The sequence below is a fragment of the Verrucomicrobiales bacterium genome (genome assembly GCA_016793885.1).
Classification (GTDB): Bacteria; Verrucomicrobiota; Verrucomicrobiia; order Limisphaerales; family UBA11320; genus UBA11320.
On record JAEUHE010000009.1, the window covers coordinates 1 to 57671 of the forward strand.

Sequence of the window (57671 nt, forward strand, 5' to 3'; positions counted from 1 at the left end):
GAATGTCAACTGGGTGTGATCCAATCCTAGCAGGTGAAGTATCGTCGCGTTCAGGTCGTGAATATGCACCGGATCGACCGCCACATTATAGGAGTAGTCGTCGGTCTGACCATACACTGTTCCTCCGCGGATCCCACCCCCGGCCAGCCAAACACTAAAGCAACGGGGATGATGATCACGGCCGTAGTTCTCACGAGTCAGCTTCCCCTGTGAGAAGACGGTTCGCCCGAATTCCCCGCCCCAGACCACCAGAGTGTCATCCAACAACCCTCGCTGTTTCAGGTCCTCCAGCAGAGCGGCCGATGGCTGATCGGTATCGTAGCACTGACTGCGGATCCCGTTGGGAAGATTGTCATGCTGATCCCAGCCCCGATGGTAGAGCTGTATGAATCGCACCCCCCGCTCGGCCAAGCGTCGAGCCAGGACGCAATGGGCCGCAAACGTGCCGGGCTTGCGCGACTCAGGTCCATAATGTTCAAACACCGAGGCCGGCTCCCCGGACAAGTCACCCAGCTCCGGAACGGCGGATTGCATGCGAAAGGCCATCTCGTATTGATCGATCCGCGACAAGATTTCAGGATCTTGCATGTCCGCATGCTTGATGCGATTCAAGGCCGCAGCATCATCGAGCATGGCGCGCCGGCGTCCGGAGGTAATGCCCGGCGGATTGGAAAGAAACAGCACCGGATCCTTCCCCGGGCTAAACCGGACTCCCTGGTAGCGCGGCGGCAAGAAGCCGGATCCCCACATTCGCTCATGAAGCGGTTGAGCGTTCGTGGGCCCGCTCGGACGGGAGATCATGACCACAAAGGCCGGTAGATTCGAATTCTCCGAGCCTAGACCGTAAGAGAGCCAAGCGCCCATCGAGGGGCGTCCCGCGATCGCATGCCCCGTTTGCAGCAAGGTCATCGCCGGATCGTGATTGATCGCCTCGGTATGCAGCGATCGGATCAAACAGATATCATCCGCCAAACGGGCAGTATGGGGCAGTAATTCGCTAAGCCACATCCCCGACTGCCCGTGCTGTTGAAAGGCATAGGCGGAGGGGGCCACCGGAAGGCGTGCCTGTCCCGACGTCATGCCCGTAAGCCGCTGTCCCTGGCGAACCGAGGCGGGAAGATCTTGATCGAATCGTTCGCGGAGCCCCGGCTTGTAATCGAAGAGTTCCAGCTGCGAAGGGGCACCCGCCTGCGTCAAACAAATGACTCGTTTCGCCCGCGGAGCGAAGTGAAATCCCAGCGCTGAGGCAGGGTTACCTACAGCCCCAACTCCAGCTGCAGCGAACGCATCTCGCCGGGTAAGCAGCGACGTCAGAGCAGCCAGTCCGATGCCGCCGGTGCTCCGGCCCAGGAACTGTCGCCGCGCGAGGAGATGAGGAGAAGACTCTGGCATGATGCCTATTCCTTAGTGATGGCTTCGTCGAGGTTCAGAACGGTGCTGGCAACGGCAGCGAACGCTGCCAACTCAATTGGATCCAACCGCGCATCGGCCGGCTTCGAACCGACGGAGAGCCACTCTTTGGCACCGGTTGGATCCGCTGAGAACTCGGCCTTCCATCGCCGCAACGCGGCCTTGAGCACGGCGCGTTCGTCCGATCGCGGAGCGCGGCTCATGACCCGACGAAAAAGGAAGGCCAGCCGGGAAGCAGCATCGTCCCCTCCATCTTTCAACGCGAGTTGCCCGAGCATCCGGGCCGCTTCGACATAGGTGGGGTCGTTCATCAAGTTGAGCGCCTGCAGCGGGGTGTTGGTTCGCGGACGTCGCAAGGTGCACGCCTCACGAAATGGCATGTCAAACAACAGCATGGCTGGGTTCGGAACCGAACGTTTCCAGTAGGTGTAGAGGCTCCGCCGATAGAGATCATCCCCCTGCCCGACCACATAGGTGCTCGCGCTGCTGCCCGCCACCACTTGCTCATACAGTCCTGGCGGATGATAGGGCCGAACCGAAGGACCACCGAGCCTGGGCACCAGTAATCCTGAAGCCGCCAAGGCCTGATCTCGGATGAACTCGGCCCCCAGACGGAAACGCGGTCCCCGAGCCAGCCATCGGTTGGACGGATCCCGCTCCAGCAGCTCGGGCGTCCATCTGGAACTTTGGCGGTAGGTCGCGCTGGTCACGAGGAGCCTCATCATGCCCTTCACATCCCAACCGCTCCGAATGAACTCCGTCGCCAGCCAATCCAACAACTCAGGATGACTGGGACGATCGCCCTTGGTGCCAAAGTCCTCGGCGGTGATCACTAATCCAGAGCCAAACAGGCTTTGCCAGAGGCGATTCACCGTGACGCGCGCCGGAAGCGGGTTCGCCGGGTCGGTTAACCAGCGAGCCAAACCCAGGCGATTTTTGGGAAGCCCTTCGCGCATCGCCGGCAAGCTCGCGGGCGTGGACGGCCTCACTTCCTCCCCCGGACGCAGATAAGAGCCACGAATGAGAATGTGCGTGGGGCGTGGGGTAGGCATCTCCTCCATCACTAAGGCAGTCGGGATCTGGAGGTCGGAGGCGTCGATCTCACGTCGCAGCTGATTGACCTGGGAAGCTAATGACCGATGAGCCGGATCTCTCCCACTCCAATAGTCGAACAACTGAGCGGTTTCCGCCTCGGATCGTTGGTGGGGTGTCTTGACCGCGAGGGTTCGAACCGTGCCCGGGATAAGCAAATCAGCCGAGGCTGCGGTGCACCAGAGCTGAAGCTCGACCGGCAAGGTGGGCGCATCGGTCACGATGGCTCCCGCCAACCGAATACGCCAGTCCTGGGCAGATCCATCACCGTCGTGCTCGCGAAGTGTCACGCAGAGGCTCGCTGGGTCGCTCTGGCGCAGCGGCAGACGGAAAGGCTGGGCCGCCTTGGAGTCGAAAGCTTGACTGGAGTCCGCGCGCGACACCGCGTTTTCAGCGTCGGATGCCTCGACCCGAAGCTCTCGCCATTCTCCAGCTCCGGCCGGCTCCGATGCCTCGAACCAGCGCGACACGACAAGATCGCGGATCGGAAGTATGGCCTGCGGGTTCGTGTTCTGGCCGGAGCGAAACAGGAGCTTCAGGGCGCTCACGTGTCCTGCGGGAATAACGGCCTCCGCAACCCACGCGTGCCGACCTTTGGCCAGGGAAGGTAGACTGTTCGAGACGATCGCGGCGGCAGGCGAACGGTTCGTCGTTCCCGAAAGACGCACGGCGAGCGGTTCCACCCGAGTCCACGAAACCGGCATCGCCACCACGCGACGGCTCCAATCCGGAAGCTCGGCCCGCAGCCGATTCTTGGCCGCGACGAGCTTGGGCTCAGCCTCCGTCAACTCCTTCCGGAGCCGGCCGAGCTTCACCTCCAGCTCAGGATGAGGAAGCTGGATCATGGGCGGATTGTTGCGTCGGATGGATGCGCCGTACTCGCCGATCCCCTTCTCAGTGACATTGTGAAAAAACGCGAGCAACCCGTAATAGTCCCGCTGGGTAAACGGATCGAATTTATGATCGTGACAGCGACTGCAGTTGAAGGTTTGGCCCAGCCAGACCGTGGCGGTGGTCTCCACCCGATCCGCGCAATACTCCGCCAAAAACTCCTCGGGGATGACACCCCCTTCCTCGTTCATCATATGATTGCGATGAAACCCGGTCGCGATGCGCTGATCGAGCGTGGCCTGCGGAAGCAGGTCGCCGGCGATTTGTTCGATGGTAAACTGATCGAACGGAAGGTTGGAGTTGAACGCTCGGATGACCCAATCGCGCCAAGCGTACATCTCGCGGTCGCGATCGACCTGATAGCCATTGGAGTCGGCATAACGGGCGGCGTCCAACCAGTCGACGGCCATGCGCTCACCGTAGTGCTCGGAGCGCAAGAGCCGATCGACCAAGCGTTCATAGGCATCGGGCGAGGAGTCCGACAGAAACGCGTCCACCTCCGCCGGTGTGGGGGGAAGCCCCAGCAGATCCAAGCTGAGTCGGCGAATGAGCGTCGTCCGATCGGCCTCCGGAGAGGGTTTGAGCTTCAGGGCTTCCAGCTGGGAAAAAATGAAACGATCGACTGGATTCCGGGCCCACCGTTCGTGGCGGAGTTCGGGAAGCGGCGGACGCTGCGGAGGGACCAAAGCCCAATGAGCCCCCGGGCGCGAATCAGGGGGCGCCCCCGGGACCGTGATCGCCCAGAGGAGGGATATGCAAACAATGGCAGTTTTCGCAGAGATCATTGAGCGGCGGACCATCGGGAGCATGGGCTGAAACCACACTGAAGATCAACGGAGGAATGAGGCGGGTGAGATGAAGAGGTGTGATCATTTGCGGGTGAGGCTTGGTCTCTTGTACGTAGTTCCGCCTTTAGGCGGTCCCCTGGGGCTTGATAATGATCGAAACGCTAGATCCTATACAGGTGGGCCAATGTTTGCGTCCCTTCCGCCTGAAGGCGGAACTCCATGCGTACAACGATCAATGGGTCCGCCGTTTGATGCTTCCAGGCCTTACCCGGCAATAGTCAACCCCCCCACACAATTCTTACCCCAGAATCGCCTTGACCCAACCGCGCCTGCGAATGAATCTCGTCCGCGACTCACATGAACTCACAGACCTTGCTCGCTCTCGGACTCAGCGTTGCCCTCTCCACCTCCGCGTGCCTGCGCAGCGATGCCGCCGAGAAAAGCGGCACGGCTCCGGTCGCCAAACCCAAGAAGGCCGGCAAACTAGGCCTCACGGACTATCCAACCATGGGCAGCATCGAGCGCCTCGACCCTCGTCTGGATGCAATTCTGGCGTCGGACGCCCGCATTGAAAAGCTGGCAGAAGGCTTCGATTGGTCCGAGGGACCGGTCTGGATTCGCGACGGCCATTACCTGCTCTTTTCCGACGTGCCGCAGAACCGGGTCTACAGCTGGTCCGAGGGTAAGCCGGCCACCGTGTTCATGCATCCCAGCGGCTACACCGGCTCCACCCCGCGCGGCGGTGAACCTGGGTCGAATGGCCTGACCACCGACTCCCGCGGACGCCTGGTCCTGTGCGAGCACGGTGATCGCCGCGTGTCGCGGCTCGAGTTGAATGGCAAGAAGAGCACGATTGCCAAGTACTACCGCTTTTACCGGTTCAACAGCCCCAACGACCTCGTCTACAGCGTGAAGGGTGATCTCTTCTTCACCGATCCTCCTTACGGCCTGTTGGATCGAAATGACGACAAGACCAAGGAGCTTCCTTACTGTGGCGTTTACCGGGTAACCACCAAAGGCGAAGTCAAACTGTTGACCAGCGAACTGAGCTATCCCAACGGGATCGCGCTCTCTCCGGACGAGAAAACGTTGTACGTCGCGATATCCGACCCGGAAAACCCGATCATTACCGCGTGGGATGTGAAGGCGGATGGCACCATCGAGAACCGTCGCACCTTCTTCGATGCGACACCGATGTACAAGGCTGGCCTCAAGGGTCTCCCCGACGGTTTGAAAGTGGACAAGGCCGGTAATGTCTTCGCCACGGCCCCCGGTGGGGTGCTGATCATCGCTCCGGATGGAACACACCTCGGCACCATCCAAACAGGTGAGGCGACCGCGAACTGCAATTGGGGCAATGACGGCAGCGTGCTCTACATCACCGCCGACATGTTCCTCTGCCGGGTCCGCACGACCACCCGCGGCAAAGGCTGGTAAGCGGTCGCATTACTCTCTCCACCAGCCCGAACTCTTCGGGCGAGTTGCTGAATTCTCTGCCAAGAACCCTCAGGGTTCAAAGAGATGCCGGGGCTTGGGAGCGCAGCGACCCCCCCGGTCTGTCGCCTCCCCTATTTATTGAACAGCACCCTGCAAGGCGTGCCACCAATCAGGAAACGGACTAAACAACGGAATAGATCCAGGGAACGGTTTTGCCCACGGAACGCGCGGACTACACGGAGCCGAAGAGGGACTTGGTGGGGCTGGATCGACGGACGGTCATGTTCTTCTGAATCCCTTCCGGCTCCGTGTAGTCCGCGTGTTCCGTGGGCCATTCGTCCCTGCTCCGATCTCCGAGGGCCCGTTTTCGGAGGTGCACCCACTTCCTGAACCAGGACACGTTCAACCTCGTCCCCTACACTCCCGACCGCACCCACCGCAGCACATGCCTTCGCGCCCGCGGTGTTTGCTGCCAGGGAGGATGCTCGAACACCGCATGGGGGTAACACCCCATACCCATAACCGTGGGGCTTCGTCAGGTTAGTTCTATGGGACTGGAAACCTAAACCCACTTCAGTGGCGACTCCGAAGCGGAGTAGGAAACGCAGTCAAGCGGCGGATCGGGCCCGAGCCCTGTGGACGACAAACAACCTTCTTGAGAACACAATGCTATGGATAAAATAATCTCACTTTCACTCATCGGGGCCGGCGTGGTGCTGGTGGTCATTGGCGTCAGCGCCATGAATTCCTTCAGCTCAGACGTGTCGAGATTTTTCACCGGGTCTCCGACCGATAAGGCGGTCTGGATGCTGATCGGTGGCTGCGTTCTGACCGTGATCGGCATGGCCGGATCTTTCCGCGGTTGGGGCAAAACCTAACCTCCCACACCTCGGCTGCAACCTTGGAATGTGAAGTGTTGAGTTCATGAATGGAATCCAAACCAGTCCGACGCCGGGTGCGGAGTCCGGTGATTGGTCGTCGCGATCCTCTCTGGGGACAGTTGTATTAATCGCCGCAACCGCGCTCGGCCTCTTTCTTTGCTATCAACTCGCGCACCCATTCCTAGCTTCGCTCGCCTGGGCCTTGGCCTTGGCAGTCATCTTCGCACCGTTCCAGGGCTGGCTTGAGAAATGGATCAAGTCACCCAGCGTCGCTGCCCTGATCGCCGTCGCGGTGGTTGGTTTGATGGTAGCGATCCCGATTAGCTTCGTGGGCCAGCGCCTGCTTGTGGAGGCGGCGGGAGGGGCGGAGATGATCAAGTCCAAGCTGAGTTCCGGCGAATGGCAGAAGGCCGTTGAAGCCCAGCCCCGTATCGCACCTATCGCACGTTGGATCGAAGCGAAGGTCGATCTACCGGGGACTTTTCGATTGCTGTCCTCCGGGCTGACGAACGTGGCGGGATACGTCGTCAGGGGATCCATCGTGCAGGCCATGAGCTTTGCTTTAACATTTTACCTTCTCTTTTTTCTCCTCCGCGACCGTCGGGATGCTCTGCGTGCCTTAAGCTCCTTAATCCCGCTGACCGAGTTCGAGATGGATCGGCTCTTGACGCAGGTGGGGAACACGATCTTTGCGACGGTCTATGGAACCCTGGCGGTCTCGGCAATCCAAGGCTTGTTGGGAGGGCTCATGTTTTGGTGGCTAGGATTGCCGACGCCACTGCTCTGGGGAGTGGTGATGGCCTTGCTAGCGGTGGTCCCCGTGCTGGGTGCGTTCGTAGTCTGGATTCCTGCCGCTCTTTTTCTGCTGCTCGAAGGCAGTTGGGGAAAGGCGCTCATTCTGGCCCTGTGGGGCGGGCTGCTGGTCGGGACGGTGGACAACCTGCTCCGCCCTGTTCTGGTCGGCAAGCGACTCAAACTCCACACGGTGCTCGTCTTTATGTCAGTCGTTGGCGGCCTCGTGTTCTTGGGCCCGGCAGGCCTCATCCTCGGACCGATCATTCTCACGGTCACCTTCGTCCTGCTGGAGACGTGGAGACTTCGAGTATCACCCGACTCGAGCCGAGAGGTGTCGGCCGGAGACATCTCCCGCTTTGAAAATGAAGGGGGAAAAATTGGCCCAATCGACACAGGTCGAAAGCAGGCGGTCGGAAATGGGAGTGGGGACGTATTGCCCGCGGAACACGCGGACCACACAGATCGGAGGAGGGACTTGCACGGGCCGTGCCGACTGACGCTACTGCTCTTCTGAATGCCGTCCGAATCCGTGGTCTCGGCGTGATCGGTGGGCAAAACTCTTGCTGGGATCTGGTCCCGGCCTGCCCTTAAAACCTTGTAGAAGTTAACCGGGCCTGGTTCATGGAGAGGCCGTGGACCTTCGCCTAAGGCCGCGAATGGATCCGCCCTCTCCGCAATTCAAACCCGACGACTCCGATAACCACCAGAATCAGGCAGACGATCTGGTAGCCGCTGACCTGTCCCATTAAGCGGGGAGTGTCACGAACCGTTTCGTGCAGAAAACGAAAACAACCGTATCCAATCAGATAGAGGTGAAAATGCTGTCCGGGAAGCCCCTGGAGACGGCGAAGGAGCCCAAAGGCACCCACCGCCAACAGGTTGAAGCCAAGCTCGAGCGGCACCGATGGCCAGCGATGATGCCCATGAGCATCCACCAGGGTGTACCAGGCTGGCTGACAGACCTGTCCCTGACAACAGCCGGCCGACCAACAGCCCAAGCGTCCCAGCGCAATGCCCAACGGAACGGTCGCAGCGAACAGATCGCCGGTCGCATGAGGATACTTCAGCGATCGTTTCATCAGTTCCACACTGACGTATCCGCCGAGCAATGCCCCCAGCACGCTTTTTCCCGTTGCCCACTGGAGCCATCGATCGGGCGCGTTCAACTGCAGGAACCCCTCCGCAGCCCAGTACACCGCCTTGGCTCCAGCAAACGCGCCGAACAGTGCGGCCAGGTAGATCCACAGCAGGCGCGTCTCCCGGCGGCTGTGCCGGATCCAGAACAGCGCGCTCAACAGGATCCCCAGTCCTAACGTCCAACGATACATCAAGGCACCCCTCCTCCGCCATAATACCTACAGAAGGAATCCAAACTGCCATCCGGCCGAATGACGTGCGTGCAGCAGCGGTCGATCCGGTCCTGATCCCAGGTCCAAGCGTCCATGAACGGTTTGACCATGATTCGAAACGTCATGCCCGCCTGAAGCTGAAACTCTTTCAATACCTGGCCTAAGGGCTCGGATTCACAGCCGCATTGAGCCAAGTCGGCCAGGTTATACTGCACCCGATCTTTGAGAAACCCCTGCAGCTGACCGAAGTCGATGTACTCGCTCACCGACCGAACCTCCGAAGGCAGCCGCAACAAATAGCCAATGGTGGCGCAATTAGGATCCCCGCACGGGAGCGGGGTGAAATCTTCGAACTTAAGCACGCCCGCGGACTGTTCAACAGCCTGGAGCAGAATATCGGCCGTGTTCAGTCGGTTCACAGCTAGGGGCGGCACGGCGAGCCTCGGACTCGCTTCGGCATTCCGTCCGCTCCCAAACACCGGCTGAAAGGTGATTCCCTGAATGTGGGGAGCGCTGAGACCAAACTCGATCGCCTCCCAGACGTGGCTCAGATTGGACGGGGTCACGGTCATGGCCAACGTGACGGGCAGATTCATCTCTCCGGCTCGTCGAACCACCTCTTGGCGGGTCGCCCTCAAGTCCGCGCCACGCAACTCGCGCTGTCCCTCGGCCTGCAGGCCATCGAACTGAAGATACAGCTGAACGCGACGTCGTCTCGCCGCTGCCGCGAAGTTCGCTACGAACTCCGCATCATGGGCCAGTCGAACTCCGTTAGTATTCACCAGGATATAATCGATTCGAGGATGTGTTTGCGCCCACTCCAGCAGCTCAAAGAACTGCGGATGCAGCGTCGGCTCGCCCCCGGACAACTGCAGAATCTCGAGTTTCCCCTTCCGGTCGATGACGCCTTGGATTCGACGCTTGAGATCTTCGATCGGTGTGGCTTGAACCTTGGCTCCAGAACCCAGCGGCGAATCAGCGTAGCAGGTCGGGCAGGACAGGTTGCAGCTCTGGACGATCTCGATCAGCGCCAGGCAGGTCGAGAGGGTTTCAAAAGGGGAGCCGGGCTTTTGGTTCGCATTTCGGCCCAGCGTGCCACGGGCTTCGCCAGCGGCGCTACAGCAGGTTCCCCCGTCGCAACAACGCGAGTCGCCGCCTCGAGCGCCCGAGGAAAGCCAGTAAAACCGGGCATCCGAAGCAATGCAGACGGAAAAGAATCCATGCGCCGGACAGCGTCTTTCCAATAGGACTCGGGCCGGTTCATCGGAGGTCTTCCAGACTTCGGCGGGACAGGAGAGCCCGCAGATCGGACAACGGCTGAGGGTGGACTTGAGCAGAGTTTTGCCATCAGCCGAAGCAGCAAAAGGTTGTGGCGAGGGAAGCAAGGGAATGGAGGAGAGAGGAATCATGGTGTTGAGGGGTTAAGCAAGCGGAGGCGCACAAGCAGGCGTCATCGCCTTCAGGGAATGAGGGCACAGGCGCCGAACAAGAGCGCCAGGCCCACCAGGACAGCGCCGAGCAAAGCCGCGATGACCAACGCCACCGACCTGAGGTGAGACCTTTTCTTCTGATAGTCGATGCCCGGGTGGTCCTCATCGGTCCAGCGAGGTTGGGGGGGCTTGGGGTTAGAATCAGGTTCCGGAGGTCCGGCAGGTTCGTCGTTCATAGCGGAGAGCAAACTATCCTAGCTTGCGGTCCCAACGTGAATCGATAAACCTCGCTCGCCATCGGGAAATTCGATGTTATGAACCTGCATCACCTGGAACTTTTCTATTACGTAGCGAAGCATGGCGGCATCATGGAGGCGGTGCGCAATATTCCCTACGGAGTGCAGCAACCCGCGGTGAGCGGTCAACTCGGCCAGTTGGAGCATGATCTAGGACAACGCCTGTTCATTAGGCGGCCGTTCACGCTGACGGCCGGGGGTACCGAACTCTACCGGTTCATACGCCCCTTCTTCGATCAACTCCCCAGGATGGAAGAAAAGCTCCGTGGTGACGTGAGTGAGAGACTGAGATTTGCCGGACCCACGCTCGTCCTCCGTCATCATCTGCCAGCAATGCTATCGGAGATCCGACGCAAGTTCCCAGGACTTCGATTCGACCTTCGCGAGGCTTCGCAGCCCCAGGTGGAAAAGGCGCTGCAGGACCAGGAGATCGACCTCGGAATCACGCTGCTGGAAGGGACCATCGGGGCCGGGATCGAGTCAGCCGTCCTCATGCAGCTGAACCTCGTGCTGCTCGTCCCGTCCGATCGACCTGAGAAAACCGCCGAAGCAGTCTTGGCGGGGGATCTCCTTCAGGAAACGCTCATCAGCTTTCCGGAGACGGAACCGGTTTACCGTCGCTTCCGCGAGCACCTTACCAAGAAAGGACTTGATTGGCCCACCGGCATCGAATTGGGGTCGCTCGACCTGATCGAAACCTACGTGCAGCAACGACTGGGCATCGGGCTCTCCGTGAAGATTCCCGGGGGGACGCTTCGGCCAGAAATTCGCGAACTCCCCCTCAAAGAAATTCCAGGTGTGAAGGTGGGCATCCTCTGGCGATCGCCCCTCAACCCTGTCGCCGAGACCCTCCTGAGTCAGCTGAAGGAAAAAGCGCGCTTGCTGTCGAATTCCCCGGCTCCGGCAATCGGAGCCCGAACCCGCAGGGTTCACCGAAATTAGGCTATACGGGGCATGGAGCGCAGCGACACCCCCGGTCGGTCATCACCCCAGGGAACAGCACCCTGAAAGGCGTGCCACCCGTGGTCAATTATTCTTCGCCAACCCCTCGATATGTCCGAGGTTCTTGACCGGCGCGAAGAGGTCCTGCACTTCTTTCAACAGCTGAGCATCGACCGGCTCTGCCGCCCAGCGGGCCCAGTTACGAATGTTCTCGGGATTGGCGCTCCCCGCTATGGTCGTCGTGATATCCGGGTGCGCGAGGCTGAACTGGAGCGCGAGCTTGGCGATATCCACACCGCGCTGCGCACAGTGAGCCGCCGCAGCCCGGGCGGCCGCCTTGACGTTCTCCGGCTCCTTGAGCCAGGCCGGCAACGGCGCATTCGTCAGCAACCGTGCCGAAAAGGGCCCAGCGCTCATCACCCCTACCCCTTTCGCCTTCAAATAGGGCACCACCTCGTCGGCAAAACGCGTGTTCTGCAGGGTGTATTGGTTGTAGCTAAGCACGCAGTCCACCGGCGCCTGATCGCAGATGAAGCGGAAGATCTTCATCGGGTAGCCGCTGAAGCCGATAAAACGAACTTTGCCTTGCTGTTGGATCTTTCGAAGGGCGGGAAGGGTCTCGTCCACAATCTGCTGCATCTCGACAAACTCAATGTCGTGACAAAGGATGATGTCCAGATGATTAGTGCCCAAGCGATGCAAGGTCACGTCGACACTCTCCGCCACCCGCTTCGCGGAGAAGTCGAAGTGCTGAAGATCATAGCGCCCGAGTTTCGAGCAGAGTGTGTAGCTGTCCCGCGGGACTCCGCGCAACGCGATGCCCAGCAAAACCTCCGACATACCGCGGCCATAGAACGGCGAGGTATCAATAAAGTTGAGTCCGGAATCGAGGGCGACGCGGACGCTCCGCAGGGCTTCATCGAGGTTGACCTGCCGAAACTCTTGTCCCAGTGAGGAAGCTCCAAAACTCAGGATGGGCAACTCTAATCCGGTTTTTCCAAGTAGGCGTTTTTGCATGCGATATTCTGGCCGAGTTCATACCGAGCAGGGGCGTTGAAGGGAATCAAATTGTGGATACCCTGGGTCGGGAGGCTGGGATTAGAAGTCGGTGAGATTCACTCAGTGCTTCGCCGTGGATGTGATTTCAAGTGGGTGAGAAAGATGGTGAAGTCGCCATGGACTCGGAGGCCTTATGCCGGGCTTTCAGCCCTTGTTGGGAGGGGGGATGTTACCTGGGGTTGTCACCCCAGGCTGGGATGTGACGCACCGTTGGTGCTCAAGCCCGACGAGCCACTGATCCAATACCAAACCCAGCCTAGACCATTCGGCCCAGCTTCGTAGGGGATTCAGCGGTGGCGTTGCAGTCCGCGGGCCATAGGCCCAGCACCATTCCAGCCTGGGGTGACAACCCCAGGTTCCCTCAACCCATACACGCTGAGGGCTGAAAGCCCGCACCATTACGGGCAGTTACCAACTGAATTCGATCTGAATCTCACCCACTTCTAATTGGAGGGTCGAACCTCAACTACGGGTCTTACACCACGGGCTTGACGGACTCGTCCGCCGGTGCTGTCGCGCGTTTCCAATCCCTGGGGGCGTCCGAAACTTTGCGCACAATGCAGAAGCCCAGGATCATCATGAACAATAGGGCAAACGCAGCCCAGCCTTGGGCGGTACGAGCCCATTGGGCTTGCTCCAGTGGGCTGGAAGCCGGACCGCCGTGAGAAAGCGAACGAACCACGGTCGACGTGATCAGCGCCCACACTAAGGGACCCGTGATTGCGGAAAAGCGCCCCACCATTCCGTAGAGCCCGTAGAACTCGCCAATCCGATCAGGCGGTGTCAGCCTCAGCATGAACGGCCTATCCGCCGCCCACACCCCGCCCAGACAAAAACCGGCCGCGCCCGCCATCAGATACATCGTCCAGAGCGGCAATCCTAGGATCCCGATGGCAGCCCCCAAGAGAAAGATGGCCATCCAGCAGGACAGCACGGCGTTCAACGTCTTGCGAGGGCCGATGCGATCGTTCAACCATCCCCAAGCAAACCCTCCCGCCATAGCGAGCGAAATCGCCAGCAGCATGATCTTATCCTTGTGTCCGGTAGCCTCCTGCTCGGTGCCGCCCGCCGTCACCGCCACATTGACCACAAACAACGTCATCACACTAATCACTGTGTTGATGGAATCGGTATAGAACATCCGGCCGATCAGAAAACGGGCAAGCCCCGGGTACTCCTGGCTGGAGACCAGCGTCTTCCAGGTGTTTTTCAAACTGGCGCAGGCCTCCGCATAGCCGAATCGACGGTGACGCGGGTTATCACGTTCCCGCACGAAGATCATGCAGGGCAGGGCAAAGAGAAGAAAGGCGACCGCATACAAGGTGAACAGTGTCGAGGGAGCGGCATCCTTAAACTTAAGGCTCAGCCCCACGGCAATGAAGGATCCCAGGTAGCCGATCCCGACGCCGATCCCGCCGATCTTGCCACGATTCGACTCATTGCTCACCTCCGGCAGCAGGGAATCGTAATATTGCGTTCCAGCCTGGTAGGCAATGTTCGCCAGAATGAAGATGGCGCAGGTCCACCACAGACCGAACCGGGCCATCAGCGTCGTGAGCGCCACACAAATGATGGTGCTGGCCATGAGGAATGGCAGACGACGACGGGCGTGATCGGTCATCGCTCCAAGCAACGGCGAAAGGACGAACACCACCGCCATCGAGATGGCGCTCACAATGCCATATTGGAAGTCGACCTTGTCCGACCCCACTTGCTGCCGCATCCAGAAGGGGAGCGTGAGGGAGATGACACCCATCGAGAAGATGGTGTTGGCGAGGTCATACAGGACCCATCCGGTAACCGACCGCTTGGAAATCACCCGCGGCTCGGATGGTCCGCCGGCTGAGGGAATCGAAGCTGGCTCGGATGAACTGGCGGATGACGTGTCGTCCATGCAGCCGGGATATAGCCTTGTGACCCACCGTTGGAAAAGGGAATTCGGCGAAGGGGACTATCGGCGGGAAGCTCGAGATGATCAAATAGGGGTGAGGATGTGAGCAGTCCCATGCCGGGAGAGCCCCTCGATCTCTTGCGTTGTATGGAGTTCCTGCTTTAGCAGGTGCGGCGTCCAGTCTCACGTCGCGGCCCCCTCCGCCTGAAGGCGCACGGGGATGGGGCCTCCGAGGTATGGAGTTCCTGCTTTAGCAGGTGCGGCGTCCAATCTCACGTCGCGGCCCCCTCCGCCTAAAGGCGCACGGGGATGGGGCCTCCGAGGTATGGAGTTCCTGCTTCAGCAGGTGCGGCGTCCAATCTCACGTCGCGGCTCCCTCCGTACGGAGGATAGGCCCTCTCCCGGAATTAACCCTCACTAGGGATCCATCACACCTACAACCGGCGCCCCCAAAAACCAGGCTCGCTTTCGTCTCCCCCCTCTCTAGAATTTTTTCAACGTGCAACGTTCACTCTTCTACACGATTGCCTGTCTGGTCCTGGGGTTGATCCTCCCCAACCTGACTCCCCTCCTCTGCCCGGCCGCAGAGCTGCGCCGCGACGCGCCGTTGGACTACCTGGTGGACGTGTGGCAGACCGACCAAGGGCTCCCGCAAGGAACCGTGAACTCCCTGGTTCAGACGGCCGATGGCTACCTCTGGATTGGAACCTACAACGGTCTGGCTCGCTTCGACGGCACGGGATTTCGCACTCTGAACCCCGCGAACACCCCGAGCCTGACCAGCGCACGGATTGTTCAGCTGTACGCGGATCGTCGCGGGGACCTCTGGGTGGGAGCCGAGGAAGGTCAGGTCTTCCGCATGAGCAACGGCCAGTTCACCGAATTCCACCCCCCCAGCCAGGGCTCGACCGCACGCATGGCTCGACAGATGACCGAGGACTCACGAGGAAGGCTCTGGCTGCTTAACTACGAATCCAACCTGTGCCACTGGGCAGGGGCTGGCTTTCAACCCTCCGGACAAGGGGCGCTCCAGACCGAGGCGGGTGTCCTGGCCATGGCTGTGGAGTCTTCTGGACATCTTTGGGCGGCCGCGCCTCGGTCGGTCGGAACCTGGACCGACGAGGCGTTTCTTAAGGTCTGGAGCCCTCCCTCTGGAACTGTGATCCAGGGAGCCACCCCAGCCCAAGAAGGTGGACTCTGGGTGGCGAGCAGCGATTCCACGCGGTTTTGGTTGCGTCGGATCACAACCGGCGGCGCGGTCGCCGCCGAGCACGGGCCCTTCCTTTGGCCGGGACGTCCGATTCGCAGCATGATCCAAAGCCGCACGGGAAGAATCTGGATCGGCATGTTGGGCGGCGGGGTCTTTGGCTACGATCCAGGCGGACGATCGATCCAAATCGGCAGCCGCCAAGGATTACCCAACCCCTTTGTCACAAGTCTTTGTGAAGACCTGGAGGGGAACATCTGGGTCGGTTTGCAGGGCGGCGGGCTCGCCCGGCTCAAACCAGCGCTGTTTCGTAAATATCGTCAGCAAGATGGGCTATCGGCCGAAGAAGTCCTCGGCGTTTCCGAGGGCGCCGACGGGGAGCTCTGGATCGGGACCAATGGAGAATGGCTCAACCAGATCAAGAACGGCCGTGTGGAACACTTCGACGAGCGGCGCGGTCTCACCCATCCGGAAGTGTGGTCGGTATTGCGCGACCATGAGGGTACCACTTGGGCGGGAACGCGGGGTGGCGGGCTGTTTCGGCTTAAAGGACAAGCACAGCGCTTCGAAGCGTTCCGACCTCCGAACGTGGAAGTTGGCTTCTTCCCCGGGACGCCTCTGAGTCCGATTGTCCTGGGGCTGTTCGAGGACAGCCGAGGCAACTTGTGGTTGGGACAACAAACCTTCGGGACCATTACTCGCATCACCCAAGGCGAGCCGGTGCTGCTTTCGGTGCCGGAAAGCCCGTCGAACTTCGATGTTCGCACCATGGGCGAGGACCGCAACGGCGCGATCTGGATCGGAACTCACGGCAGTGGGCTGTTCCGTCACGAAGAAGACCGCTTTTCACGCTACGGAACTGCCGATGGCCTACGTAGCGAGTTCATCTGGGCTCTGCACACCGACGTCGACGGAACGCTTTGGGTTGGCACCTACCAAGGGGGGCTGAGCTTTCTGCAGGGCGATCGCTTTGAGACCCTGACCACGCAGGAAGGATTGCCCAGCGACGTCATCTGCCAGATTCTCCAGGATGACCTGGGGGACCTCTGGATCGGCTCCTACGCAGGCGTGTTCCGGATTAATCGCCGCCAACTCCAGGAATTCCAAAATGGAGAGCGCACCCGTGTGGAGCCCCAGATCTTCACCAAGGCGGACGGGCTGCCCAGCATCGAATGCACCGGCGGCTTCCAGCCCTCAGCCTGTCGGCTCCGCGATGGCCGGCTCTGCTTCCCCACGGTGAAGGGGCTGGCGGTGATCGACCCACACTCCCCGAAAACGAACCAGGTGCCCCCCAGTGTGCAGATCGAGGAGATCTGGGTCGATGGCACCAAGCGCTGGGATTCGCTCACTCCCACTGGAAGCATCGAGACCACGACGTCGGCCACAGCAAAAACCGCCACCCCCAACTCACGGACCGTCGAGCTGTCGCCCGGACAGACTCACTTGGAGATCCGCTATTCCGGGCTGAGCTTCTCTGCCCCCGATCAAGTTCGTTACCGTATTCGGCTCGAGGGCATCGACCAGCAATGGGTGGATGCCGGAAATCGACGTCATGTCGATTATCAGCATCTCACCCCCGGAAACTACCGTTTCCAGGTGATCGCCAGAAACAATGATCATGTGTGGAACATGACCGGTGCCAGCCTGGCGATCACGGTCCGACCTCACTTCTGGCAAACGAACACCTTCCGCATCGCGGCCCTGCTGATTCTCGGAACCGGGGTGGCCCTGGCTGCCCGGATCATGGAGCAGCGTCGCCAGCAGGCCAAACTAGCGGAGCTGGAGAAGGAAAAAGCCATCGAGCACGAACGTCTGCGCATCTCCCAAGACATCCATGACGATCTCGGCGCCCGCCTGACGGAGATTACGCTCCTGAGCGAAATCGTCAGCGAGGAGGCGGCCGAGGATGCCCCCTTGCAAAAAGACCTCCAGCAAATCTCCAGCAAAGCGCGCGACCTCACTCGCTCCGTCGATGAGATCGTCTGGGCGGTCAATCCCAGCAACGACAATCTGGAAAGCCTCGTGGTCTATGCCTGTGGTTACGCAGAAGACTACCTGCGTCCAACCCAGATCCGCTGTCGTTTCGACCTTCCCCCCACGATCGCCCGTACTCCGATGCGCTCGGATATTCGCCACCATCTGTTCATGGCCTTCAGAGAATCCATGACCAATGTGGTCAAACATTCGAAGGCCACCGAGGTGACCGTCCGATTCGAAACCGACGGCTCCACCCTGACCTGGTCGGTCACCGACAACGGCCAGGGCTGGCCGGGGGACCAGCCTCCCCCCAGCAATCGCAACGGCATGAAAAACATGAGCCGACGGATGCGCGAGATCGGCGGAAGCTGCGTCGCGGAAAAGGCACCGGGAGGCGGAGCCCAGATCACATTCCGAGCTCCGCTACCCAAGGAAGGCGAACGCTAGATCTCGGAAGGTCGATGGAAACCACGGAATTCTGGGATGAGCCGGGATTCGCTCACATCGGGAATCCAAAATCGCAAATCTAAAATCCAAAATGCACTCATCCCCCTTGCAAGTTGGCACCAACAAACCATAGTAGGCCAGGCTTATGAAGTCTTCCGGGACCACACCTCTATCCTCGGGCAAGTTGAAGGTAGCGATTGTCGAGGACGATTCGATGCTGCGTGAATCGTTCGCGCGGCTGTTGCAGCGCGCCCCGGACTTCGAGTGTGTCGCCACCTTCCCCGATGCCGAAACCGCGGTGGAGCAGATGCTTCAGGTGAAGCCGGACATCGCACTGGTGGATATCAACCTACCCGGGATCAATGGGGTTGAATGCGTCCGCCGGCTCAAGCCCGGCGATCCAAAAATTCAATACGTGATGGTCACGGTCTACGAGAACCATGATCATGTGTTCAACGCGCTCCAGGCGGGGGCCACCGGTTATCTGCTCAAGCGCACCCCGCCCGCGGAACTGCTGGAGGCGCTGCGTGACGTCTCTAAAGGGGGAGCCCCGATGAGCAGCCAAATCGCCCGGAAAGTCGTCGAATCCTTTGGCGGCCGAATGCCGGCGGCAGCTCCCTCCAGCGAAGAGCTGGATCAACTATCCAATCGCGAGCGGGAGATCCTGGACCAGCTCGCCAAAGGTTACTTGGCCAAAGAGATCGCCGAGAACCTGGGCATCAGCTTTGACACGGTACGAACCTACACGCGTCGGATCTACGAAAAACTCCACGTGCACTCCCGAGCCCAAGCCGTGGCCAAGCTGATGCGAACCTAGCCGCACCCACCCCGACCCGGAGTCGGGGTGGGTGCGGCTAGGAGGCACTGCGTGCGGGGAAAAGGGTTAACCCCGATGAGGGCCTCTCTTCGCCGATTTTCCCTGAGCGCTTCTCGCCGTGACCCATACAACCCTTTCACACGCCGAGCATTCATGGGCTCGAACGGAGTCTCGCCCTAACCCGTCACGTCACGGCGGTAGAGCAGCGCCTTATTTTCCGGCCGTCGAACCGCCATCCCCTCGGCCTTTGTCCTTGGGGTCCTCCTCCTTCTCAAACGGTTGACGAAGCACCTTAAGTCCTTCCTCCATCAAGTCCTCGCCCACCTCGGTGACCGCGCTGGTCTGTCGGCGAAAGGTGCGAACGGATACATGCGCCAGGCGGCTCAGGCCTCGCGGGGTGAACATGTAGTAGGCAAGCGAGCTCAGCCCCATCAGCGGGTTGAACTCTCGCATGTTCGACATCACCGCAATCAATTCGCGGGCGGGACGCTCAGCCGGCTCTCGAACAGTATGAAGCAAGTTCAGCACGAGAATGCAGGCGATCAGTGAGCCCACGATGATCACATGGTAGTTGGTCAGCGGCTGCCCCAGCCAGGTGCCCAACTGCTCGGGAAGATGACTCAAAATCCAGGCACCCAGGGGCGGTCCTAAGGCCCAAAACATTCGAGTCAGGCTCAGAAAAACGGAGATGTAATGGGTCTTGTGAGTGGAGGGGACCATTTTGATCATCACCGCAAACTGACACAGCTCAAACCCGGAAAACATAAACCCGGTGATGAAGTAGTTCAGATAGAGATGGGTGTAGCGAGCAGGTCCCGAGAACAGCCAGGAGACGGCCGCGGCCGTCAGCCAGATGAGCGCCGTCGTGATCAACACCGGCTTGTTTCCAAACCGATCACTCAAAGGCCCCCAGGTCTTGAGCGAGATCAACCCACCCAACGTGCTGATCAACGTCAGCAACGTCAGGTCTCCCAACGATCGATGCAGCCCGTTCAGCACGTAGACGCTGTAAAAAGGGTTCCCTAAATAGAGACACATTCCGAAGAGCCCCGTGAACAGAATGAGTCGAACGAAATTTCCATCCCGGAGTGTATCCAACAAACTGACTTGGGCCGCCTCCGGAGGCTGCCTCACCGTCGCGGAGGCCGGCAGCTTCATCCTCAGAAAATAAAACAATCCGCAGAACCGCGAGATCGACGCCGCCAGAAAGATCAGGCCAAAGACGTACAACGCATTTTCATAGGCATCCGCGATCTGACCGGCCGCAAACGTCACCACCAAACTCCAAGTGCCGAAGATCAGGTTCCGTCGACCGAAATACTTCCCCCGAATGTTGAGCGGGACCAGATCGGAGACAGCGGCCGACCACGCAACGGCACTAATGCTGTTGGCCAGAGTCGAGGTCAACACAATCACGGCAAATGCGAGGTCCCTTTGCGGAAGGTCCAGCCAGGGAAAGATGGGCAGAAGCATCCACGGCACCGCATTCAGCGCCACGCCCAACGCTATAATCCGTCGCAACGAGTAACGGGACTGCAGCCATGCCGTCATCGGGGGCTGGATGAAGAGACAAAGAAACGGGGTGAGCGACAGAAAAGCCACCGCGCCATTCCCCCACCCCAAGGCTTTCACCGCAAAGCCGATCAGGAACGGCAGATTGCCGGTGGTCAAGTGAAGCATCGGGACGCTGAAGCACGCTTCGATCGTGCAATACTTCAGCGAGAGCAGCAGTTCCCGTTTTCGAATGGCGTCCACGTCAGGTCTGGCGGGGGTGCAGGAATACCGCCGGACCGATGAAAGCGGCAGCGGGCCGTAGGAAGCAATCTCCATCTTGTCGTCCACTAATGGCTTGTCAGGCGGAGCGGGATTCGAGGTATGCTCCAGCCGTGCTCGCGAAACGCGTCATTCCCTGCCTGGATGTCCACGACGGAAAAGTCACCCGTGGCGTCCAATTCGGCCGCGCTGAGGACGGCGGACTCCGGAACGTCGGCGACCCCGTTGAACTCGCGATCCGTTACAACGAACAAGGGGCCGACGAGATGGTGTTCTTTGACATCACCGCGAGCGCACACGGCCGAGCATCGATGGTCGATGTCATCCAAAGGGCGGCAGACCAATGCTTTATGCCTCTCACCGTCGGAGGCGGGATACGCTCCGTGGAGGACATGCATACCATGCTCAAAGCCGGGGCGGACAAGATCAGCATCAATTCCTCGGCCATCGCTCAACCCGATCTGATCCGCGCGGGGGCCGAGAAATTTGGCAGCCAATGCATCGTTGTTTCCATCGATGCTAAAAAAACAGCCCCCGGTCGGTGGGAGGTCTTCGTTCGGGGAGGGAGGCAGGCCACCGGACTCGAAGCGATCGCCTGGGCGGAACAGGCGGTCGGCTTGGGCGCCGGCGAGATCGTGCTCAATAGCATCGATGCTGATGGCACAAAGAATGGTTTTGATCTGGAGATCACTCGCCGGGTCAGCGAAGCGGTTGGAGTGCCGGTCGTTGCCAGCGGTGGAGCCGGCAAACTGGATCACTTGGCGGAGGTACTCCTTGAAGGCAAAGCCGATGCCGTGCTAGCTGCCAGTATCTTCCACTTCCAGGAATTCACCGTCGGCGACGTGAAACGTCACCTGGCCGATCGCGGGATCCCGGTGAGACTTCGGTAAAGCAACCTGCTCGGTAAGGCAACCTGCTATCCGATTCGGTAGGTAATGCGGGCCTTGTCGAGGTCGTAGGGAGACATCTCCATGCGAACACGATCTCCGACCGTCAGGCGAATGAAACGCTTGCGCATCTTCCCGGAAATATGAGCCAGGACTTGATGCTTGTTGTCCAGTTCCACACGGAACATCGTTCCAGCCAACACGGTCAGGATTCGACCTTCGATTTCGATCGGTTCTTCCATTCTGTCTGTCTCTACAGGGAGCGTTCTCTACATCAGCGCAGTTTTGGTCTGAATTGATAGACGCCCGACTGACTCGCTCAAGACCGAGGTTCGGGCACTGCAGCAGTTCACTTAAGGCCGCTCGGGGCCTTCCGTGAACGCCGCGACCTTCGCCCTGCTGGCTAGGGAAAATCAAGGGTATATTTTCAAAAACCGGGCTGTTCCGGACCCCAAAATCTCCGCTGATCAGGAGCCCCGAAACCGTCTGCCCAGCGAGACCCGCCGCTATTCGATGTGGAGCCCGCCGCCGTTCAGCTTCTGGATCACCATCTCAACCGTGCGTTCGATGGCGCCTTGGTTTTCTTGCACAACGCGCAAGGCATTGCGTCCCAAATCGCTGGATCGCGCAGGGTCAGCTAGCAGATCCCCGATAACCTGTTCCAATTCAGCCGCATGCCTCACTTGAACAGCGCCTTTTTGAGCCACAAAGATCCCCGCAATCGCCGCAAAGTTCTCCATGTTCGGGCCAAATACCATCGGCTTACCCATCGCGCCTGGTTCAATGGGATTCTGACCGCCATGGGCTTTGAGGCTCTTACCGACGAAGATCACATTGGCGCGCTCGTAGAAGTACTTGAGTTCTCCGGTGGTGTTCACCATCAGACAATCCACCGCACCAGGAGCATGGGCGGTGTGCGCTGTGATCTGGGTTCGGTAGACTAAGCGCAGCTGCTGAGCCTCCATGTCGCGCCCCGCATCCTTGGCGCGCTCCGCATGGCGCGGCACCACAATCAGGAAGAGATTCTTAAAACGGGCCCGCAGCTTCAGAAAGATCTCCCCAATCACCGCCTCTTCCCCGGCATGTGTGCTGCCGGCAACGAGGACCGGCGCCGAAGAATCCACCCCGAGCTGCTTCAGCAAGGCCGGCACATCCAACAAACGACGCTCGTCCAGTTTAACGGAATCAAACTTCAGGCTGCCCAAAACGCGCACGGCTTCGGGACGGCAGCCGATCTCGACCAACTTCTCAGCATCCTCCTGGTTCTGACATCCCACCCCAGCCAAGGACTGGAACAAGGGACGAAATAGAAATCCCCAGAACCGATAACCTCGTCGGGACCGTTCGGAGAGCCGAGCGTTAATCAGAAAAGTCGGGATCCCGAGATCGCGACAACGCCAGATGAAATTCGGCCAAATCTCCGCCTCGATCAAAATCACCGCTTCGGGATGGATCGTGCCGAGGGCTTTCCACACCCACGGCTTCCGATCGATGGGATAATAAATCTTTTGGATATGAGACGGCAGACGCTTCTTGAGCTCCCCCATCCCGGTGCTCGTAGTGGTCGAAACCACGATCTTGATGTTGGGGATCCGTGGCTCCAAGGCCTGAATTAGATGCATGCAGATGTTCACCTCACCCACACTCACCGCATGCAGCCAAATGATGTGGCGGTTGGTGAGGGCCTGCTTGACCTTGGCGTCAAAACGCCCAAACCGGTGCCCAAAATTCTCCTTCCATCCACCGCGACGCCACATCTTGAAAAAATAAAAAGGCGCGCTGAGGTAAAAAAAGACACTAAATAAAATATTGTAAATGAATCTCATCCAGTCGTTTCGGCCGCAGTGTAGTGTCGAGCGCGGTGGGATCCAAGGGACAATTTCCCCGTCCTCCCCAAGAATCGGCAGTCCTCGACTCCTGCTTTATCCTCAGATTTGGCTCGCACGCCGTCCACACCTGAGCTACATAACCATGGCAAAACGCCGGGCGGAAGTCCCTTTGTTCACGCTTCCGCGCTCAAACAGGCGTGTTTCTAGGTTGGTGGTGCTAGGTTTGGAAAGCGTATGAGCGACGTCCTAAACAAAGCAACAGTGCTAGTGCTTAACCGCAATTGGCAAGCGATCAACGTCCGCACCCCCGCTGACGCTTTCTGCCAAATGTCCTCTGGAACGGCAACCGCCCTCGAGATACGAGGCGAGGAGGAAATCCGTCCGGTCAGCTGGGAAGAATGGCTTCAATTGCCGATTCGCCCAGAAGACAACGCGGTCCTGACCGTCCGTGGTCCCATTCGCGTGCCCAGCGTCATCGTCGCCGTAAACTACTCCCGGGTCCCCATGCGCCGCCCCACTTTGAACGCACGCGCCATTCGGGAACGAGATGGCAACCGCTGCCAATACACCGGTCGGCTACTCCGAGCCGACGAGGGCAGCATCGATCATATCCTTCCCCGCTCTAAAGGTGGCAAGGACTCCTGGGACAATTGCGTTTGGGCCAGCAAGGAAATCAACAATCGCAAAGGAAATCGCTTGCCACAAGAGGCCGGACTGAGCCTAATACGCGCACCCAAATCACCAGCGGAATTGCCCGTCACTGCATTCATACGCAATTTCCATGGGATAGCTGATTGGCGATTCTTTGTGGCGGATTAGGCTCTACCTGGAAAGCGGGGTCAGTTGGCCGCCAAAGCAGCCCATCGCTGCTGGGCTGTTTTTCTGGCGGAACGGACGCCGCCAGCTTCCTTTAGGTCCGTTAAAACGTCCGATGTTGGCCCAGTCTTGATCCAGATATTCTCGGTGAGGGGTTCGGAGCCTGCCTCCGCGGTAGCTTCGACCTTACTCGGGCGATGAGTCGCCCTCCGAATTCTCCTCTGCTGCCTTGCGCTCCCCCCGTTTGGCATCTCCCGGACCCTGAAACAGATCCTTCAACGTGCGCACCGGATGCAACGGAGCCAAGAGGATCCGAGGTATCATGTAGAGCTGATCGGTTTTGGGCTGATCCAGGGTTCCGGTGATCTTGAACTCAAACAGCTTGGAAACCGGCCAAAAGAGCTTACTCAAAACGAATCCCACCGCAGGCATGTTGCGGAGCAACTCGGCCTCCATGCGCGCGTTGAGGCGCTTGTCGAAGTCAACGGTTCCACCGGCCTTGAGCCGCATCGCGCTGGCGCGAATCTCCAGGTCCTGAGTAAAGATGGTGCCGTTCGTGATGCCAAAGCTGCCGGTGGCATGACGAGCGCGACTGTTTCCCAGCCCCGACGAAAAAGTGTTCAGCACTGGAGACACGAGCGCGAAAAAGGGAATGTCCCAGATCAACCCGTTGGTCAGCTCACCCCGGCCGTACCCGTTCCAGGTGAACTTGTCGCGTGTGTTCGCGTTGGTGATCACAACCTCACAATCCAAAACACCTTCGACCCGATTCGACCTGCTCGAGACGGCCTTCATCAACTGGGACAGAAACACGCCTTGGGCGTTGAGATCGAAACGAAAGTCGGTTCCGCGATCACGAGAAAAATCGAAATGAGCTCCCCCTCGGATCTGCCCCCCATAAAACCGGCCTCGCAGCTGCGTCAGATCCAACCGATCTCCCACCCAATCAAGACGGGTAACCACTTGAGGCAGATGAAAGAGCTTCCAGTTGAACAGAGAAGCATCAACTTCGAAGTGTAAATCATTCTCGTTTCGACGCTTTAAGGTGTCTACCACCCCATTCATCTTTACGAACGGCGGAGCCTGAAACCGATACTCCTCCATGACCTCGGCCACTTTTGGACCGATGGCCCGGCATACCGGTGCCAGATGCACTCGACTCACCACATTGCTCAGCCGAAGTTTCTGCTCGTCCAAATCGAACCAGGCCTCAGCCACCGTGGCTTTTCCTTCCTCGCGATCCATCGCAAGATCACGCGCGATAAACAGCCGATTTGTGTAGCTCAGTGTGCCCACCTGGACCCCCTTGGCAGACTCCCCCCGAAAGCTCATGTTGGTCGCCTGAAAGCTCGCCAAAACCGACAGCAGCTCGGGAGATCGCCATCGCCCTCTCACCTCTCCCTGAATCAGGGGGGGCTCACCAAACTGGAACAGATCGAGTTCATCGTGGGCTGATGAGGCTAGCATCGGCTTGATCGCTTTGAGGTCAATCTGACTCCGGATCCGGAAGGAATAATCCTTCGTCACCTCGTCGGAAAAATGGGCCAGCTCGAGGGTCCCTTCCGGACGAATCGCAACGATGTTAGGAAGCCACCAGACCTGGTTCGAGCTGAAGAAACTCATTGTGGCGGAGGAGAACTCCGCCTTTCGAAAATCTCCCTCCCCCACCCGCATCCGACCGGAGACTCGCAACGATGGAATGGACTCCTCCTTCCAAGGAATCGGCCCCAAGGCAAGGTTCGAAGTGGGACCCAAGCGGTTCAGGAAATGCGACCATTGGGGCAGCCGGATTTCTGCGTCCGCCTTGACCCACGGAGGCTGCTTCCATCCGTACTGGCTGAGCCATCGGGTGGCGTTCGTTCCCAGCAGCGGGCCCAACAGGTGAGCGTCGGTCGTGTTGGTCAGAGAAACCGAGACCAGGCGATTGGATACGTTCAAACTCAACGCGGCATCGATCTCCCCGCGGTTCAACACCCCATGAAGCCGCGAGATGGAGATATCGGGAAACCGCCACCCTCCTTGCAGCTCCATCTCATCCACACTCAGCTTCGGGACCTCCACCCCTCCCAAGGACAGCTCCCATTTGGCCTCAGGAACCGCCAGAGAGTCCAAGAAGGGCTGGCGCAGCCTCCAAATCGCCACGCCATTGGCATCCTCGGCACGATTCCAAAACTCATTGGTTAACGGATTGGTAAACTCCGCCTTGGCTCGAACCCGTTGCGCACTGGCGCTGTTTAGCCTCGCCTGCAATCCCGCCAGCGTGATCTCCCCGGACAAAGGGGTCCAACCGGCCGCATCCACCATCAGCCTTCCATCCACCATCGGCTCCCCCGTCGAACCGCCTGGCCAGGCAACGTGCTGGCCGCTGCTGCGAAGGGTAACCGCAAATCGATCCAACGAGTTGGACGGGCGCTCAAAACGAAGTTGCCCCTGGATGCCATCCAAACTCAGGGTTCGGGTCCTCAGCCGGGAGCAAACCAGCGCGAATTCCCCGGAGCGCGCCAACGGTTCGTCAAGGCGATGAGCCCAGTTCCCCTCCAAGCGCAGGTCATTGGCCTCCCCCCACGGCGTACGACACCCTTCCCCGCTCAATCGCCATCTCAGCTCAAACGGCTGAGACATGTTGACGGGTGGGAGAATTTTTGACCACAGCTCCACATTCGTCCCCGTCAGCCACGGCGAGGTCAAGGAAGGCAACTTGAAATCCAGCTCGGCCTGAAAGCTGTTCGTCTGCTGCAAATCCCCGAGCAGCCGCAGGCTAAGGGAGGACCCAGGAGAAAGCTCACACCGATTGAGAGACTCCGCCACATCTCGCAAGGCTTGTTCGGTCGACACTCCGGATGGGGTTGCCTGCCGCCGCTGGGGCCATCGAATCTCGCGCAAATGCGTGATGTTGGTCAGGTGGGCCTCGATACTGACATCGAGGCCATGGAAGCGGGCGGTCAAGGAGGAGAGTTCCAAGCGATCGGGCTCCGCATAGAGGAGCCTCCCCTCCACCTTCTCGAGAGTCAGGCTGCGGGTCACTTCGTTGCTGCTCGTTAAGATCCACACACATCTCCCTTGGCGAAGGAGGAGAGACTCCGGAGTGAAGACGAACCGGCGCAGATCTTCGCGGCTCAGACGAAAGTCGATCCGATCCACGAACAGCTCAGGACCTCTAGCCCCCGAGCCGCTGGGACGAAGGTGCAGGTCTTCCCCTACAATCCCCTGCATCCAACGAAAACGCAGCCGGCTGTACTCCATGTGCCAGCCTCGGCGTTCCAGGCTTTGCACCAACCTCTGCTTGACCGTCTCGGGCAGCCCGACGTTATGAAGATGAATGAAGAAGGCCGCAATGATCAAGGCCAGGCAAACCACGCCGGTTCGCGCAAAGCGCCAGCAAAAGCGGAACACGGACCGAACTCGACTGGGCAGCCATTGTATCATGGACGGGGCGAAAGAGCGCACTGGCGCCTGCAACCTGCGGTCTGCGAGCAGTCAGCGCGCTCCACCACAAGCGTTTCACGGAGATCAGAACTCGCCGTTCCGACTGAGATTGAGATCCCTCATGAGCGAAAAATAGATATCCATAGGCATCTCAAAGAACCACCATTCATCCCCGAGTTGAGTGGTGGCATAGCGGTAACGGGAAGGCGCCGTCCCGCCAAGTTCGACCGAGTAGCTGCGGGGTTTGCCATCCTGTCGGGTATCGATGGTCAAGCGGTGTCCATTGTCCTTGAACCCATAGGCCGTGCGATTCTCAATTCCGCGCGCGGACCACACACTGGCATTCAAGCGACCCAGCCGAAAAACGGTCTCCTCCAGCGCCAACGTGCTCCGAATGAGAAAACGTTTGGGCCCACCTTCGGCGACCGTCCACTTGCCGTCCGGGCTCCGTACCAACTCCACCTGCTGCCCCTCCTGCTCCACCTTGATCTTCACCACCTCGTTGGTGGCGAAACTCCAGATTTTCCGATCGCGCAGCTTCCAAGCCACATCCGGCAGCTTTTGGGCATCCCCCAGACGAATTCCATACACCGAGGCCTCATCGGGTCGCCGGGCATAGACCTTTTCCTCCTGCATGCCCCCCAACTCAAGCTGGGCCAGCACCGCGTTCGAGGAAGCCACCCCCAGGAGGTTGGTCAGGGTGCCGCGAAGAATCCAAGTGTAGGTGGGGGGATCCAGCGCATACGGCGAAAAATCAGTCACGATGTCCTTGGTGAACTCCAACACCCTCAAATCCGAGATGGCACTGATAATGTCGTGCATCAACTTGGAATCGGCGGTCCCTGCCCCGGGCTGAATGCGCCACAGCTCGGCCCCCTCCCGACGAACGCTGAAATTCTCCGGCCCGCGCACCTCAAAACTGTCCACCGCTTCAGGCACGAACGAAAACATCCGAGGATCGCGCAGGTCGCGCACCGAGACGCGCAGTTGCTCAAGGATCGCCCGCGGGAGCAGCACCAGATTGTTGTTCACGGAAAGTCTCGCGTAAACGAGGTTGGCATCGTTGGTCGGGGAAGACCCAAACTGCACCGAGGCCAAGGTGTTGGTATCGGCCCCCACCCGACACTCCAAGACCGGCGGCTGCAGTCCAAAAGGCTCCAGGTCGATCCGCGGGTTGTCGCTGACAAACTGCGCCACCTTGATGGAATAAATCTCCTGAATCAACTTGCTCACGGCCGCGCCGTTGGCCCGAGCCTGGAATGGTTTCCGCAGGACGAAGCCGTTAGTCAAATCCATGCCAACCGTAAATCCAAGGGTGGCATTGCTCACCGAAAGCCACTCGAACCCAAGCCCCGCCAGGCGCATCATCGAACGATCGCGCCAATCATCCGACGAGACCGGAAGCAGCTCGAGCAGCTGCGCAGGCAGCGCATAGACCCCCGGAGAGCCGACCAGCTGGGCATACACCTGCTCGCCCGAGAGGGTCTTAGCCCCGATCTTCAACTCCGCCCGCAACGACGATTGCACCAAAGTGAGGATCGCCGAAGGCTGATCCAGCCCGAACTTATTGGTCGCACCGGAGGTGTCCGCCGCCGCGCCTTCGGCGACCAGAAAATCGCGGTTTAAGGTCTGAACGTACTCGAGCAGAGCCTGAACCGAGAGCTTTTGCGCCGGATACGAGATCGGGGCCAGATACTCCCAACCTTCGTTGGTTCTCTGAACCTGCAGGATGAAGGAGTTGGTGCGCTGAACCTGCACCGTATCCACTTCGATGGCCCGAAACTCGGACAGCAGCCGCTGCGAGGCCTGGCGATCCGCAGTCGAGGGCGTATGGCGCTCGGCAAACCAGATGTAGGCCAGCAACCCGAAGGCGATTCCTACCAACCAGAATGTGGATCTCCATCTCATGATCGATGTGGCTTTCGCGCGCTTAGGACCGCCGTCTCAACCAGACAAAAAACCCGAAGGCGAGCACGGCTCCAGGCATCCCCACTAAAAACATGACCATCAGCAGGCGTTGCTCAGACTCCTTCATACTGAGCCGGAACTCGTGATAGGGCTGGGTACCCACATCCGCCAGCAGCAGCGATCGATCCACCAGCCAGTTAATGGCCGACTGCGCAAACGCGGAGTTTCGAGCCGAAGCGATGAGCTGGTTGCCAAGGAAGAGGGAATCCCCCACCACCACCAACCGCGAGGCGCCGCCGCGAGCCGCGTCCACTCCGGGCAGACCACCACGCTCGACCGCCACCGCGATGGGCACATTGGTCCTCAACGCGGACAGAGGGCGGGCCTCAACAACCTCAGAACGCTGGGTGGCTGGCTCATAGATCATGCCCTGCGGCCCAGTGGTGAACAAGGGCTCCACCGTCACTCGGTCGGTTGTGCCGGCCGCCCGCGGAAGCGGGAACACCGATCGCGGGAGCATGACGTGGACCAAGGAATCCGACGAGGCCGACAGCGAAGCCATGATGGGATGAGGCGAGAAATCACCAATGACCAGATCCCTTCCTCCCCCAGCCAGGCTGGTGCTTTCCTTGTCCCGAACATTGTCGAAGCCCACCTTGACGCCAAACCGACGCAGCATGGCCTCGAGCCCGGTTTCTACCTGGACTCCGAGCACATCGAACAGCATCAGCGCACGCCCCCCGTTCTGAAGGTAGTTCTCAATCGCGTCAATCGCCTCGGGCGAGACCTGGCTGCGGGGCCCCGCAACCACCAGCAAGCTGCAGTCCTCGGGGACGGGCCGACCGTCTCCCACGCGTAGGGTGTCCCACTCAATCCCTCCCATCTCCAACAAACGAGCGAACTTGGAGAAACCGCTTTTGTCATCTTGATCCGTGGGCAGCGGTCCACCCAGCCCTGCCACGAAATAAGCCTTCAGCTGCCGTTGCGAAGCCAGGTAGTAAATGGCGGAGGTGAACAACAGCTCGCCTTTGAAGTTCTTGCGCTTGATCTCCTTGCTCTGGCCCGTCATCAGCGGGCTCAAATCATACTCGAACAGCTCCTTCTGGCTGATGAGCTTGATCCGTCCCTGCGACTCGAAGATCACAAAGGAGTTTTCATTGGCCGGGATGCCGTATTTGGACTTGATCAGCTTGGCCTCGGGGGTGTCCCGAAGAGGATCCACCATATCAACGATTAACTTGGTGGTGACCGAGCGATACTCGCGCAGCAGCTCCTTGACATCGCTATAAAGGGTGTCCTCGCGGGAGTAATAGCAAGTCACCCGAATCTCGTTCGTCAGGGTGGTCAAAATCCTACGACTCAGGGGAGACAGCTCCGCACGATCGTTCAATCGAACATGATACCTCTGATAATGACGGGTGGCGAGGTGGTTCAACATGACCACGATCGCCAGCAGGGAGAGGATCCCAACCAGAACGTTAATCCGTTGGCTCCACTTCCTCGAGAAGGAAAAGCTGGGTGGAAGTTCGTCGCTCATCTCATCTCATGTCATCTCATTTCCACCGGCGGCTCTCCACGACTCGCTTGGTGAAAAACAGGAAAAAGGCAGTTAACGTCACATACAGCACTAACGGGCGGGTATCGATGATGCCCGAGGCAAAGTCCTGCATCTGCTCAATCAATCCCACCTGCGCCAGCCAAAGCCCTCGCGTGCTCGCCTCCCCGCTGTAGGCCAGCGACAGAAAGCTAACCAGCAGCATCGCCGTGCCGGCGCTGAACGTCAGCATGGCCGCGACAGTCTGACTCCGGGTGAAAGCCGAGGCCAGACAACCCATCGAAACGAACACCATGCCTAGCAGCACAATCCCCAGGTAAGACGAACCCACCGCACCATAATCGAGCAGCAGCGGGTCATGGCTAAACCGCCGCACCAGCCACAGGCACGGCAACAATGGCAACCAAAGACACACATAAACCACCATGGCTCCCGTAAACTTCGCAAGCACCACCGCACTGTCCTGAACGGGCGTCGTCATCAAAGTCTCGAACGTGCCGGTAGATTTTTCCAAAGCGAAGGAGCGCATCGTGATCACCGGCGGCGCGAGCAACAGCACCAGCCAGAAGGGATAGCTCCCGCAGAACAGCTCGGTAAGCGGCCGATGAGCAGGCTCGTCGCCCAGTGAGGCGATCAAGATCACAAAGCTCAAGCCGATCAGGAACATCGTCCCCGCCACCACGATGTAGCCCGACCAGGACAGAAAATGGCTACCGATCTCGCGCCGAACCAATGTCCAGTAGGCCTGCATCAGAAGCTTTCCTCCTCGCGATTGGTATGGGTCACAGCCACAAAAATATCCTCCAAGGAGTGGCGGCTGCGCGTCAGCTCTCGAAGCTGCCAGCCTCGATCTCGCGCCATCAGGAAGACCTGAGTCCTCAAATCAACTCCCTCCCGAGGAGTGAGGGCACAACGAAAAAAATCCCCTTCCGCCGGCGACACCAGATAATGCTCCACTTCGGACATCTGCTCCCAACACTCGTTGAGCACCTCCAACGGGGCCGCGATCTCGGCGATCACCTGCCCGCTGCGGCTCAGCCGACGCTGCAGTTCCTCCGGAGTGTCCGCCGCCACAATCCGTCCCTCCTTGAGGATGAACACCCGATTGCAGGTGACCTCAACCTCCGCCAGGATATGCGAGGAGATCAGAACCGTATGCCGCGCCCCTAGATCCTTGATCAGCTGCCGCACGGATCGGATCTGATTCGGATCCAGTCCGCTCGTGGGCTCGTCCAAAATGATGAGCTCCGGCTCGTGGATCAGCGCATCCGCCAGGCCCACGCGCTGCTGATAACCTTTGGAAAGTTGTCCCACCAGGCGCTTCTGAACATCCAGGAGATCACACTGGCGCATCACCGTCTCAAGTCGCTCCCGCGTCTTCACCTGGCTCAACCCCTTCAACCGGGCCCGGAACTTGAGATACTCGCGGACCCGCATGTCGCGATGCAGCGGATTGCTCTCCGGCATGAATCCGATGCGTCGCTTCACTTCGTCCGGTTGCGTGAAGACATCGTAGCCCGCCACTTTAACCGTGCCTGACGTGGCTGGCAAAAAGCAGGAAAGAATGCGCATGATCGTGCTCTTGCCCGCGCCGTTATTTCCCACCAAGCCAACGATTTCTCCCCGTGCAACCGTGAAAGAGACGCCGGACACAGCAGTATTCCCATTATACCGCTTAACCAGGTTTTCGACTTCAATCATCGCGTTGCCGCTCATCAGTGAATGCGGAGGTTAGTCGAACCCCCTGGTGGCGTGCCAATAAAAACTCTTGCGATCTAGGAACCCGCAGGGTTCTCGCCTTCGGGGCTGTAGGGGACGAGGTTGACGAGCCCTCGGGGGTTGTTACATCCCCCTGCAGTCCCGAAGACTGCCAACGAACGGTATCCCCACAAACCTCGTAAGTGATTGCCAAAGAGCGGCCCCCCTCAGCCCGAAACCAGGCCCGAGCGGACTTACACCGCAGAGACGGGTAGAGAGCAGAGAGGGAGAGCAACTGGTGAACCACTGATCCCACGGATTAAGAATCCTGAAGGGATCGGAAGTGAGCGGTCTTCCTCACTCCATCCTGTCCAACGGCATAAAAAAGTCCGCCCCCCCAGGTGGGAGGACGGACTCGCTAAAACTGCCTACCGGCGAAAGAACTCGCCCGGCTTACGAAGGGCTCGATGCCTCGGCCTCGGGTTCGGTCGTAGCGGTCGAGGTGTCCTGAATCGGACTGGAGGTGGTCACTTCGCCAGCATCCGCAACCTCAGGTTCAACCGCGGCCGCGGCCGGCGCCGTCGCGCTGCCGGCAGCGGGAGCTGCAGCCGGGGCTGCAGGGGCCTTCACGGGCTTCGGGATCGGTCGCTTGGCGGTTTCCATCACGCCGTTCGCGAACTCGATGACATGCCCCTGGTGAATCAACCAGTGCAAGTCGGCCACAAAAGCCTGGAGTTCGGGAGAGATCGGGGCACGCTCGACAGCCGCAGGAGCCGGCACCGCCTCCCCTGAGGGAGCCGCCGCCGCGTCCGCTGCCGGTGCCGCCGCCGCTGGGGCTTCCACCGCCGCCGGAGGAATCGCGCCCGGCATCAGGCCATCAAACAGATGCCGGCGAGTGCAACCCGGCTTCGCGTTGATGAAGTTGACGATTTTGCGAACGCCCTCGCTGACCACGTTGGTATCCAAATCCAGATAGTGCGGACGAGCCACCGCCACATGGGTCAGTGTCTTGTTGACCTTGAAGAACTGCAATCCACGGGAAGCAAACTGCTGGCTGAGCAAGGTGGCAATCTGCAGCGGAAACCGACGCTGAGAATCATAGGCGCTGCGGACCAAGCGTTGAAGCGCAGGGTTCTTCAGAGCCTTCACCGTCACATGATTCAAGGTCACCGTCTCGACCGGACGAATCAAACTCGCCAGATGCACCTGGCGGAAATGCTGGTCCACTTCCTCCCGACTGCCGAGTTTCAAAGGCTCTGGAACGTTCAGACAGGCATACTCAGACTTGAAACTCTGATCTTCGACCCATTTCTTAACGACCGCTTCGTCGCGAACGATCTTCACCCGCGCCTTGAACATCTCGAAGGGCATGCGGGAGAACCGTTCGGCGTGGAGCCGTCGCAGCTGGTTCTGGTAATCATGGTGATTGGGAGGCCCCAGAATCACACCACTGATCCCGCACTGGGCAACGAAGGTGTAAACGCCCTTGGGAGGGTCGATCGGCACCTTCTCCACCTGATAAAAGGTGGCAAAATGGTGATCCAGCACATGCTTGATGGCATCGGCCTCGCTGAGCCAGAGGGTGTCATCCAGGGCGCAGGTAAAGAGCGGCTGCATCGGTGTGCCGTCGCTCTTCTTCTTGATGCCCAAAACCACACCGTGACGCTCCGGCTTCTTCAAAATCATCTGTGCGATCTCGAAGAGCGGGTAGGCGCGCCCCGACATCTTGATCTGGCGGGCGAGCGAATCCACGCCCTTTTCATCGGGATGCAGGCTAACTGTCAGCTCCGGCAGCGGCAATGGTGCCGCCTCGGGCCGACGATCACGGTCACGATCACGCCCAAAACCAGGGCGCCCACCGCGCGACTGTCCCTGGCCTTGACCGCCGCGCCAAGCGCCCGCCGGACGAGGCCCTCCGCCAGCGCCTGACTGCCCCTGAACACCAGGTGCGCCCGGTCCAGCAGCCCCACCCGGCCTCGGTCCAGAAGGCCGACGATCACGACCACCCCCAGGACCGCCAGGTCCACCCGGACCGCCGCGGCCCGGAGCCCCACGACCAGGCCCACCCGGCGGTCGGAACCCGCGAGAGTCCCCGCCGCCTTCTCGGCGGCCACCGCGCCGACGATCGCCCCCCTCCTCGCCCGTAAAATGGGCATAGCGGTTGATGTCAGGAGACTGCTGAGCCCAGGCAGGCAAAAAGTGCAGATCCAGGTTCAAATCGTTTTCAGGCGTATTGCTCATGTGATGACGACGCGACGCAGCTGCTGATTGGGTCACGCCAAAAAGTTAAGACTCAGCATGCTGCACCGTTCTGGCGAATGCAAGCGCAGGAAGGCAAAGATCCGGGAAGAAAACTACGAACGACAGACTAGGGGATTCCAGGGGCCCTTCCTCCCCGCTCCTGGGCTCACCAGGAACACACCTCCTGGGCTCGCCCAATTGCCCTTTAACCGGCTCAGTTTTGGCGTGCGCGCCGCGCCAAAAAGACCTTAGATCAGGGCCATGCCGCTCGAATCGGACCAAAATCTACTGCTCGACGCAGCTATCTCTCATCTGGAAAGCCTTAAACGACAAGGGATAAGATATATCGAGGTCGACCAGCAGCTACTGCGCGAGCTCAGTACGATCCAACCATCGCCCCGCCCGGCAGCGATCCTCCCTGCCCCCACCCCTGAGCCCCAGCCCAGCGCGGCCCCGTCGGTGCGTCCAGTCTCCCCATCTCCAGCCATCGCGGTAAGACCAGCCCGTCCGGCAGTCCGGCCGACGGCAGCACCTCCAGAACCGATCATTCGCCCGCTAACACGGGAGCAAAAGGAAGCCGCGTTCGCTGCCCTCCGAGATCAAGCGTCGAAGTGCGTGCTCTGTTCGCACTTGGCCGCCAGCCGTCGCAATGTCGTGTTCGGAGTTGGCGATATTCACGCTCGCCTTATGTTCGTCGGCGAGGCACCCGGAGCCGAAGAGGACGCGCAGGGAGAGCCATTCGTGGGAGCCGCAGGACAACTGCTTACTAAAATCATCCAAGCGATGGGGCTTAGTCGAGCCGGGGTGTACATCGGAAATGTCCTGAAGTGTCGTCCCGACACGCCGGGGCAGTCCTATGGAAACCGCAAGCCGACACCCGAGGAAATGGGCACCTGTTTGCCCTATCTCCAAGAGCAAATCCGAATCATCCAACCAACGGTGATTGTCGCGCTGGGTGCCACAGCGATGGAAGGACTGTTCGGAAAGGCGCCCGTTTACATCACCAAGTTGCGGGGCAAATGGCAGGATTTTCAGGGGATCCCGGTCATGCCAACCTATCATCCTTCGTACGTGCTCAGGAACCAATCCCCAGTGACCAAGCGTGAAACTTGGGAGGATATGCTCGCAGCCATGGAGCGCCTCGACCTGCCGATCAGCGAAAAACAACGCGGCTATTTCCTGAAGGGCTGAGCCCAACAGCTGGACTCAACTGCTCTCCTCAAACGGGAATCAGGACCTCGCGAACGACGTCCGGCGACTGAGGGTCGTGGGCACAATCGCTAAAGGAGAGTATGACCAAAGGTTGGTCGCCGGTATTCTGGATGGCATGGGCCACTCCGGGCGGGAGGAAAAATCGAACGACCTCTGCGGGAGCTACCTTCACGTCGCGCACCTCGCCAGAATGACCATCGCGCAACCGAACGAGAGCGGGACCAATGAGCACCATCACTTCTGTCCCCTGGCGATGATAATGATTCCCGCGCACGCCACCAGGGGCGGTTAGGACCAGATGGGCGTTCTTTTGCAGCGGAAGCTCGGCCGGCCCCAAAGGTTCAAGGACCAAACCACGCGCATCCGCAAAACACTTCAGGGTTTCAAACGTCGCAGTAGGTTTCATCGTCGACAAGGGCCGATAGAAAAAGGCCGGGAGAAGATGGTGCGCGCTGCAGGATTTGAACCTGCGACCCCTTCCGTGTGAAGGAAATGCTCTACCACTGAGCTAAGCACGCCCACGCACGGTGAAATCTAGAGGGCGCGAATAACTTTTCAAGCACTTTTAGCAGAAGCCCAAGGCTCGAGAAGCAAGTGAAGCCGACATCCTCCCTCACCGAGGGGCGGACGCAACTCCTATCACCTCAGGCAGCGGCTTCGCACTCCGGGGAAACGCCCCATGAAAGTCCTGCCCCACCAAGGCCGCGACCGTCGCGGCAACCTGCGCTTGGAGGCACAGCGGAGTCTTGGAACGCTCGCCCAGCGCGGGGGTATCCGGCCCCAGGACGGCGAACCAAATATAAGCCGAGTCCGGAATTTCCTTTCCATGGTTTCGCCACGCGACCGGGGCCGGGCCCCGGCCATGATCCACAGTGATGACAAAGCTCGTGTTACCACGATACTCGGGCAAGGATTGAACCAGAGCCCAAAGCTCCCCAATAAACCGGTCAAACTCGGTGGCGGCCTTCAGATAACGCTCGTAGTGCCCTTCGTGAGCCCAGTCGTCCGTCTCGCCAAAAGACACATACATAGCCCGGGGTTTGAGCGTCCGAACCGCGTGCTTGGCCGCGTATCCGACAAAAGTGTCCAGCAGCACTCCCGACCAAACCGTCCGGCCTCGCTCCACCATTTCGTTCAGAGCGGATGGCACCGGCAAACGTTCCGTCCCCTCAGGCACGTCAAATCCACTCCAGACCGGAAACCCAGCGCGTGGCGCGTTCAGAATCCACGGCAACACATCCCAGTTCACAGCCGCGGCGACGCGGCCACGGAACTCGGGTCTCCCTTCCAGCCACTCAAACACATTGGTGTTGGCATTGAGAATTTTGTCATTGCTCCGAACCGCAGGGTCCGCAAAGCCCGTCAGGAACTCGTTATATCCGGGATAGGAAAAGTGATGCCCATTGCTGACGCGCACATCGCTGCCCAGATCGCGGTTACCCCAGATCTGGCCCTGTTGCGCGACGGTCCCCCAGAGAAATGGCAACAAGGCTTCGCGGCGCTGAGCGGGAGTCGGACGATGGTACAGCTTCGCAATGGCGTTACTGTTCCCCACATTTCCAAACTCCTTGGTGAGCGCGAAATCCTCCGCGCCGCGAAACACTTCCTGCCAGCGCAACCCATCCGCGGTAATCAGAAAGACGTTGCGAGGGTTCGCTTCCGCGGCGGCACACTCCAGCCAAGCGCCCCCCAAAAAAGAGAGGAAAGCGGCGATCCAAACAGAGCCACGCTGCCGCGTCGCTAGCGGCAGCCCGCTCGTCGAGGCTCGATCAACGGGAAGGCAGGACGAAGGAGGGAAATCAAAGTCTCGGTCCATAAGGTTGCTTCGAAGTTGCGGTTACAGTTCGTTCAAGCTGGCATGGCAGTCTCAGTGGTGCGCGTTGTCGCGTCAAGCGAAGCGGATTTCTGAATCAACGGAGCCCACCGCGCAGGCCACCACCCATCTCGCTCGCCAGGAGGTGGCTCCTGAAACAATTCCAAAGCCACCGTCTCCCCCAGCTTACGGTAGCTTTCCCACTGGGACTCATCAAAGAACTGGTCAAGCGTCGTCTGTTGAGGGAAGTCGGCGTTGCCACGCTGATAAGCGAGCAAATCAGGCGACAATCCCTCCGTCAACCCCGGCTTGACGAACAGGAGCGTGGAGCGGGTTCCTTCCGGATAATCGACCCAAGCCAACGCGGCATGGGCGCGCACGCGGCGCGGTTCCAGGTCCGACTCCGACTCCCTGCGGGGACGCAAATCATCCAAGATCCCAATCCTACCCGGCAAGCTGCCGTGACCGTCATCGGCCCGTGCGCCCTTCTTCCGAGCCATCACGGCAGCGCACAGCCGCGAGGGCGCCACGTGAGCGAGCAACTCGTCATCACCCAGAAAATGAATCTCCGCCCCAAAATCCAGCCGAACCCGACGGATCAGGTTCGCAATGTCGTCGAGGTTTCCCACTGGATCAGCTCCCGCGTCGCTCATCAGGATGAAAGGCACACGACGCCGGATCAACTCGTACCCAGCCGTGTTCTCGAAATGCCCCCCGTCCGACAGATACCACCGATCCTCGTTCGTGATGCTGAACTCGCCGAAAAACTCGTCGCGAATATAGCTCTGCACTGGGAACAGCCCGCCCCAGGATAGTTGCTTCTTGGGAGAGAACTGATTCCTCCACCAGTAACCGAGGCGAATATTGAAGAGACCACACAGCAAGCTCGTGCCGAATGAGGTCCCGCTCCCTCCACCCACATTCCCCATGCCCGTGGTAAAAGCCGCGCCGGAAACCCCCACCCAGGCACCCAGCGACAAGGATTCAACTTCGATGATCCGAGCGGAGTCGGGCATCGTGACGCGCTCCGGAAGCCCGCCCAGAGAGACGGCATTCTGGGTGCCGAAGGAGAGCCCCGCCGGTCCCCGACACAAATTGAGTCCTTTGGCGGAATCGGACTGCATGCCGGTTTCCAGGCGGGTGGTACAGTTCAAAGCCACGTTGACCAGGTGCAACGGGCCACCGTGCTCGTAGGGTTTATAGTCCGCCCATCCCAGGTCGTCCTGCGGATGAACATCATCCACCGTGATCCCCGGATCAAACCACCGACGCAGGTTAGACGCCCCTTGATAAGCCCGCACCAGCCGGGCGGTGTAAAAGGAATGGAACGAGGAGAGATTCAGGAAACTGGCGGTATGCCCAAACATCACCGTCAAGATCAGCCCCAGACCCGTGGCCAGCCCCAGATCGAGCACAGACATTTGGCTGCGACGCGGCCAGGAGATGACGCCGGGTTGATCCTCACGGATCCCGATCAAATTGTCATCACTCAGAAAGGCCTTCGGCCCACTGAAAAACTCCTCATAGAGCCGGCCTCCAGGACTGTCTGGAACGATGCTCGCTCGAGCAGGCCGAGGCAGACTGTCCTCAAAAACACGGTCGGCAATATGCCTGGGCAGTTTTGAAAAAGATCCGACCGGAGCCGGGACCGCAGGCTCGAGCGCGACGTCGGCAGCCAAGGCCCCTGCCGGATCCGGGTTCATCCAACGCCACGCTATGCCGTGCCCCACGATCGAGACCGCCAGCGTAAGAACAAAAGCCAGCAACAGTCCGGCCCCGAGGGCCATGATCTGCAACGACCCCGCGAACCGGCTCTCTTTGCCGCCACCGAGCAGCGCCAGGTTGCGTCCAAATACGCCCAACCCGCCGATCCCCAACAAGCCGAAGATGGCAGTCACGAGATGGGCCAACCCTCCTTCATAGGCCACCAAGGCATAAACCGATTGCCCGAGGGAATCCACGATAACCCAGCCGAGCGCAGCTCCAAAGATGAGCAAAGAAGCCCGAAGCATTCGAGAGGTTTGACTGCGCAGCCAATGGGCCAGGGCGACGTAGTCCGAGTTTCTGCCGGAGCTTTTGCGATTCTCCATGTCCCGCTGCAGCACGTGGAACACCAACCGATACACCCCGGCCATCAGGCTCAACGTAATGAAGGCCCAGAACAGCGGCCGACCAGAGATCAGTATCGATCGGCCCGATTCGCCTAGGGTGTTCAGCGCCAGCATCGTCGCTGTGGTGGCCACCAACAGCAACATGTCCACCCCCACGACCCGAAGCAATCGACCGAGTCTCCATGAACCGATCCATCGGCCCCAAAACGAGCACCGAGGCTCCATCGATTCTGCTCGCAACGCGAGGTTCCAGAAGGTGAAGCCCAACATGGCCACCGCATAGGCCTGGGCGAGCGGTTCGGGGCGCTGGTGCGCGAACGCATCATACCAAAGCACGGGCAATACCATGAGCGCCAGAATGCTCAGCACCAAAGGCGTGCTCAGCAGGAGATTCGAGCCCTTGGCAGTAAAGCAGCGAACCATGCCCAAGCCACAGGCCCACAACGTGGCCAAGAAAGCCATCGCCGCTGCTCCTACAAAAAGGAACGAGATGCTGCTGCCAGGAAAAGCGACCGCCACCCCCACACCAAATGTCATCGTGACAATATTCACCCCGGCCACCCAGATGAACTGTCTCCCCTCACCCGCCTGCGACAGCCAGTAGGCCACGCCTAGGGGCACAGCCATCGTGAGCAGCACCAGGAAAGGAACAAAGGACCAAGAAGACCACCACCAATGCGGCCCAGCAAACCCGGCGAGCCGAACCTCCCAGTCGTGGAACAAGGACCAGGAATCGAGCATCGCTCGCACGAGATGGCTGGCCAGGAAGGCGGTCAGGACTGTGACCAGCATCACCAGTAGAACCGCCAACCAGTTCCGAGTGAAAATAGCGGCCGCCAGGGTGGTGCCTCCCGTCCCCTTGGGGGACATGTAGTTTCCGCTTTGCCTCAACCACCTCAGCGGAGGTGAATCGTTGTCGGCCAGCGCCTGACGGACCTGCTCGGCCCTCGGCAAGGCCGCCACCCGCTCCACAAACGCCCGGGTGTTCGCCAGGCTGTCCTTGACGGCGGAACTATCCCCGCCAGTGCCCGACTCAGCCTTAAACTGGGTCCAGTCGCGAGTGAAAAGACGCCCAAAGAATCCCCCGAAATAGCCTCCCCCCGACACCGTGGAAAGGTAGTCGACACGAGTCAGCAGTCCACGACGGGCCAAACCCTGGAACAATCCCAGACAGAACGTGGCGCTGCGGATCCCACCGCCCGACAGCGCCACTCCCGACGCATCCGATGGCAGTTCTCGAAGGTTTGGAAGAGGTGGTTGCCCAAGTGCTCGACGCCGCTGGTCGACCAATTCCAATTCCCTGCGCTGCAACTCGAGGCTCCAGCCTTTCATCGGCACACCCGCCCCGGGATCCACACTCTCAGTTCCTTCTGAAGATGCGCTATTCATAGAACCACCCGCTCGTCTCGAACCATCCGATCCGCCAACGTCTTCCGTGCCTTGCGTCCCGGGACCCATCAAAGTCGGCGGGTACCAAGGAGCGCGGTTGTAGCAGTGGAATGGTCAAAAACCAAGGGCTGATTCAAGCGGAGTGCTGAACGAACAAGGCCACCGAAGCGGTGTAGCCATGAAGGTAGTTCTTGCCCGCGATAGGACCCAACTCGCCATTGCAAAAGAAGCCTACCAAACCCAGAGGACCAAAAGCCTGCTGAACCCGATGAGCGTCGTGATGCACACGGCCAAAGAGTCGATACCCGCGCCCATTGCAGCTGCACAAGCACCCGCCCAGGACTCGCGATCCTGAGAGCTGATTCTGAGATCGTCGCAGGGTGACGGTCATATCCTCCGAGCTCGCCTCCGCATCACGCCGATGAAACTGCAGCGTCTGCCCCGGCCGCGGCAGGGCGCCAATCGCGATCGCACCCGTTTCGGCATCCGCCGCCAAAATATTCCGAATCAGAAAGTCCCCCCGCTGAAAGTCGTCCTGATACTCGTTCATCGCCAACCCGACGAAGAGATTGCCTCGGGTCACCGCCTGCAAGGAAGCTGGGAGAGCGCTTAGAGTTTCGAACAGGACCTGGTAGGCGGGCCGATTGCCGATCTCGAGGATCACGTTGCGCTCCGTCTTCGTGATCGTCCAGGCCTCGCCGATGGGGGTGCATCCCTGAGAGATAACCCCAACCATTCCCACCGCTCCCGAGAACGCGAGGGCGACTCCCCCGTCCTCGTAGACCTTGCCGTTGCAATAGATTTGAGTCTTTCGCGCGGCGTAATCTCCGCTGGCTAAGCCGCCAAGGATCGGCACCCCCGGAAATGCGTCGTTCCACTGTCGGAGCCAAACCTCGGAATTCAACGTGAAGGGATCCGCAAATACCAGCCAGCTCTGCACTGTTTCCGGGGTCCGTCCGGTCTCCAGATGCCAGTAGCCCGCGCCGTTCCATTCCTCGACTTGCTCTTGGTTGAAGCGGATCGCTTCCAACTGGGTGTCTGGAAAATAGAACAACCCGACAGAAATGCCGGCCTCCTCCTCGATCTCGCGCTCTCCCGAAACCAGGCTATTGCCAGAACAGCCAACCAGCCACGGGATCCGCGCTTCAACCCGCAGAATGTCCAGGAGTTTCTCGGCGACCGAGAAATAGCGAGGCGAGATAAATACCAGTCCTAGGCTGACCGGATGAGGGTGAAGCTTCGAGCACAGGTCCCGGCACCATGCCGCAAACCGCGCCTCGTCGGCGTCTCCAGTCCAATAGCCCGCGATGGAAAACTCATTCTGCAAGCGGATTTCTGGCGGAGGAAAGGAACTATTTTCCCGTAAACATCAGGTCGACGAACTCTCCTGGACGCAGAGTCATTCCAGCAGGAAGGCTCACCAGCACCGAAAGTGCTTTCTCCAGACGGGTATTGTCCGGCGACACCAGAGCCGGATTCAGATACTCAAACTGCGGAGCCACCTTCAACACTCGCGCGCTCGCCACCGAGCGATCCTGCCGCCGTGTCCGGACCCGAACCTCGTCGTTGACGTTGGGCATCCGATAGACCGGCTGACGGATGTATCCGATGATATGAGTTACATTCGTTGAGGTCACGATCACGATCGGATCGCCCGCCCTGACCTTTTCTCCGGGACGGAAGGACACCAGGCTAACAACCCCGTCCGCAGGAGCGATCAAGGGCACGGGACGTGCCAACACCGCCAGCTGGTTGGTATGGGCAGCGATGGCTTTGTCAATCGCCTGATCCTGCCCTAGGGCGGAGGGTGCGGAAGCGGCCTCGCGCAAACCCTTCAATTGGCCTTCGTAAGCGGTAAGCTGCCCCGCTAACTGCTCGACAGTTGTGCGCGCCTTGTCATAGGCGATGGACTTCTCGTCGAAAAATTCCTTGGAGACCAGCTTCTTTTCAAATTGGGCTTTGACGGTCTCAAACTCGGACTTCTTGAGGGTCACATCCGCCCGATTGATTTCCAGTTCGGCAGCGATTTTCTGCTTCTCCAACTCGAGGGTGGTCACCTCGAGCAGATTGCGGCTAACACTCATGCCGGTCCGCAGGCGCTCCAGTTCCAAATCCGCCAGCGCTACGGCCATCTCGGCCTGGACCAACGCGGGCTCCATGCCGAGGACCGAGCCAATTTGCTCACCCTTCCTCACGACCGTGAATGGCTCCACGGTCAACTCGGTGAGCGTGCCGTCCACCAAGCTCCTGACTTGATACTGAACTGAGGAAACCTCCCCAGTCAAACTCACCGGCAGGACCACTTGCTTCCAGATCATGGCGATGATCACCACCACAATGATGAACACCACAAAGGGGAGCAGTTGAATGCGGAACTCACGCCAGCGCTGAGCTGGGGGAACAGGGATGGGGCGCTTGTCGTCCATTGCTAGATTTCAGATTCTTCTTCCGCTTGCATGCTGGTGACCCGGGAGATGCCCTGAGTCTGACGCAACTCCGTGATCAACTCCTCGGATCGGGAAGGATCCCGGAGCAGCAACCGATAGGAGAGATCGGTGCCTTCATAACCTTCGTGGGTCCTCTGACTGGCCAAGTGAGCTTTTGCCGAGTGCCTGATCAAGACGCTGCTCAGCTCGCCCATTTCCTTGGGAGACTTTGCCCAGTGCAGGTTGACAATCAAATCATACCGATGGCGACTTCCGAACGAAGTGTACCACAAATAGAGCATCACGCCGGCACCCAAGGCACAGCCCAAGATCGCGCTCGAATACTTCTGGGTTCCCGCCGCCATCCCAATCACCAGGCTGATCAGGATGTAGGTGGTATCCAGGGTGTCCCGCAAAATGTTACGAAACCGAACGATCGCGAAAACCGCCATCATCCCGAACGCCGTCACCAGATTATTGGACAAGACCTGCATCACCAATGCGACAATCATCGGCATCAATACCAATGCGTTCACAAAGGATTTGGAATACGACAATCCCGAATGCGTGTGCATGTAAACCCACGCGATGACATGTCCACAAGCGAAGGCGAGGAGAAGCGCCAAAAGAACAGCCGGCCAATTTGTAGGAGCGGAGCCGTAATCGCCCTGAAGCAACCAGTCGAGCATAGTTTAGTTCAAAATCGCGATTTGATCGTTTAGGTTATCTCGCGGTGGAGGAGAGAGTGCCTAAATCTGGGGGTTTGGGAAGTACGATTGTAGAAAGATTTGCAGAACCCAGATCCGGAGTCAGGTCATCCAGAGCTTCACTGCGTTGGCGGGCCCGCACAAACCCAAGGTTCTCGGCACCCTCCACATATTTTGCCGCGCCACACTGCATGCAGCCAAACACCCTCACTAATTCGCCAAACCAACTCGGGAAGTGATTGGTGAACTTCAACTCAAGAATCACGTCGCGTCCAAACGGGATCACCGGGTTCTTCATCTCCGTGGAGAGTCGGGCGGTCGGCTCATAAGACGCGCGCACCACGCGGTCCAAGGTCACCCGAACCGAGTTATTGGTGGGATGCACATAGGCCTCACGCAGGTAGGCAATGTGAACCTTCGGCTTCGCGCAGATTTGCTGAGTCAGCTCGCAGAACCTCTGCAAAGAAATCAACTGCTTGGGCTCTTTGGACACCAAATGGGCATACTCGGGAATATGACCGGCCAGCAGCCACTCCACCGCATCATGCCGCACGCCCCCGCGCTGTTTCATGATGCAGTTGTTCATCCGCCGCTTAATCTCAAAGAAAACCGGCGTGTCCGGGTTGTTGTTGTAGAAACGAATCCGAAGCTTAAAGCGGTTCTTGTTGCCGTTGATGGTCTCCCGAGCCAACCGAAGATCGTCGTTGTCCAGGTAGAGGCTGTGCACCGGGTAGGAGAGATTGGGCTTCCCTTCCCCATACTCATCAAGCTCGAGATATGCCTGCACAAAATCTCGAACCTTGAGCGCCGTATCCTCATCAATGAGATACTTTTGCTCGAACCGCTGAGCTTGCATCCGATCTACCGACATATGCTTTTCTCAAGCCATCACCAAAATTCCCTACCGACTTCTTAACCGGATTTTCAATATCCAGTCTGAGAGGTTTTCTCACCTCTCGTTTCAGATCTTTTTATCAGATCTTTATATCCTTTCCCGGAGTTATTCCGAGATGGACCAACTTCAACCGAATGACCCGTCACGAGCCGACTCATCAGGACGTCCCGCGCCCAGATCCTCTCAGTAAGCCGCCCTGGAAAGGCGGCCCACGCATACCCGCTGCCGTTTCGGCCCGAGAGATGCATTTTGTAACACTATTGTTACATTCCAAAAAACCAATCGCAAATGCAAGATCGCTTCAGGTACGATGAGTATTGCCCGGCTGAATACGGATAAAGAAGCACCAAATTCTGTCTTTGCCCACAAAAAACCTTATCCGCATCCTCAGGCCCAGGGGCTTGAGTTCCGAAAGCCTACTCTAGGAACATCGCGCCGTCTCATGAAAAAGGCCAATTCAAATCACAATGAGCATTGAAAGCCCCTGCTCTCTCGTGTTTCATCCTGAGCGTGCAAACACGGTTGGTTGAAGTTGTCGGGCTGCTTAAACTGCCCGGAGGGAGTCTGGCGTGCCACTCAGCGTTGGGCCTGGCGTTGATCGGAAGTCTCATCATTACCTCCCCCGCGTCGGGACAGACCGCTGACCCGGTCCTTAAAACGTCCCACCCCCACGGATCCGTCCACTCCGCCAACTACCCCCTGTCCATCAGTCTCGTTTTTGGACAGACGGGATGGTCGGAGGATTCCCTCAAGCTATCCCTCGACGGCACCGATGTCACTGCCGCGGCACAGCTCAAGAGCAGTCTCTATACCTGGCAGCTCGAGTTGCCACTCAGCCTGGTTCGCGAGTCCCACCATTCCTACGAGGTCCGAGTGCAATCCCCGCGCCGACCCGACTTCGTCTTTTCGGCAACGTTCTCCACCGATGTCCGGGGCGCCGGCGATCTGCTGATTGAGGCCGAGGATTTCAACTACGGCGGCGGGGCGTTCAAGCCGGCCGCCGCTCTCCCAAACTACCCCGGAGGAGCCTATGAAGGCTTGGGAGCGGTGCACGCCGTTGACTATTTCCAGGCCACGGCATCCAACAGCATTAACGACAATTACCGGGTCGGAGAGGAACGAAACGTTACGATCCTTTACTCGGATAAACTGGAACGAAGCGGGTACGATCTCACCCGAAGCTGGATCGTGGTCGGCGGGCGCGCGGACTGGTTCAACTACACCCGCCCTTTCACCCGTGGTTACTTCTGGGTCTACGCTGCCGTCTCCGCCCCTCCGGAAGCAGGCAGGCTGCAAGGCTCGCTCAGCCGAGTGACCAACCCCCAGTCGACCGAACAAAGCAGCCAAGAACTGGGTCTGTTCGAAGGCGATGCGGGGGAAGGCTGGGGCGAAAACCGACTGCTGCCGCTGATCGATCCGAGCACCCAAGCGCGGGTCCCCGTGCTGATGGACGGAACGGAAACCATCCGCTACTCGGTCGGCCAGGGAGCCTTGGATTATTTAGTCTTCGTTCCCTTCTTTCCCCTCACACTGACCCCTTTGTCCCGGAACCGCATCCAACTAGACTGGACCGGGTCGGGACTATTGGAGGAAGCCTCCGATCCCGCAGGCCCCTGGGAGGCAAAGGGGGGCTACCTGATTCCCCCGGTCGAGATCATCCTGCCCGAGCAATCGTCCCGGGGATTCTATCGGCTCCGCCCACCGGCCCAACCTGTCAGTCTGCCGTCGGCCGTCCCCCATGGACCGTCACCGGAGATCCGTCCGCGATAAAGGCTGAAGCCGGCGGACGCGACAGGGGCTCCACCAGCGCATCGCCATACACGGCCGAGACATCACAATCGAAGGCGGACTCCACCGCCGACCAGATTCTCCAGGAGGGATGCTCGACCTGATACTCCAGAGTGCTTCCGTCCCTCTGAGCGGTGTATCCCCAATAGTGCTCGGTGATAAATTCATCGAGCGTGCCAGGCCGAACCACACGCGGGTTCCCCTCCCCGCGCGCAAACACCCGATTCCAACGATCTTGCACCTTCCATTCGTACGACGCCGATATCCCATCCCCCCCGGTGGTGACTTGATGCCTCATCGGATGACATACATATCGCTCGTTGTAGGCCAGGCGTGCGGTGGCGGCAATCGCCGCCTTGGGGACGATTTCCTTGATAAACACCACCCCACGTCGCCAATCATCGCCCGCAAAACGACGCACGTAGAAGCGCAGGTTCACCTCTTCAAAATCCTGATGGAAGGGCACCGAAACGCCCAGCACCCGGGTCTGCAGGAACAGAAATCCGACCACCGACACAAAGGCCCTGCCTTGATACGTGTCCAGGACCGTGCCCCGCGGAACCAGTGGCTCCAGCAGCGCGCGGTCCACCTCGTAATTCAGCATCACCAACTGCCTCCACTCGGCTGTCAAAAAGGCTCCCATGCACCCCTCCTTGCGTCCCCGCGCTCAGACGAGCTTCCACGCCTTGAAAAGGCGGCGATACTCCTCCGCCAAAAGCTCGAAGCGAGATCGGCTCTCCGACGACACCAGGATCTTGAACTCACCGATGGGCAGGCCTCGAGCCAGCGTGACGGCGGCGATATTGTAGGGGAACTCAAGTTTAGCCAGCAGCCCACCCACCTCGTTAAGCATTAACGCTTCCGGGATTTCAGCCCGCGACTTGCCCGCTCGAACCTGCTGAAACGTCTTCACCACCAAGTCTCCCACCCCGTTGGACAAACCGCTCACGACTCCGGAAACCCCCAATGCCACCGCCTCGGGTATCGCCGTATCAGACCCGGTGATCACGGAGAATCCTTTCTCAGCCCCTAATGCGACCAAATCCCGATGGTAAGCAAAGTCAGCGCCGCTTTGCTTGATCCCCAACAACGGCGCCCGATCCGCGAACGCCGCGATGGTCTCGAGCCCGATCTTATACCCGACTCGCTCCGGGAAGTTGTAAAGGAACACCGGAAGCGCGGCCGCTTCGGCGGTGCGCAGAAAAAACTCCAACTGATCGGCCGGGTTCAGGACGTAGTAGTACGGGGGGAGCAAGGACAAGGCGTCCAAACCCAAAGATTTGGAATGGCGCGCCAGCTCCAGCGCGACGCGGGGACGCAGGTCGCTCACGTTGGCCATGATCGGCAAGCCTCCTGAGTTCGCCTTAGCCACCTCCAACACACGCTTGCGCTGATCCACCTCCAAGTGGGGAAACTCTCCGGTCGTACCCAGCACCATCAACCCATCCGCCCCCCACGTGACACAGGCCTTGATGATGGAAATGAACTCCTGCTCCAGGAGCCGTCCACAGCTGTCGGTCGGGATCCATAGGGCCGGAACCACGCCGCGTTGAAGTGGATGCTTCAGAGGACCGGATGCGTCTCGATTCATGTGCAAAAATCCTAGCGTGAGCAACGAATCCAAAACAACTCGAATAAAACGGACACCCGAATAAAGCGCACTTGAGTTTATCTCCGGCGTTTCCATACTCAGCCTCTCTGAAAAGCACCATGAACTCACTCGGCATTGCCATCATCGGATGCGGCGGAATCACTCTGCAAAACCACCTCCCCGGACTCGCCCTGTGCCCGGATGTCAAAGTATCGGCGCTCTGCGATACCGATCCAGCCACCTTGGAACGCGCCCGCCAGCAGACCGGCGTTGCGGTCACCTCCACGCGCTACGAAGACATCGTCAAACGGGACGATGTCCAAGCCGTCATCATCGCCACCCCCAATTTCACACATGCTCCCATCGCGCTGGAAGCCATCCGCCACGGCAAACATGTGCTGTCAGAGAAACCGCTAGCGCTCAACGCGGCCGACGCCCTGCAGATGGCCAGTGAAGCCGACCGCGCAAACGTGCGCCACATGACGGCCTTCACTTACCGGTTCGTACCCGCCATGCGGTACCTCGCCCACTTGGTCAAACAAGGCGCGATCGGCCAGCCTTACCATTACCGCTCCTGCCGCCTGCAGGATTGGGGCACCCGCAACCTGGGCTGGCGCCAGGTCAAAAAGCTCGCCGGCACCGGAGAACTGGGCGACATGCTCTCGCATCGAATTGATTTTTCCCATCTCTTGGTGGGACGCATGAAGCGTCTGGTCGCCAACACCCTCATCGTCCACCATCAACGCCAATCAGCCCCCAGTGACCTCGACGATTGGGTGGCCATCCTGGCCGAGTTCGCGAACGGTGCCACCGGCGTTCTGGAAAGCAGCAAGCTGGCCAGCGGACGCAACGAAAGCTGGCGCAGTCTGGATTATGCGGAGATCAACGGCAGCGAGGCCTCCTATGTCTTCATCACCGGCCAATGGAACAAACTCCAAACCGGCAAGGTCGGCGGGCCGGGGCTCGAGACCATCGAGATCCCCCAGGAGTTCTACACTTGGCCTGGCTCACCCCGCGATCCCGGACAAGGGGACCCGTTGGTGACTTTCCGATACGACCAAGCCTGGGAATTCATCGACGCCATCCGAAACCAACGGCCCTGCCAACCCAGCTTCCACGAGGGAGCCCAGGCGCAGGTAGTCATGGATGCGGCCGTCCGGTCGGCCGAAACCAAGCAGTGGGTCGACCTGGCTTGACTCACCATCCCCAACCCAACCCACTATTCCTCATGAACCACGGCAATGCAGTAGTCACTGGCGCAGGCAGCGGAGTCGGGCAGGCGATCGCCATCGCCCTCGCGCAGGAGGGCTATGATGTCGCCCTCGTCGGACGGCGCGCCGAGTCACTCGAAGAGACCCGAGTCAAGGCGGGCGCACACGCCACGCGCATGCTCCCATTTGTCTGCGACCTCAGCGTGCAAAGCCAAATCGCCGAGATGGGTGCCGCCGTGCTGCAACGGTTCAAGGCCATCGATGTTCTGGTCAACGCCGCGGGCACCAATGTTCCGCAACGAAGCCTGGAGGTGCTGTCCGACGCCGATTACCACTGGATGATGAACACCAACCTCAACGGCGCTTACTTCTGCGTTCAGGCATTCCTGCCGCAGATGCGCGCGCGAAAAACTGGCACCATCGTCAACATCGTCTCCGACGCCGCCCGCCAAGCCAGTCCCAAAGCTGGCCCGGCGTATTCCATGTCCAAGTTCGGCATGGTGGGGCTGACGCAGGCGATCAACGGAGAAGAAAGGCCGAACGGCATCCGCGCCTGCGCCATCCTACCAGGGGACATCGACACCCCCTTGCTGGACAAACGCCCATCTCCTCCGCCTGCCGAGGCGCGCACGCGTATGCTCAAGGCCGAGGACGTCGCCGAATGCGCGCTGCTCGCCATCCGCCTCCCGTCACGGGCCATCGTGGAGGAGATCTTGATCCGCCCCCGCGGATAACCCTGAACACACCTACGTCCGAATGCCCCCTCGTCCCCTTCCCCGTATCGGCGCTGTCATTCTGGCGGGGGGCCTCAGCACGAGGATGGGACGGGACAAGTCGAAGCTGCGACTCGGACAGCTCACCCTGACTGGGATTCTGCGACGCACCTGTCAGGAGGCTGGCTTGGCCGTCCGGGTGGTCCGGCGCGACGCGGTGCCGCGCTGCGGTCCCTTGGGCGGCATAGTCACCGGACTCACGCGCACGCGTTCTGACGCGCTCGTGTTTCTTTCCTGCGACATGCCCTTGGTCAGCGCACGGCTGATTCGCCGTCTGGTCCGCGAGGCTCGACGCTGTCAGCAGTCCGTCTTTTTCACCGACGAAGCGGGCGTGGGCTTCCCCTGCTTGCTCTGGAAATCGAACCTTCCCCTGGTCGAGCAGCAGATCCGGCGATCCTCACTGAGTCTCCAAGCTCTCGCACGCGCCCTTTCAACTGCGCAGCTCCGGCCCACCCGCCAGGAACAGAACCAGCGCCTCAACGTCAACACTCCCTCCGAGTGGGAGGCTGTCCGTCTGAGGTGGATTCAGAAGCACCGGTGAGTCGAGCGGTGCCAACCCCGCCGGATGTGATGAGAAGTGGGCCAGATGGGTGACGGCCTGCTCGCATTCGCCCCGGTTCCGAGTCGGGGGGTGAAAACTTAGTCTGACTGGTCAGGATCGGTCTGTTGTCCCGCAATTGATCCCGCTCCACCTTCAACGAAACCAACAGCAGATCCGCTCTTTTCCCCAGGAAAAATAGGTAGCAGCCTGTCGCGACGTTTCCTACGTCATTCTTGAGTACCAATGCGGTCCAAAGCCGGACCCACCTCCGGTGGGGACAAGTCCGACAGGCTGCTAGCAAAAATCTGCTGGCACCCCCCCGCCAACCTAGTATGGTCGCTCCACACTTTCCGATTGGAATAACACTATCATGGAACCTAAAGGCGATATCGCATTGATCGGCCTGGCCGTTATGGGCCAGAACCTCATTTTGAACATGAATGACCACGGCTACACTGTCGTGGCGTATAACCGAACCGTTGCTAAGGTGGACGAGTTCCTGGCCAAAGAGGCCAAAGGAACCAACGTCATTGGCGCTCACTCCATCGAAGAAATGGTCAGGAATCTGAAGCGTCCTCGCCGGGTCATGATGCTGGTCAAAGCCGGTGCGGCGGTCGATGAGTTCATCGAACAGCTCATTCCTCACCTCGAGCCGGGCGACATCATCATCGACGGAGGAAACTCCCTCTTCGATGACACCAATCGCCGTGTCAAATACGTGGAGTCGAAGGGCTTGCTTTATATCGGCACCGGCGTCTCTGGCGGTGAAGAAGGCGCCCGCCGCGGTCCCTCGATCATGCCGGGCGGATCACCGAAGGCCTGGCCGTTTGTGAAGGACATCTTCCAAGCAGTCTCCGCCAAGGTCGAAGGCGAGGTCCCCTGCTGCGACTGGGTGGGTGAACAGGGCGCCGGCCACTACGTCAAGATGGTGCACAACGGCATCGAGTACGGCGACATGCAGCTGATCTGCGAGGCTTACAATCTCATGAAGAACGGGCTCGGCCTGACGCCCGAAGAGATGCACAAGGTGTTCGCTGAATGGAACGAGGGGGATCTGGACAGCTTCTTGATCGAGATCACCCGCGACATCCTCGGCTTCAAGGACACCGATGGCCAAGCTCTCGTCGAGAAGATCCTCGATACCGCCGGCCAAAAAGGCACAGGCAAGTGGACGGTTGTCAATTCCCAGGACCTGGGCATCCCCATTACCCTGATTGCCGAAGCCGTCTACTCACGCTGTGTCTCCGCCCTCAAGGAGGAACGTGTGAAGGCCGCTCGCAAGCTCAAAGGCCCTCGTCCCAAGATCTCGGGCGACCGCGTCAAACTGATCAACGACATTCGCGATGCTCTCTACTGCTCCAAGATTGTCAGCTACGCGCAAGGCTACATGCTCATGCGCGCAGCAGCAGCAGAGTATAAGTGGAATCTGAACTACGGCGGCATCGCTCTCATGTGGCGGGGAGGCTGCATCATCCGATCCAGATTCCTCGGCAAGATCAAGGATGCCTACGACAAGAATCCCAAGTTGAGCAACCTGATGCTCGACGACTATTTCCGCGGCGAGATCAAACGCTGCCAGAAGGGCTGGCGTAATGTGGTGGCCACCGCCGCCAAAAAGGGCATTCCAGTGCCCGCCTTCAGCACGGCCCTGGCCTTCTACGATCAATACCGTAGCGCGGTTCTGCCGGCGAACCTGCTCCAGGCTCAACGGGATTACTTCGGCGCTCATACCTACGAGCGGGTCGACCAACCGCGCGGCCAGTTCTTCCATACCAACTGGACCGGCCGGGGGGGCCAGGTCTCCTCGTCGACCTACACGGTATAAAGTCCGGTAAAGACGCTCCTCGCGGCGATTCCACAAAATCGCAGGATCGATTCCACCAGGGTGCCACGTCAGTGGCACCCTTTTTTCTTGTCTACACCCTCAGGTCGCCGGCGCGGGCTCCCACGAGCCGCCCCAGGGTTAAATGGACCCTCGGCCGTGGGAGTCATGGGCCCACTCGGAAGGTGATCAGACCAGCACACCCGTGCGCTCCCTACCGCCTTCCCGTTTCGCGTCGCGGACCAGTTCAGCTCACCCGTCAAACGCCGATAATTCCCGAGGGAGATTGAACCTCCTCTTTGCATCCAGACCAGTCGTGTGCCATGAGTAGGGTATTGACCCAAAATGTGACACTCCAGCATCCGAGTTCGTCGGAGTGAGAAATTGCCGTTGCGCAGGTCAACGCGAACTGGCATCAACAGGACATCAATCGACCTAAGCAGCTGATCAAGACGTATCATAGAGGCTTGGTTACAAATGTGTTACAGTAGTTTAGATCCTATGTATCCTCCGATCCCCCCCTCGGTTACACGTTCCCTGACCGCACTCGTGTTCATGCTGCTGCTGGCATGTTCGAGCGGAAGAATAGTCGCAGCCGAGACGGTTGTGATCTCCGAGTTCATGGCCAGCAATACATCCGGAGCCGTCGATGAGGACGGTGAAACCTCGGACTGGATCGAAATCTTGAACGCCGGGAGTTCCAATGTTTCCCTGTCCGGATGGCGGTTAACCGACGATCCATCCAACCTTTCGAAGTGGGTTTTTCCGGCCACCAACCTCCCGCCCAACGGATTTCTCCTCGTTTGGGCATCCAGCAAGGATCGTCGGTTGCCAGGCAAACCGCTCCATGCCAACTTCGGTCTGAATGCCAATGGCGAGTACCTGGCTCTGATCCGCCCGGATGACACTCGGGCGAGTGAATTCAATCCGTTTCCGAAGCAGTACGACAACATCTCCTACGGCGTGTTTCAACAAATCGATGCCAGCCGCTTTGTCGAAACAAATAGCCTCATCAAGGCCTACGTTCCCTCCAACAACACGCTCGGTCTAACGTGGACCGCCCGCAGCTTCGCGGACTCTTCCTGGGTGCAGGGCATCAATGGTGTGGGCTACGAACAGTCGGTGCCTGGGTTCGCGGTCAAAAACTTTAAAGCAAATGCTACGGTGGGTAATCTCGCGACCGCCGACAGCGTGATCTCCACCCCCTCCCTCCAAGCCAACGTCTATTCCGAGAACCGGTCCATCATCAACTATTTCAACAGCGGCGGCACCGGCAACTACGGCAATGACAGCCCGTTCCCTGGCTTTGACCTGGTGACGGACGTGGAGGACTTCGTAGTCGAAGTCACCGGCACACTCACGGTACCTAGCGCAGGTGCCTGGACCTTCGGAGTGAATAGCGACGATGGATTCCGTCTGCAGATCGGATCCTTCACCATGAGCTTCCCGGATCCTCGTGGGTCGGCCGACACGCTCAGCACCTTCAACTTTCCTTCCGCCGGTGACTACGCCCTCCGCCTGGTCTTTTACGAGCGCGGCGGTGGATCGGAACTCGAGTTCTTCGCCGCCCCAGGCAGTTTTGTGGCTTGGAATTCCACCAACTTCCGCCTGGTCGGGGACCCCACGGGCGGGCTCTCTGTCCGATCCCTACCCATCGGTCAGACCATTGGCTTCAAGAGCCTGATCAAAACCGATGTCCAAACCAGCCTCTATAACCGCAACTCCGGGGCCTATTTGCGCCTTCCTTTCTTTGTGGGCTCTCCCTCCGCCTTGGGAACCCTGACGATGCAGGCTAAATACGACGACGGGTTTGTCGCCTATCTCAATGGAACCTTGGTCGCGAGTCGAAACGCCCCTCCCTCTCCGGCTTACAACGCGGTCGCTACCACCGAACGGGCGGACTCGGAGGCCATCGTGTCGGAGACGATCGACCTAAGTCCCTTCCTGGGCAATCTCACCGCCGGCAACAACGTGCTCGCCGTCCATGCCCTCAACCGAGCAATCAACGACGATGACTTCCTCTTTCTCGCCGAGCTATCGGAGGTTAAATCCTCCCTGCTTACCAACAACTACTTCGCTGCCTCAACGCCGGGAGCGTACAATTCCTCCACCATTTACAACAAAGTCCGCGACACCCACTTCAGCCATGATCGTGGCTTTTACGAAACCAATTTCAGTTTAATCATCACTTGCGACACACCGGGGGCGACCATTCGCTACACCCTCGATGGGACCGCTCCGACCGCGGCCACCGGACAGCTGTACTCCACCCCCCTGGCGATCGACAAGACCACCACCGTCCGGGCTGCCGCGTTCAAGGCCGGATTCGTTTCTTCGGATGTCGACACCCATACCTACCTCTACACCCGCGACATCATCACCCAAGCTCCGAGCGGAGCCGCACCGGCAGGCTGGCCCAGCTCCTGGGGAGGAAATGTCGTCGATTACGGAATGGATCCCGACATCGTCAACAACCCGCCTTGGCGGGATACCATCCAGGAAGATCTCAAGTCCTTGCCCAGTTTTTCGGTAGTTATGAAACTGGGGGATTTGTTCGATCCCTCCACCGGAATCTATGCCAATCCGGGCGGCGATACCATCGCCTGGGAAAGAAGCTGCTCCCTGGAGCTGATTCAACCCGATGGGTCGGCCGGATTTCAGGAGAATTGCGGCATCCGGATCCGGGGCGGATTCAGCCGCAGCACGAGCAATCCCAAACACGCGCTCCGGTTCTTCTTCCGTCAGGAATACGGCGCACCGAAGCTGAACTTCCCGGTCTTCGGAAAGGATGGAGCCAACGAGTATGACAAGTTCGATCTGCGAACCACCCAAAACTACTCCTGGGCCTTCCAGGGCGATCCCGGAAGCATCTGGCTCCGGGATCAATTCAGCCGCGATACCCAGCTCGCCATGGGACGGCCAGCCGAGCGCGGGAATTGGTTTCATCTGTACATCAATGGTCAATATTGGGGTCTGTTCAACAGCGACGAGCGGGCCGAGGCGTCTTTCGGAGAGACCTATTTCGGAGGACGGGAGGAGGACTACGACACCATTAAGGTTGGTCCTGACCAAGGTTACAATATCTATGCCACCGATGGCACCCTGGATGCCTGGTCGCGACTGTGGCAGGCCGCCGTCACCGGGTTTGCCAATAACGCTGACTACTTCCGCATCCAAGGCCTGAATCCCGATGGCACTCCGAATCCCGCGTTTGAGAACCTGTTGGATGTGCCCAACCTGATCGATTACATGCTGGTGATCATCTACGGCGGCAACCTGGACGCTCCGATCAGCAACTTTCTGGGCAATACCTCACCCAACAACTGGTTCGGCATCCGGGATCGCACCGGCGCGCATGGAGGGTTTCGATTCATGAGTCACGACGCGGAGCACACCCTCCTCAACGTGAATGAAGATCGATCGGGACCGTTCGCTGCCGGAGATCCCACCCAGGGGAGCGGATTTGAGAAGAGCAGCCCGCAGTACCTGTATACCCGACTGTGGGCCAACGCGGAGTTCCGCATGCTGTGCGCCGATCATATCCAACGACACTTCTTCAACGGAGGTGTCTTCACCGTATCAAATGCCCAAGCGCGTCTGGACCGTCGAACTAACGAGATCTTCCGGGCGCTGGTGCCCGAATCAGCCAGGTGGGGCGACTCCAAGCGCGGAACTCCCATCACCCGTGACGATTTTCTCTCGTCCTACAACAACGTCCGAAACGCCTATCTGCCCGCCCGCGGCGCCGTCGTGCTCAACCAACTGCGCAACGACGGATTGTTCCCCAACCTGAACGCCCCCGGATTCAGCCAACTGGGAGGCTTTGTGCCCTTTGGATATCCGCTCGTCCTGACGGTCAACAACGCCCAGGGCACGATCTACTACACGCTGGATGGCTCCGATCCTCGACTCCTCGGCGGCAACATCAACCCCAGCGCGACTGCCTACGCCGCACCCATCGTGCTCAATACCGCCAAAACCGTTCGAGCCCGTGTCCGAAACGGAACGGTCTGGAGCGCGATCGTCGAAGCCACCTTCTATCCACTCCAAAATCTCGACGGCCTGGCTATCACCGAGATGATGTACAATCCTCCTGACGCAGGTACCGTCCTGGGAGATGAGTTCGAATTCATCGAGCTTAAGAACACCACCGCCAACACCATCGACCTCAGTGGACTCTCCTTTACCGAAGGGATCAGCTTCATCTTCACCAACGGCACCACCCTCGGAGCCGGACAGTTTTTCGTGCTCGCACGGAACGCCGCCGAGTTCAAGAACCGCTATCCTGCGGCTCCCGTTCACGGGGTCTTCACCGGCCGACTCGACAACGGAGGCGAAGTCATCCGCCTCAAACACACGCTGGGCGGCACCGTGTTCACGGTGACCTATGACGACGATCTGCCCTGGCCCTTGGCGGCCGACGGTTATGGGTTCAGCCTCGTCACTCGCGAGACGAACCCCAGCTCCAATTCAGAAAATGGGGCCAAGTGGCGAGCCAGCGCAAACCCGCTGGGTAGCCCGGGCGCCGACGATCCCGCTCTTCAGATTCC

40 protein-coding genes and 1 tRNA gene (1 of these 41 running past the window's edge) are annotated in these 57671 nt (G+C 59.5%); 15 read left to right on the forward strand and 26 right to left on the reverse strand.

The features are described 5' to 3' along the window. Window positions 1-1392, reverse strand: a 1392-nt coding sequence (locus JNN07_00920; protein ID MBL9166281.1) for a DUF1501 domain-containing protein, incomplete at its 3' end; no start/stop codon positions are given. Window positions 1393-1397: 5 nt separating this feature from the next. Further along, the gene (locus JNN07_00925; protein ID MBL9166282.1) at window positions 1398-4178 is read right to left on the reverse strand and encodes a DUF1553 domain-containing protein; all 2781 of its coding nucleotides are present in this window, start codon (window positions 4176-4178) and stop codon (window positions 1398-1400) included. A gap of 360 nt (window positions 4179-4538) precedes the next feature. Here JNN07_00925 and JNN07_00930 point away from each other — a divergent pair, with 360 nt between their 5' ends. From JNN07_00930 to JNN07_00940, 3 genes are all read left to right on the forward strand, one after another. Beyond that, a complete protein-coding gene (locus JNN07_00930) occupies window positions 4539-5618 on the forward strand; it encodes an SMP-30/gluconolactonase/LRE family protein (protein ID MBL9166283.1) in 1080 nt (359 codons plus the stop codon). Between the two features lie 671 nt (window positions 5619-6289). Next, entirely contained in the window at window positions 6290-6496 is a 207-nt protein-coding gene (locus tag JNN07_00935; protein ID MBL9166284.1) for a DUF3185 family protein, read from the forward strand. A 46-nt stretch (window positions 6497-6542) separates the two neighbouring features. After that, window positions 6543-7808, forward strand: a complete 1266-nt coding sequence (locus tag JNN07_00940) for an AI-2E family transporter (protein MBL9166285.1) — start codon at window positions 6543-6545, stop codon at window positions 7806-7808. Window positions 7809-7938: 130 nt separating this feature from the next. Here JNN07_00940 and JNN07_00945 read toward each other — a convergent pair whose 3' ends face one another. Genes JNN07_00945 through JNN07_00955 form a run of 3 tightly spaced genes read right to left on the reverse strand, consistent with a single transcriptional unit; the run spans window position 7939 to window position 10309 of the window. Further along, the gene (locus tag JNN07_00945) at window positions 7939-8622 is read right to left on the reverse strand and encodes a prolipoprotein diacylglyceryl transferase (protein MBL9166286.1); all 684 of its coding nucleotides are present in this window, start codon (window positions 8620-8622) and stop codon (window positions 7939-7941) included. Continuing rightward, window positions 8622-10052, reverse strand: a complete 1431-nt coding sequence (locus JNN07_00950) for a radical SAM protein (protein ID MBL9166287.1) — start codon at window positions 10050-10052, stop codon at window positions 8622-8624. The genes JNN07_00945 and JNN07_00950 overlap by 1 nt, the downstream gene beginning before the upstream one ends. Before the next feature lie 50 nt (window positions 10053-10102). Next, window positions 10103-10309, reverse strand: coding sequence for a hypothetical protein (locus tag JNN07_00955; protein ID MBL9166288.1), 207 nt, complete (start codon window positions 10307-10309; stop codon window positions 10103-10105). A gap of 78 nt (window positions 10310-10387) precedes the next feature. Here JNN07_00955 and JNN07_00960 point away from each other — a divergent pair, with 78 nt between their 5' ends. After that, window positions 10388-11311 carry a LysR family transcriptional regulator gene (locus JNN07_00960; protein MBL9166289.1) on the forward strand — a complete coding sequence of 308 codons (924 nt, stop codon included), beginning with the start codon at window positions 10388-10390 and terminating at the stop codon, window positions 11309-11311. 84 nt (window positions 11312-11395) lie between these two features. Here JNN07_00960 and JNN07_00965 read toward each other — a convergent pair whose 3' ends face one another. Together JNN07_00965 and JNN07_00970 are read right to left on the reverse strand one after the other, a co-directional pair. Continuing rightward, window positions 11396-12328, reverse strand: a complete 933-nt coding sequence (locus tag JNN07_00965) for an aldo/keto reductase (GenBank protein ID MBL9166290.1) — start codon at window positions 12326-12328, stop codon at window positions 11396-11398. 517 nt (window positions 12329-12845) lie between these two features. Further along, window positions 12846-14264 (reverse strand): MFS transporter, encoded by a 1419-nt coding sequence (locus JNN07_00970; GenBank protein ID MBL9166291.1) that lies wholly within the window; start codon window positions 14262-14264, stop codon window positions 12846-12848. Window positions 14265-14760: 496 nt separating this feature from the next. Here JNN07_00970 and JNN07_00975 point away from each other — a divergent pair, with 496 nt between their 5' ends. Together JNN07_00975 and JNN07_00980 are read left to right on the forward strand one after the other, a co-directional pair. Beyond that, window positions 14761-17892: a hypothetical protein gene (locus JNN07_00975; GenBank protein ID MBL9166292.1), complete on the forward strand. Its 3132-nt coding sequence runs from the start codon at window positions 14761-14763 to the stop codon at window positions 17890-17892. Window positions 17893-18037: 145 nt separating this feature from the next. Beyond that, the gene (locus JNN07_00980) at window positions 18038-18709 is read left to right on the forward strand and encodes a response regulator transcription factor (GenBank protein ID MBL9166293.1); all 672 of its coding nucleotides are present in this window, start codon (window positions 18038-18040) and stop codon (window positions 18707-18709) included. A 210-nt stretch (window positions 18710-18919) separates the two neighbouring features. Here JNN07_00980 and JNN07_00985 read toward each other — a convergent pair whose 3' ends face one another. Further along, window positions 18920-20551, reverse strand: coding sequence for an MFS transporter (locus JNN07_00985; protein MBL9166294.1), 1632 nt, complete (start codon window positions 20549-20551; stop codon window positions 18920-18922). Window positions 20552-20553: 2 nt separating this feature from the next. Here JNN07_00985 and hisF point away from each other — a divergent pair, with 2 nt between their 5' ends. Continuing rightward, the gene (gene hisF, locus JNN07_00990) at window positions 20554-21372 is read left to right on the forward strand and encodes an imidazole glycerol phosphate synthase subunit HisF (GenBank protein MBL9166295.1); all 819 of its coding nucleotides are present in this window, start codon (window positions 20554-20556) and stop codon (window positions 21370-21372) included. A 26-nt stretch (window positions 21373-21398) separates the two neighbouring features. Here hisF and infA read toward each other — a convergent pair whose 3' ends face one another. Together infA and JNN07_01000 are read right to left on the reverse strand one after the other, a co-directional pair. Beyond that, window positions 21399-21611: a translation initiation factor IF-1 gene (infA, locus tag JNN07_00995; protein ID MBL9166296.1), complete on the reverse strand. Its 213-nt coding sequence runs from the start codon at window positions 21609-21611 to the stop codon at window positions 21399-21401. 264 nt (window positions 21612-21875) lie between these two features. Next, a complete protein-coding gene (locus JNN07_01000) occupies window positions 21876-23195 on the reverse strand; it encodes a 3-deoxy-D-manno-octulosonic acid transferase (GenBank protein ID MBL9166297.1) in 1320 nt (439 codons plus the stop codon). A 237-nt stretch (window positions 23196-23432) separates the two neighbouring features. Here JNN07_01000 and JNN07_01005 point away from each other — a divergent pair, with 237 nt between their 5' ends. After that, a complete protein-coding gene (locus tag JNN07_01005; protein ID MBL9166298.1) occupies window positions 23433-24017 on the forward strand; it encodes an HNH endonuclease in 585 nt (194 codons plus the stop codon). A 183-nt stretch (window positions 24018-24200) separates the two neighbouring features. Here JNN07_01005 and JNN07_01010 read toward each other — a convergent pair whose 3' ends face one another. The 6 genes from JNN07_01010 to JNN07_01035 all read right to left on the reverse strand — a co-directional run bounded on the left by JNN07_01010 (window position 24201) and on the right by JNN07_01035 (window position 34842). Beyond that, a complete protein-coding gene (locus JNN07_01010; protein MBL9166299.1) occupies window positions 24201-27440 on the reverse strand; it encodes an AsmA-like C-terminal region-containing protein in 3240 nt (1079 codons plus the stop codon). An 84-nt stretch (window positions 27441-27524) separates the two neighbouring features. Beyond that, window positions 27525-29348 (reverse strand): DUF4340 domain-containing protein, encoded by a 1824-nt coding sequence (locus tag JNN07_01015; protein ID MBL9166300.1) that lies wholly within the window; start codon window positions 29346-29348, stop codon window positions 27525-27527. A gap of 22 nt (window positions 29349-29370) precedes the next feature. Continuing rightward, on the reverse strand, window positions 29371-30885 hold the full coding sequence (locus JNN07_01020; protein ID MBL9166301.1) for a GldG family protein: 1515 nt from the start codon (window positions 30883-30885) through the stop codon (window positions 29371-29373). Window positions 30886-30901: 16 nt separating this feature from the next. Further along, window positions 30902-31654, reverse strand: a complete 753-nt coding sequence (locus tag JNN07_01025; GenBank protein ID MBL9166302.1) for an ABC transporter permease — start codon at window positions 31652-31654, stop codon at window positions 30902-30904. Beyond that, a complete protein-coding gene (locus JNN07_01030) occupies window positions 31654-32604 on the reverse strand; it encodes an ATP-binding cassette domain-containing protein (protein ID MBL9166303.1) in 951 nt (316 codons plus the stop codon). Before JNN07_01030 ends, JNN07_01025 begins: the two co-directional genes overlap by 1 nt. A 450-nt stretch (window positions 32605-33054) precedes the next feature. Continuing rightward, window positions 33055-34842: a hypothetical protein gene (locus tag JNN07_01035; protein ID MBL9166304.1), complete on the reverse strand. Its 1788-nt coding sequence runs from the start codon at window positions 34840-34842 to the stop codon at window positions 33055-33057. A gap of 261 nt (window positions 34843-35103) precedes the next feature. On the opposite strand from JNN07_01035, the gene JNN07_01040 reads away from it, so the two are divergent. Next, window positions 35104-36033 (forward strand): uracil-DNA glycosylase, encoded by a 930-nt coding sequence (locus JNN07_01040; protein MBL9166305.1) that lies wholly within the window; start codon window positions 35104-35106, stop codon window positions 36031-36033. A 28-nt stretch (window positions 36034-36061) separates the two neighbouring features. On the opposite strand, the gene JNN07_01045 is transcribed toward JNN07_01040, so the two are convergent. From JNN07_01045 to JNN07_01080, 8 genes are all read right to left on the reverse strand, one after another. Beyond that, window positions 36062-36460, reverse strand: coding sequence for a cupin domain-containing protein (locus tag JNN07_01045; protein ID MBL9166306.1), 399 nt, complete (start codon window positions 36458-36460; stop codon window positions 36062-36064). A gap of 37 nt (window positions 36461-36497) precedes the next feature. Next, window positions 36498-36572: transfer RNA gene (locus JNN07_01050), tRNA-Val, on the reverse strand. Window positions 36573-36667: 95 nt separating this feature from the next. Next, window positions 36668-37870 carry an alkaline phosphatase family protein gene (locus JNN07_01055; protein ID MBL9166307.1) on the reverse strand — a complete coding sequence of 401 codons (1203 nt, stop codon included), beginning with the start codon at window positions 37868-37870 and terminating at the stop codon, window positions 36668-36670. 32 nt (window positions 37871-37902) lie between these two features. Next, complete coding sequence (locus tag JNN07_01060) at window positions 37903-41367, reverse strand: hypothetical protein (protein MBL9166308.1); 3465 nt, start codon at window positions 41365-41367, stop codon at window positions 37903-37905. Between the two features lie 133 nt (window positions 41368-41500). After that, a complete protein-coding gene (locus JNN07_01065; GenBank protein ID MBL9166309.1) occupies window positions 41501-42694 on the reverse strand; it encodes an FIST C-terminal domain-containing protein in 1194 nt (397 codons plus the stop codon). Window positions 42695-42719: 25 nt separating this feature from the next. Next, window positions 42720-43793: an HlyD family efflux transporter periplasmic adaptor subunit gene (locus JNN07_01070; protein MBL9166310.1), complete on the reverse strand. Its 1074-nt coding sequence runs from the start codon at window positions 43791-43793 to the stop codon at window positions 42720-42722. 2 nt (window positions 43794-43795) lie between these two features. Then, the gene (locus tag JNN07_01075; protein MBL9166311.1) at window positions 43796-44482 is read right to left on the reverse strand and encodes a DUF4956 domain-containing protein; all 687 of its coding nucleotides are present in this window, start codon (window positions 44480-44482) and stop codon (window positions 43796-43798) included. 34 nt (window positions 44483-44516) lie between these two features. Then, on the reverse strand, window positions 44517-45371 hold the full coding sequence (locus JNN07_01080) for a polyphosphate polymerase domain-containing protein (GenBank protein ID MBL9166312.1): 855 nt from the start codon (window positions 45369-45371) through the stop codon (window positions 44517-44519). 534 nt (window positions 45372-45905) lie between these two features. Between JNN07_01080 and JNN07_01085 the strand changes: the two genes are divergently transcribed. Beyond that, complete coding sequence (locus JNN07_01085; protein MBL9166313.1) at window positions 45906-47165, forward strand: hypothetical protein; 1260 nt, start codon at window positions 45906-45908, stop codon at window positions 47163-47165. Here the strand turns inward: JNN07_01085 and JNN07_01090 are convergent. Both JNN07_01090 and JNN07_01095 read right to left on the reverse strand, forming a co-directional pair. After that, window positions 47110-47826, reverse strand: coding sequence for a DUF2071 domain-containing protein (locus JNN07_01090; GenBank protein ID MBL9166314.1), 717 nt, complete (start codon window positions 47824-47826; stop codon window positions 47110-47112). The two genes, JNN07_01085 and JNN07_01090, sit on opposite strands and share 56 nt — an antisense overlap. Before the next feature lie 24 nt (window positions 47827-47850). Then, window positions 47851-48774, reverse strand: a complete 924-nt coding sequence (locus tag JNN07_01095) for a dihydrodipicolinate synthase family protein (protein ID MBL9166315.1) — start codon at window positions 48772-48774, stop codon at window positions 47851-47853. A 119-nt stretch (window positions 48775-48893) separates the two neighbouring features. Between JNN07_01095 and JNN07_01100 the strand changes: the two genes are divergently transcribed. The 5 genes from JNN07_01100 to JNN07_01120 form a co-directional block, all read left to right on the forward strand. Continuing rightward, window positions 48894-49970: a Gfo/Idh/MocA family oxidoreductase gene (locus JNN07_01100; GenBank protein MBL9166316.1), complete on the forward strand. Its 1077-nt coding sequence runs from the start codon at window positions 48894-48896 to the stop codon at window positions 49968-49970. Window positions 49971-50002: 32 nt separating this feature from the next. Continuing rightward, window positions 50003-50719, forward strand: coding sequence for an SDR family oxidoreductase (locus tag JNN07_01105; GenBank protein MBL9166317.1), 717 nt, complete (start codon window positions 50003-50005; stop codon window positions 50717-50719). Window positions 50720-50741: 22 nt separating this feature from the next. Then, on the forward strand, window positions 50742-51299 hold the full coding sequence (locus JNN07_01110) for a molybdenum cofactor guanylyltransferase (GenBank protein MBL9166318.1): 558 nt from the start codon (window positions 50742-50744) through the stop codon (window positions 51297-51299). A 370-nt stretch (window positions 51300-51669) separates the two neighbouring features. Further along, window positions 51670-53124, forward strand: coding sequence for a decarboxylating NADP(+)-dependent phosphogluconate dehydrogenase (gene gnd / locus JNN07_01115; protein MBL9166319.1), 1455 nt, complete (start codon window positions 51670-51672; stop codon window positions 53122-53124). A 498-nt stretch (window positions 53125-53622) separates the two neighbouring features. Next, window positions 53623-57671, forward strand: partial view of a lamin tail domain-containing protein gene (locus JNN07_01120; GenBank protein ID MBL9166320.1) — the 5' portion only. 3727 nt of this gene lie beyond the right edge of the window; only the first 4049 of its 7776 coding nucleotides appear in the window; the start codon lies at window positions 53623-53625; the stop codon falls past the right edge of the window.

What these genes read in the sequence shown, in the direction of transcription:
- JNN07_00935 (MBL9166284.1), top strand. Translation starts at nt 6,290, where the DNA reads ATGGATAAAATAATCTCACTTTCACTCATCGGGGCCGGCGTGGTGCTG.
- JNN07_01095 (MBL9166315.1), bottom strand. Translation starts at nt 48,774, where the DNA reads ATGAATCGAGACGCATCCGGTCCTCTGAAGCATCCACTTCAACGCGGC.
- JNN07_01040 (MBL9166305.1), top strand. Translation starts at nt 35,104, where the DNA reads ATGCCGCTCGAATCGGACCAAAATCTACTGCTCGACGCAGCTATCTCT.
- JNN07_01070 (MBL9166310.1), bottom strand. Translation starts at nt 43,793, where the DNA reads ATGGACGACAAGCGCCCCATCCCTGTTCCCCCAGCTCAGCGCTGGCGT.
- JNN07_00945 (MBL9166286.1), bottom strand. Translation starts at nt 8,622, where the DNA reads ATGTATCGTTGGACGTTAGGACTGGGGATCCTGTTGAGCGCGCTGTTC.
- JNN07_01035 (MBL9166304.1), bottom strand. Translation starts at nt 34,842, where the DNA reads ATGAGCAATACGCCTGAAAACGATTTGAACCTGGATCTGCACTTTTTG.
- JNN07_01010 (MBL9166299.1), bottom strand. Translation starts at nt 27,440, where the DNA reads ATGATACAATGGCTGCCCAGTCGAGTTCGGTCCGTGTTCCGCTTTTGC.
- JNN07_01000 (MBL9166297.1), bottom strand. Translation starts at nt 23,195, where the DNA reads ATGAGATTCATTTACAATATTTTATTTAGTGTCTTTTTTTACCTCAGC.
- JNN07_01025 (MBL9166302.1), bottom strand. Translation starts at nt 31,654, where the DNA reads ATGCAGGCCTACTGGACATTGGTTCGGCGCGAGATCGGTAGCCATTTT.
- infA (MBL9166296.1), bottom strand. Translation starts at nt 21,611, where the DNA reads ATGGAAGAACCGATCGAAATCGAAGGTCGAATCCTGACCGTGTTGGCT.
- JNN07_01090 (MBL9166314.1), bottom strand. Translation starts at nt 47,826, where the DNA reads ATGGGAGCCTTTTTGACAGCCGAGTGGAGGCAGTTGGTGATGCTGAAT.
- hisF (MBL9166295.1), top strand. Translation starts at nt 20,554, where the DNA reads ATGGCTTGTCAGGCGGAGCGGGATTCGAGGTATGCTCCAGCCGTGCTC.
- JNN07_00950 (MBL9166287.1), bottom strand. Translation starts at nt 10,052, where the DNA reads ATGATTCCTCTCTCCTCCATTCCCTTGCTTCCCTCGCCACAACCTTTT.
- JNN07_01030 (MBL9166303.1), bottom strand. Translation starts at nt 32,604, where the DNA reads ATGATTGAAGTCGAAAACCTGGTTAAGCGGTATAATGGGAATACTGCT.
- JNN07_01005 (MBL9166298.1), top strand. Translation starts at nt 23,433, where the DNA reads ATGAGCGACGTCCTAAACAAAGCAACAGTGCTAGTGCTTAACCGCAAT.
- JNN07_00960 (MBL9166289.1), top strand. Translation starts at nt 10,388, where the DNA reads ATGAACCTGCATCACCTGGAACTTTTCTATTACGTAGCGAAGCATGGC.
- JNN07_01110 (MBL9166318.1), top strand. Translation starts at nt 50,742, where the DNA reads ATGCCCCCTCGTCCCCTTCCCCGTATCGGCGCTGTCATTCTGGCGGGG.
- JNN07_01060 (MBL9166308.1), bottom strand. Translation starts at nt 41,367, where the DNA reads ATGAATAGCGCATCTTCAGAAGGAACTGAGAGTGTGGATCCCGGGGCG.
- JNN07_00970 (MBL9166291.1), bottom strand. Translation starts at nt 14,264, where the DNA reads ATGGACGACACGTCATCCGCCAGTTCATCCGAGCCAGCTTCGATTCCC.
- JNN07_01075 (MBL9166311.1), bottom strand. Translation starts at nt 44,482, where the DNA reads ATGCTCGACTGGTTGCTTCAGGGCGATTACGGCTCCGCTCCTACAAAT.
- JNN07_01100 (MBL9166316.1), top strand. Translation starts at nt 48,894, where the DNA reads ATGAACTCACTCGGCATTGCCATCATCGGATGCGGCGGAATCACTCTG.
- JNN07_00925 (MBL9166282.1), bottom strand. Translation starts at nt 4,178, where the DNA reads ATGATCTCTGCGAAAACTGCCATTGTTTGCATATCCCTCCTCTGGGCG.
- JNN07_01055 (MBL9166307.1), bottom strand. Translation starts at nt 37,870, where the DNA reads ATGGACCGAGACTTTGATTTCCCTCCTTCGTCCTGCCTTCCCGTTGAT.
- gnd (MBL9166319.1), top strand. Translation starts at nt 51,670, where the DNA reads ATGGAACCTAAAGGCGATATCGCATTGATCGGCCTGGCCGTTATGGGC.
- JNN07_01045 (MBL9166306.1), bottom strand. Translation starts at nt 36,460, where the DNA reads ATGAAACCTACTGCGACGTTTGAAACCCTGAAGTGTTTTGCGGATGCG.
- JNN07_00965 (MBL9166290.1), bottom strand. Translation starts at nt 12,328, where the DNA reads ATGCAAAAACGCCTACTTGGAAAAACCGGATTAGAGTTGCCCATCCTG.
- JNN07_01105 (MBL9166317.1), top strand. Translation starts at nt 50,003, where the DNA reads ATGAACCACGGCAATGCAGTAGTCACTGGCGCAGGCAGCGGAGTCGGG.
- JNN07_00955 (MBL9166288.1), bottom strand. Translation starts at nt 10,309, where the DNA reads ATGAACGACGAACCTGCCGGACCTCCGGAACCTGATTCTAACCCCAAG.
- JNN07_00940 (MBL9166285.1), top strand. Translation starts at nt 6,543, where the DNA reads ATGAATGGAATCCAAACCAGTCCGACGCCGGGTGCGGAGTCCGGTGAT.
- JNN07_01080 (MBL9166312.1), bottom strand. Translation starts at nt 45,371, where the DNA reads ATGTCGGTAGATCGGATGCAAGCTCAGCGGTTCGAGCAAAAGTATCTC.
- JNN07_00980 (MBL9166293.1), top strand. Translation starts at nt 18,038, where the DNA reads ATGAAGTCTTCCGGGACCACACCTCTATCCTCGGGCAAGTTGAAGGTA.
- JNN07_01020 (MBL9166301.1), bottom strand. Translation starts at nt 30,885, where the DNA reads ATGAGCGACGAACTTCCACCCAGCTTTTCCTTCTCGAGGAAGTGGAGC.
- JNN07_00930 (MBL9166283.1), top strand. Translation starts at nt 4,539, where the DNA reads ATGAACTCACAGACCTTGCTCGCTCTCGGACTCAGCGTTGCCCTCTCC.
- JNN07_01015 (MBL9166300.1), bottom strand. Translation starts at nt 29,348, where the DNA reads ATGAGATGGAGATCCACATTCTGGTTGGTAGGAATCGCCTTCGGGTTG.